Consider the following 43,631-nt stretch of genomic DNA (forward strand, 5'->3'; position numbering starts at 1 on the left):
ATCGAAGACCCAGAAAACGGCTAGGATACCTAACGCCAAGCCAAGTTTTAGGACTAACTTAGATCAACATTGTTGCGCTGGAAGGAGGAATGTGCACTTATTGTACCTCTATGGAGTTTATAAGGAAATTACTTACCTTTGCTATGCTCATTTTTTCAGATGGGGCGTATAGCATAGATAGACATTAACTAAATAGCATATTATGGACTCAAAAATTCAAGAACTGACCGCTAAGATCTATAACGAGGGTGTACAGAAAGGCAACGAAGAAGCCGCTAAAATACTCGCAGAGGCTAAGCAAAAGGCTCAAGAGATAGAGGCTCAGGCACGCCAGCAGGCCGAAGAAATCCTACGCAATACGGAGAAACGCACACAAGAGCTCCGCCAAAATACAGAAGGCGAACTCAAACTCTATGCAGGCCAAATGGTAGAGTCCGTAAAGTCTACCCTGCTAGACAAACTGAACGGTGAGATCGCCTCATCAAGCGTTCGTGCAGCCATGGCAGACCCAGCTTTCATGCAAAAGGTAATTCTTGAACTAGTCAAAGGCTTCGACTTAAACAAGGGAGTAGTGATCGAAACAGCACAAGCCGCCGAGCTAAAGGCTTATTTCGCCTCCACTGCCAAGGGTATCCTAGAGCAGGGATTAGAAATCAAGAGCGTTGCTGGCAAACCCACAGACTTCGTGCTAAAGCCTGCCGATGGTGCCTTCAAGATCCAGATTGGTGAGGCCGAGTTCGTCGAACTATTCAAAAACTTCCTGCGTCCTCAGTTAGCCGAGATGCTATTTTAAGTCGATATATAACCACCATAAATAGCATCGCTAATGGGTAAATACTACGCTTTGGTAGCAGGGCTGCCTGTGCTATCAGCAGACGGCCAGAAGCTACCCTACGAGCAAGAGGAGTTCTATCTAGAGCTACAAGACGTCCTAAGCTCCAAGGATAAGGAGCTACTAGAGTGGCTTCACCTAGAGGATGCCAATAGGGAGCTACTACGCTTGCACCAAGAGGAGCTACTGCTCGTCGAGCAGAAGCAGGACGAGGACACCGAGCAGATAGATACGCTGCTACCCCTCGAGGAACTACGTCATATCGCCCGTACTGCAGCCGCAGGCGGAAAAGCTAGCAGAAGCAAGCAGGTACCTAACTATATGCGCCAGTTTGTGCACGAACTCTACTACGAGCCTCAAGACGAGGACGAAGCCGAAAATCTAAAGAAAAGCCCTCTCTCTGCCGAGGATCGGCTTGCTCAGCTCTACTATGCTGAGGCGAGCAAGTCGAGCAACCAGTACCTAGCCGACTGGTTTAGGCTCAATCAAACAATTCGCAACGTCATGGCTGTCTACACGTGCCGCCGTCTTGGCTGGCCAATAGACCAATTTGTTGTGGGTAACAGCCATATCGAGGAGCAGCTACGCACTTCTCGAGCCAAAGACTTTGAGCTTGGGGAGGAAGTGCCTTATATGCCACAAATCATTCAGGCCGCCGAGGAGGAAGATATTACTCGCCGCGAGCGTATGATTGACATGCTCAAGTGGCGCTGGCTCGATGACGAAACGTTCGTCAAGGTTTTCGACATAGAGAACGTGCTCAGCTACTACATACGCCTCGGGATCATCGAGCGCTGGCTCAAGCTAGACGAGAAGCAGGGCGAAACTCGCTTCCGTAGTATCGTCATGGGACTCAAGGCCGAGAGTAATGCTTCGCTCGACGAGTTTCGCCGTAGCACCAAGAAGTAAGCAGCAAGTACCTAGATAGCTCGATCGGTTATGAGCTATGACCTAATCGTTTTCTAGTCCCCAAATTCCCGCCCCATCGCAATATAGGACTACGAAGTCGGTCGATCGCCGTACGGAGCTACCTCCAACAATGCGTTGTCTGTTGCTCAGAAGTATCAAGGGGCGCAGATAGGTTTCGATCTAGGCTCAAAAGGTTTTTTCACAGGAAATAAATAACATTATATATATGGCAACAAAAGGTATTGTTAAGGGGATTGTCTCCAACCTCGTCACCATCGAGGTAGATGGCCCCGTGGCACAAAACGAAATTTGCTACATCACCGTCGCAGGTACACCTCTGATGAGTGAGGTGATTAAGGTAATCGGGAAGAACGCCTACGCACAGGTCTTCGAGAGTACCCGTGGCATGCGTATCGGCGACCCCGTTACTTTTGAGGGGCACATGCTCGAGGTAACCCTCGGGCCCGGTATGCTCGCCAAGAACTATGACGGCTTGCAGAACGACCTCGACAAGATGGACGGTGTCTTCCTGCAGCGAGGCTCATACACTTATCCGCTAGACGAAGGCAAGAAGTGGGCGTTCAAACCCATTGCTAGCGTAGGCGACCGAGTACAAGCGGGTAGCTGGCTCGGTGAGGTTGATGAGAACTATCAGCCACACAAGATCATGGTACCATTCGTACTCGAAGGTAACTACACGATCAAGGCACTCAAGGGCGAAGGCGACTACACCGTGAAGGAAGTGATCGCCACCCTGACGGACGAGGACGGCAAGGATATTGATGTAACCATGGAGCAGAAGTGGCCCGTGAAGAAGGCTATACAGTGCTACCGTGAGAAGCCACGCCCCTTCAAGCTCCTAGAGACTGGCGTACGTGTGATCGATACTCTTAACCCAATCGTAGAGGGAGGCACCGGCTTCATACCCGGTCCCTTCGGTACAGGTAAGACGGTACTCCAGCACGCTATCAGTAAGCAGGCCGAGGCGGATATCGTGATTATCGCAGCCTGTGGGGAGCGTGCCAATGAGGTGGTAGAGATCTTCAAGGAGTTCCCAGAGCTACTCGACCCACATACAGGTCGCCACCTGATGGAGCGTACGATCATCATCGCCAATACCTCCAACATGCCCGTAGCCGCTCGCGAAGCCTCAGTTTATACCGCTATGACGATCGCCGAGTACTACCGCTCGATGGGGCTCAAGGTGCTCCTGATGGCAGACTCTACTAGCCGCTGGGCGCAGGCACTGCGTGAGATGAGTAACCGTCTAGAAGAGCTACCGGGGCCTGATGCCTTCCCGATGGACCTATCGGCCATTGTGGCTAACTTCTATGCTCGTGCTGGTTTCGTGTACCTAAACAATGGCAAGACTGGCTCAGTAACTTTCATCGGTACTGTGTCGCCAGCAGGGGGTAACCTCAAAGAACCCGTAACCGAGAATACCAAGAAAGTAGCACGTTGCTTCTACGCCCTAGAGCAGGAGCGTGCCGACCGCAAGCGTTACCCTGCGGTGAACCCCATTGATAGTTATTCCAAATACCTAGAGTACCCCGAGTTTAAGGAGTACGTAGCCGAGCGTGTAGGTGCTGGCTGGGTAGAGAAAGTAGGTGAGATGAAGCAACGCCTACAGCAGGGTAAAGAAATCGCCGAGCAGATCAACATTCTAGGGGACGACGGTGTGCCCTTGGAGTACCACATTACGTTCTGGAAGGCGGAGCTCATCGACTTTGTGATCCTACAGCAAGACGCTTTCGATAGTATCGACTGCAATTGCCCAATAGAGCGCCAAGAGTATATGGTGGCTCACGTAATCAAGGTATGTAATACAGAGTTTGAATTTGAGTCCTTCGCAGAGGTAGCTGGCTACTTCAAGGAGATGATCAATACCTTCAAGCAGATGAACTATGCCGAGTATCAGAGTGATGACTTCTACAAAGCAGAGCAACAGATGCTCGAAATCGTGAACCAACGTGCTAAATAGAATAAGGATATGACAGCAACAGCTTTTCAGAAGATATACACTAAAATTAGTAATATCACCAAGGCCACTTGTATGCTCCACGCTAGCGGTGTGGGCAACGAGGAGCTTGCAACCATAGACGGCCGTCTGGCTCAGGTAGTACGTATCATGGGTGATGAAGTAACCCTACAAGTCTTTGGTGGTACGGAGGGTATCGCAACCAATGCCGAGGTCGTATTCCTAGGCAAGGCTCCCTCGCTCAAGGTAGGCGATCAGCTCGTAGGGCGCTTCTTCAATGCCTACGGAGAGCCTATTGACGGCGGCCCCGAAGTATCGGGCAAAGAAATCGAGATTGGTGGCCCATCGGTAAACCCCGTGCGCCGTGAGCAACCCTCCGAGCTTATCGCCACAGGTATAGCAGGTATCGACCTAAACAATACCCTAGTGACGGGGCAGAAGATCCCATTCTTCGCAGACCCAGACCAACCTTTCAACGAGGTAATGGCTATGGTGGCCCTCAGAGCCAAGAGCGACAAGATTATCCTTGGGGGCATGGGTATGACCAACGATGACTTCCTGTTCTTCAAGAATACATTCAGCAACGCAGGTGCGCTTGACCGCATCATCAGCTTCATCAACACCACCGAAGACCCATCGGTAGAGCGTCTACTTATTCCCGATATGGCACTGGCTGCTGCCGAATACTTCTCGGTAGAGAAAAAGGAGAAGGTACTAGTTCTGCTCACCGATATGACCAACTATGCCGACGCCTTGGCTATCGTATCCAATCGTATGGACCAGATTCCCTCCAAGGACGCTATGCCCGGCTCGCTCTACTCCGACCTTGCCAAGATTTACGAGAAGGCAGTACAGTTCCCCGACGGTGGTTCGATCACGATCATTGCCGTAACGACCCTCTCTGGTGGCGACATCACGCACGCTGTACCCGACAACACGGGGTATATCACCGAGGGACAGCTCTATCTGCGTAGGGACACCAACGTAGGCAAGGTGATCGTAGACCCATTCCGTTCGCTCTCTCGCCTCAAGCAGCTCGTTATCGGCAAGAAGACCCGAGAAGACCACCCACAGGTGATGAATGCTGCCGTACGCCTATTCTCTGATGCCGCAGGCGCACAGACGAAGATGGAGAACGGCTTCGACCTGACCGACTACGACGAACGTGCGCTTAGCTTCGCCGACGACTACTCTCGTGAGCTACTAGCTATCGACGTAAATGTAGACACCGAAGAGATGCTCAATACTGCTTGGCGACTCTTTGGCAAGTACTTCAAGCCCTCGGAGGTTAATATCAAGCAGCAACTCGTAGATACTTATTGGACTAAGCAAGAGGCTTAAACAAATAACCTAACGCCCTCCGCTTGCACCCATTATAGAGTGCTGAAGCACGGTATATAGGGTGCAGACGCAACCACCATAGGGTGCAAATGCACGCTATATAGGACGCAAAGAGGAGGTATTAGGCTAGCGAAATAAGAAGCAGGTATAATAAAATAATCAGTTACTGAATATGGCTATCAAATACAGAGTACTTACTAGAGAAGTACTACTAGGCAAGGATAAGGGCAAGAAAATGCAATTTGCCCAGTCGATTACGTCGAAGAAAATCACGTTCAAGCGTTTCTGCGAGGAGATTGCAGACGGAAGCACCGTGGGCAGCGCAGACGTCAAAGCGGTGCTGGACCGCATGGTTACAGTGCTGCGCCGACACATGCAGGACGGCGAGAGCGTGGACTGCGGTGAGCTAGGCACGTTTAGCCCTACATTCGGCTCGTCGGGCGTTCCCGTTGGCGAGGACTTCTCTGCCAAGGCAAGCATCCGTGATCCCAAAATTTCCTTCCGCCCCAAGCCCGCCTTCAAGGCACTTACGGACGTGAAGTTTGAGCGCATCAGCGCCGAGGAGGAGGCAGCTCGCAACGCAGCTACTGCCAAGAAGAAAGGCATCAAGCCCGGTGCGCCAAATACAGGTGCCGATTCGGGCGGTGGCAGCACCCCCGGCGGAGGTAGCCTACCAGATGCAGGGCTGTAGCCACTAGAGGCGATTAGTCAGCAAATACGATAGTTGTATTAGCGCTATGAAACTGCAAAGTATTAGAAACCGCATTAAGTATTTTCTGGCGACTCCAAGTGGCAGGGTGACTGCCTACATCGCTGGAGTAGTACTTGTTATTGTAGCAGGACTATCTCTTCTGCAGACATTCCATGTGCTTGAGAAGGGAACCATTCCCCTTCATTCACAATGCGAGTATTCATCGTCGTTGTCTGCTACCGTATTGTCAGGAGCTATATCCGTATCAGTAAAAAGGACAACGAAAGTAAGCATTAGGTTATGGCAGAGAATAAATTGGGAGGTGCTTTAGTGCGCTTCTTCGCCAGTCAGTTATGGCGAGTAGTTACCTATATCTCATTAGCTATCTATGTGCCAACGGTAGTGATTAGCTTCCTTGAGTTTATCGGAGTGGTTGATGGCGCACTGAGTAGGCTTCCGCAGGGCATGCTATTCTTCATTATACTGTTCCTGCCTGCTCCACGCATGTTGTACACTGACGCTCGCAAGAAACAACAAATAAGTTCGCAAGAACACAGATAAAATGGCTATTAAGTTTCAGTATAACAAGACTTCGCTCCAACAACAGGAGAAAAACCTGAAGATGCGCGTGCGCACCCTGCCTACGATCAAGAGTAAGGAGAGTGCTCTGCGCCAGCAGGTGAAGCAAACCAAGCGGGAGGTCGAGGCATTGGAACTAAAGCTCGAAGAAGATATTCGGGGCTATCAGAGCATGATGAGCTTGTGGGATGAGTTCAATCCCGAGCTTATTCGTGTGGATCGTGTAGACCTATCCGTGCGCAAAGTCGCAGGTGTGGTACTACCCGTACTAGACGACATCCACTATGAGATCAAGCCCTTCAGCATTTTTAATGCACCCTCATGGTACGCTCAGGGTATTGACTTGCTCAAGACTCTAGCCACTACGGGCATTCAAGCCGAGTTCCTCCGCCTAAAGATGGAGTTCCTCGAGCACGCCCGTAAGAAAACCACTCAGAAGGTTAATCTATTCGAGAAGGTTCAGATACCCGGCTATCAGGACGCTATACGTAAAATCAAACGCTTCCTAGAGGACGAAGAGAGTCTGTCGAAAAGTTCGCAGAAGATCATGCGTGCCAATCTGGAGAAGCGTGCGCAAAAAGAAGAGGAGGAAGCCGTATGATACAACGCATGAGCAAATACTCCTTCGTCATCTACCATAGGGAGTACGAGGAGTTCCTGCTGGCATTACGGGACTTGGGCGTGGTGCATATCACCGAGCGCAACAACCCCAAGGAGGTCGATCACCTCAAAGCGATGCTCGATCGGCGAGCCAACTTGGTGGCTCTGCGGCGTACCCTAGCGGACTATCTGCCAGAGGATATGCCAGAGCCTAAGCCTCTGCCTACTATAAGTGAAGAGGCAGGTGAGGCAGCTGTACAACAGCTCGAGCATGATCTAGCACAGCGCAGCAAAACGCTCTCGAGCATACAGCTCAAGCGTCAGGAGATCGCCGAGCAGGAGATTTGGGGCGACTTCGACCCTGCACAGATCGAGCGTCTAGGCGAGGCGGGCTACCGTCTGGCATTCTACACGATGCCTGCGACCGCTTTCACCGAGGATTATCAAGCAGAGTACGATGCCATCGCCATAGCTCGCAATGGGGCTAGCCAATACTTCGTACGTCTAGAGCAGGCTGGCACTTCCCCCGCACCCGATGCCGAGGCGATCAAGCCGCCAACCCATAGCCTTACAGATCTGCACAACGACCTTGCTATGCTAGAGCAGCGTCTAGAAGCCGAGAGTGAGGCTCTGCGTGCGACAGCTCTAGATAGGCTCATCGAGCTCAAGGCCTACGATAAACTCATAGATGACGACTATATGCTCGGCGCAGCACGCCTGCAAGCCGTAGGCCAAGCCGATGACAAGCTGATGCTCCTTGAGGGCTGGGTGCCAGCCGAGGGTGCCGAAGCGATGGAGCAGGCTCTTGCCCAGACGGGCTACTACTACCAGCAGGTAGAGATAGTCGATGAGGACAAGATCCCTATTCTTCTGAAGAATAACTTCTTCGCTCGCCTTTTTGAGCCGATTACTTCGATGTTTTCGCTACCGAATTACAGCGAAATCGACCAGACAGCACTCTTCGCTCCATTCTTCCTGCTCTTCTTTGGGCTTTGCTTCGGCGACGGAGGGTACGGACTACTGGTATTTGTCCTTGCGACGATCTACCGCATCAAGACCAAAGACGGCAAAGATATGGCTCGCCTCTTGCAGTGGCTAGGCGGTGGTGCCTGTGTCATAGGCCTCTTGATGGGGACGTTCTTCGGTGTGACGCTAGGGTATGCCAAGGCGGAGGATTACTTCCTCAATCAAGACAATTTGATGAAGCTATCGGTCGTGCTGGGGCTTATTCAGATTTTCTTTGCCAAGGCGGTGGCGGCTTATAAGATCAAGGTGCAGCGTGGCGTCAAGTACTCGCTTGCTCCCTTCGCTTGGATTGCGATGCTTTTGGGGTTGGGTGCTATGATTCTGCTACCTCGTTTGGAGCTAGAGCTACCTGCTTTCGTACCTTATATTATATATGGTATCGTCGGCGTGTCTGCCCTTGTGGCATTCTTCTACAATATGCCGGGCAAGAACCCATTCCTCAACTTCGGTTCGGCACTATGGACGGCCTACAATATGGCATCGGGCTTGCTGGGAGATACCCTCTCCTACATTCGTCTTTTTGCCATCGGTCTGACAGGGGGTATCCTTGGCGGCGTATTCAACCAGCTTGCCGTAGAGCAGACCGAGGGTTTGCCTTGGCTGGTGCGTGTGCCCATGATGCTCCTAATCCTTCTGGTTGGCCACGGGCTAAATATCAGCTTGGCGATGATTAGTTCGTTCGTTCATCCGCTTCGTCTTACCTTTGTGGAGTTCTATAAGAATAGCGAGTTTGAGGGTGGCGGTAAGGCCTATCAACCTCTCAAGAAATAATTAAAAACAAAATCAAATAAACAACCTAAAAAGTTTTATCAGTATGAATGAAATGTTGGCGTACTTAGGCGTGGCTCTCATGGTCGGCCTAACTGGCATCGGTAGCTGTATCGGTGTGACGATTTGCGGTAACGCAGTAGTGGGATCTCTCAAGAAGAATCCCGATGCCCTAGGGCAATACATCGGTCTGACGGCTCTCCCCAGCTCTCAGGGGCTGTATGGATTCGTAGGCTTCTTCCTTGCCAAGCTAGCGATTGACAATATGATCGGCGCAGGTGGCGTAACGCCCTTTGCCGCTTGGGCAATCCTAGGTGTAGGTCTGGCTCTCGGTGTGGTAGGTCTATTCTCTGCGATCCGTCAGGCTCAGGTTTGTGCCAATGGTATTCAGGCTATCGGTAATGGTAATAACGTATTCGGTAGCACTATGGTGGTAGCCGTATTCCCAGAGCTGTATGCGATCCTAGCTCTGCTGGTAGTGATCCTAACGATGCTCCCAATGATCTAATCCAACTTCGTAAGTCCATCAAGGCTGCACCACGACAACTCCTCGAGAGCTCGTGGTGCAGCTTTTATTTTATATCCACAAATAAGGCAAAACAAAAGAAAAATAAAGGTCTAGGGAGCTATTCATCAAAAGGTATTTAGTATCTTTGCGCTACATGTGTGCGCATTTTAATTAAATAGTTCTCAATACTAACAATAAACAGAAACAACAATGAAGGATTCTGTCATCTCTAACCTCATTCAAGAGGAGTATCAAAGGCAACTAAAGGGCATTGAGCTGATTGCCTCCGAGAATTTCGTAAGCGAAGACGTGATGCAGGCTATGGGTAGCTGTATGACCAATAAGTATGCCGAGGGGTATCCCGGTCGTCGCTACTATGGAGGCTGCGAGGTCGTAGACAAAAGCGAACAGATTGCAATCGATCGCCTCAAGGAACTATTCGGAGCTGAATGGGCCAACGTGCAACCTCACTCTGGAGCGCAGGCCAATATGGCTGTCTTGCTCGCTTGCCTAGAGCCCGGCGACACATTTATGGGACTAAATCTAGCACATGGCGGACACCTCTCGCACGGCTCACTGGTCAATAGCTCAGGGATACTCTACAAGCCAGTTGAGTACAACGTGGGCGAAGAGGACGGACGTGTAGACTACGATCAGATGGAAGCACGTGCCCTAGAGCATAAGCCTAAGCTCATCATCGGTGGAGGCTCGGCCTACACCCGTGAGTGGGACTACAAGCGTATGCGAGAGATTGCAGACAAGGTGGGAGCTATCTTCTTGGTAGATATGGCTCACCCAGCAGGGCTAATAGCTGCTGGCCTGCTCGATAACCCAATTAAGTATGCTCACATCGTTACCTCTACGACACACAAGACCCTGCGTGGCCCTCGTGGTGGGATTATCCTCATGGGTAAAGACTTCGACAATCCTTGGGGCAAGACTACACCCAAGGGCGAAATCAAAAAGATGTCTGCCCTACTCGACTCTGCCGTATTCCCCGGCGTACAGGGCGGCCCACTAGAGCATGTGATCGCTGCCAAGGCTGTTGCCTTCGGGGAGGCACTCAAACCAGAGTTTAAGCAGTATCAAGCACAGGTGCAGAAGAATGCTGCGGCTATGGCAGAAGCCTTCGTTAAGCGTGGATACAAGCTCATCTCTGGAGGGACAGATAACCATTGCTTGCTGATCGACCTACGTGCCAAATTCCCAGAGCTAACAGGTAAGGTGGCAGAGAAGGCTCTCGTAGAGGCAGATATTACTGTGAATAAAAATATGGTTCCTTTCGATAGCCGATCAGCTTTCCAAACGTCGGGTATCCGCATCGGAACTCCTGCGATCACGACACGTGGCGTCAAGGAGGATATGATGGAGATCATTGTAGATAAGATAGATCGTGTACTCTCGGCTCCAGAAGATCAGGCTGTGATCGCAGCCGTCCGTAAGGAGGTCAATGAGATGATGACTAAGTATCCAATCTTCGCTTGGTAAGCCTCGACATATTCGCAAATAGCAAAGCAGTCAAGAAGAAGGAGGCTCGTTGCTTCGATTAGCTTAATGGTCGGAGCAAGGAGCTTCCTCCTTGTGCTTAAAATCAAACATCAATCAATATAAATCCGTATGAAAAAAACTTTGCTTAGCGTAGCCATGGCAGTAACTGGTCTGCTCGTGGGCTGTACCCCACAGGTAGAGAAGACAACGCCCGAGTACGACAAGGGAATTAACATCATTCCTACTCCAAAAGAACTCGTAGAGGCCACAGGTCACTACGAACTAACCGAGAAGAGTAAGTTTATGGTCGAGGGCGACGAGGCCAAGACAATAGCCGAGTTCTTCGCTGACAAGATCAAGAAGTCTACAGGCTATACCCTTGCCGTTGAGCAGGGGAGCAAGTCTTCTGGTGCGATTAGCCTACGCATTGACCCCAGCCTTGGGCTCAAGGACGAAGGCTATACGCTCAAAAGCTCAGCCGAGGGCGTAGAAATCGTAGGTCAGACCGCCCATGGCCTATTCTATGGTATGCAAACATTCTTGCAGCTACTGCCTGCCGAGATTGAGAGCCCAAAGGTGGTAAACAACGTACATTGGTACGCCTCTGCCGTAGACATCAAGGACGAACCCGAGTTTGGTTACCGTGGTATGCTCATAGATGTGTGCCGTCACTTCCTCACGGTGGACGAAATGAAGCGCCATATCGATGTGCTATCTATGTTCAAAATCAACCGTCTGCACTGGCACCTCACAGAAGACCAAGGCTGGCGTATCGAGATCAAGAAGTATCCTCGCCTAACTGAGGTAGGTAGCAAGCGTATCGAGGGCGATGGCACCGAGTACGGAGGCTTCTACACTCAGGAGGAAGTGAAAGAAATCGTAAGCTATGCACAGGAGCGCTTCGTGACAATTATCCCAGAGATCGAGCTACCGGGCCATGCTATGGGCGCTATTACAGCTTACCCAGAGCTAGCTTGTAACCCCAAAACACAGAAGGGTAATGACTACTCCGTACGCAACATCTGGGGGGTAGAGGTTGATGTGTACTGTGCTGGTAAGGAGAGCGTATTCGATTTCCTTGCAGACGTCATTGACGAAGTAGCTCCACTATTCCCCAGCGAATACTTCCACATCGGAGGTGACGAATGCCCCAAAGATCGCTGGAAGGTTTGTCCAAACTGCCAGAAGCGTATCAAGGAAGAGGGGCTCAAGGACGAGCACGAGCTACAGAGCTACGTGATCCGCAGAGCTCAAAAGATGCTAGAGAAGCATGGTAAGCGTCTTATCGGTTGGGACGAAATCCTAGAAGGAGGCCTTGCTCCCTCGGCAACCGTGATGAGCTGGCGTGGAGAAGAGGGCGGTATCACTAGTGCCAATATGGGGCACGACGTAATTATGACCCCCGGCAGTGGAGGTCTATACATCGACCACTATCAGGGTGATCCTAAAATTGAGCCCGTGGCAATCTGCTGCTATGCGCCACTTCAACAGGTCTATAACTATCACCCAATCCCAGAGGCCATTGCTCCAGACAAGCGTCACCACATACTAGGGGCACAGGTAAACGTATGGGCAGAGTATCTATACGACAATGCAATCCGTGAATACCGCTCATATCCTCGCACCCTAGCTCTAGCAGAGGCTGTTTGGTCGCCCAACGATCGTAAGAATTATGAAGACTTCTCTCGTCGCCTTAACAATGCTTATGTACGTCTAGACCAATATGGCGTAAACTACCATATTCCACAGCCAGAGCAGCCTAATGGCTCTTGCAACTTCGTCGCATTCGTAGACTCCACTAAGCTAGAGCTTACCACGACAAGACCTATTAAGATTGTCTATACGCTAGACGGAAGCGAGCCTACTGCTAGCTCTACCGAGTACACTGCTCCTATCCTTGTAACAGAGAATAAGGTCATCAAGGTAGCCTCTGCTCTCCCAAGCGGTAAGCTAAGCCCAATCCGAGCTATTACTTTCGAGAAGCAGGCACTTAGCCCAGCCGTTGAGCTTACGGGCGTTAAGGATGGTCTTCGCACCAAAACTTCTGTTGGCGACTACATGCAGGCCTCAGACTTTGCTTCGGCTACCAACTGGACCGAGGGTACTATTGAGAAGATCTCCCAGATTATCCCAGACCGTCTAGTGAATAACTTCGACGAGTTCGCACGTAAGGCTGTGGTAGCCGAGGGCTACATCGAGGTACCAGAAGATGGTGTGTACTTCTTCTCAACCAACAATGACGAATTCTGGATCGAAGGAGAGAAGCTCATCGACAATGCTGGAGAGGTTAAGAAATTTAGCCGTAAGGATAAGAGCCGTGCCCTCAAGGCTGGCTTCCACCCCGTGAAGGTAGTCTTCGTCGGCGCTATCCACGGCGGATTCCCAAGCTACTGGGACGATGGTCGCGTGACGATGCGCCTCTCTACCAGCAAGGAGTTTAAGGATATTCGCTTTGTAATGGGTCAGCCAGTGAACAACTAAACCACCCAACTCGCCCTAGGCGAAACTTATAGAGATCGGTGCCATATCCATAAGGGTGTGGCACCGATTATTTTATTCTAGAGCTTGCTGCCAATGGCACTCTCCCCCCTTCGCTCTAGAAGTATAAATGTTGCAAACTGATTTGCTACGGATTTGAGATAATCTCATTACCTTTATCCACGTATTACTAAAATAAAGTCAAACGATTAGATGTAATTCATCATGAAGCAAACTCCATTCACCGCTATTCATCAAAGCCTAGGAGCTAAGATGCACGAATTCGCTGGCTATAATATGCCTATTGAATACACCACGGGCATCATTGACGAGCACATGACCGTAGTCAATGGTGTGGGTGTCTTTGATGTGTCGCACATGGGCGAGTTCTGGGTCAAAGGTCCTAAGGCTCTTCAGTTCCTACAAGACATCACGAGCAACGATGTTTCTAAACTCAAAGTAGGCGATATCCAATACACTTGCTTCCCCAACGATCGAGGCGGTATCATAGACGATATGCTCGTCTACCGCTACGAAGATGAGAAATATATGCTTGTAGTCAATGCAGCTAATATGGACAAAGACTGGGCGTGGTGCGTTGCACATAATCAAGTAGGAGCAGAGCTAGAGAATAGCAGTGACAACATCGGTCAGCTCTCCATACAAGGGCCTCTAGCTACGAAAGTGCTACAGAAGCTCACGGATATAGACCTAAGCCAAATCCCCTACTACACGTTTAAGGTAGGGAAGTTCGCAGGCTGCGACAATGTGATCCTATCCAACACTGGCTATACAGGTGCTGGAGGCTTCGAGATTTACTTCTACCCCCAAGATGGTGAGAAGATCTGGCACGCAATCTTCGAGGCTGGTGCCGAGGAAGGCATCAAGCCTATTGGTCTAGGCGCTAGAGATACGCTACGTCTAGAGATGGGATTCTGCCTCTACGGCAACGATATTACAGACGAGACCTCTCCACTAGAGGCTGGTCTAGGCTGGATTACCAAGTTTGCCGAAGGGAAAAACTTCCCCTCTCGTGCTATGCTTGAGCAGCAAAAAGCCGAGGGAGTAGCTCACAAACTCATTGCCTTTAAGCTAAAAGACAAAGGGGTACCCCGCAGTCACTACGAGATCGCAGACGAAGCAGGCAACATCATCGGAGAAGTTACCTCTGGCACGATGTCACCAAGTCTGAAGATCGGTATCGGTATGGGCTACGTCAAGAAAGAGCATAGCACAGTAGGCACCAAGATCTACATCGTAGTACGTGGACGCAAGCTAGAGGCAGAGATCGTTAAGCCTCCTATGCGTATCCAATAGCCTAGCGATCACAAGCACAAGGCATAGTCTGGCATACTGCCTACTTGTCTTGGAGGAGCATATCGTGAGCCATTTATAGATGGCTCATGGTATGCTCCTCATCTATTATCGTATTCGCAGGTCTAACAATACCAAAATAAACCCTCAATTCGACCTTTTTATCTAAGTTTGTGTTATCATAATATATTTAGAAACAAAGCCAAGATAATGAATATAGCAGTCATCGCCGTTTCTCCTGCAGGTCAGCAGATAGCTCGCCTCCTTCTAGGCGAGTATCCCCAAGAAATCAGTATTTTCTCCCCTCATGCAGGCGAGAGCGTAGAGCAAATCTCCGATATCAAGACATTCACAGCTGAGAGATTTCATCAGTATGACGCATGGGTCTTCATCGGGGCTATGGGGATCTGCGTGCGAAGCATCGCCCCACATATCCAACACAAGTACCAAGACCCTGCGGTCATCAACATAGATAGTACGGGGCGGTTCGTTGTTTCTGTTCTCTCTGGGCATATTGGTGGGGCAAACGAATTGACGAATCGGATTGCTGCGACACTGGGGGCAGAAGCCGTAGTGAGCACGCAAACAGACAATACGGGGCTATGGGCACTTGACTTGCTCGGGCGGAAATACGGCTGGAAGACCATCAACAACTGCGACGGGCTAAACCGCCCCATTGCGCTATACACCAACGAGCGAAAGACTGCACTGCTACTTGAGGTCAAAGACCGAGGGACTTTCGACCTTGAGCGTAGCAAAGCCTCGCACGTAGACGTTTTTTACAAGAGGGAGAGTTTCCGCCCAGAAGACTATGAATTAATTCTTGTTGTCAGCCCAAGACGATACGAAACCACAACTCCGACGATACAGTTTATTCCTCGTGTCCTAACTCTTGGCTTGGGGTGTCGCTATCAGTGCGATCCGCTTGATATACCACAGTACATCGAAGAGCAGATTAGGGAGAGAGGGTTCTTCCCCGAGGCGATTTGCCGCATTGGCACGATTGATCTCAAGAAAGATGAACCGCTGCTCCACGAGCTATTGAGCCGCTGGAATATCGCCCAAGCCAACATCTACACGGCCGAGGATCTGGCGCCCGTAGAGATCCCGAACCCTTCGCAAAAGGTCTATGAGGTAACAGGCGTCTATGGCGTAGCGGAGAGCTCAGCTCGACTATCAGCTCGGCTTGGCTCGATACTCATCGAGAAGCAAAAAGGTATGATCCACAAAGGGAATGACTTCACATTTGCTCTCGCCATAGATCGCAAGGCTGAGCGACGTGGGCACATCGAGATCGTAGGAGCTGGCCCCGGAGATCCTGATCTATGCTCCATACGTGGCCGAGCGTTCCTAGAGATAGCAGACCTAATCCTCTATGCTGGGAGCTTGGTCCCTCGCGCTCTGACAGATTGTGCCAAGCCAACTGCTACGGTCAGGAGCTCGGCGTCGATGAATCTAGAAGAGCAATTCGCCATTATGAAGGAGTTCTACGACAAAGGGCTACTAGTGGTTCGCCTACACACGGGCGACCCCTGCATCTACGGAGCTATTCAGGAGCAGATGGCTTTCTTTGACCAGTACAATATGAGCTATCATATTACCCCGGGTATCTCTTCATTCCAAGCTGCCGCAGCAGCCCTACGCTCCCAGTTCACAATCCCCGAAAAAACGCAGACTATTATCCTTACTCGTGGGGAAGGGCGCACACCGATGCCTGACAAAGAGAAGCTCCACATGCTCGCTCGCTCACAGAGTACGATGTGTATCTTCCTCTCAGCTGGTATTGTGGACGATGTGCAAGCTCAGCTCCTAGAACATTACCCTCCGACAACGCCAGTAGCAGCATGCTACCACTTAACGTGGCCAGATGAGCGCATCTATCGAGGGGAGCTACAAAACCTTGCCGAGATCGTCAAAAGCAATAACCTTACCCTGACGACAATGATCGTCGTAGGCGAAGCTATTGACAATCGTAAGGGGCTATCCCGCCTATACGCAGACGAATTTAAGCACCTATTCCGCCGATGATACTCGTTTATGGTGGCACAACCGAGGGGCGAGTCGTTTGCTCTGTTCTTGATGAATCTGGGCGTGAATACTACTACTCAACCAAAGGTGATGCACAGCAGGTAGACCTCGTACATGGGGTTCGCCTCACGGGAGCGATGAATGAGGAGGCGATGAAAACCTTTATCCAAGAGAAGGATATTCGCCTTGTCATTGATGCAGCACACCCCTTCGCAGCCGAGCTGCACCGCACCATTGGGCTAGCCACTGCTACCCTTGAGATCCCTGTGGTACGCTACGAACGTCGCTATCCCCCACTCGACCCACGTATCATTCCCTGCGAGAGCTACGAGGAGATGGCTCAGCGCCTCCTAGCTCAGCCTGCTCATAGACTACTTGCGCTCACGGGAGTCAATACGATACCACACCTCAGAGCTTTCTGGTCAAAGCGAGAAACCTTCTTCCGTATTCTCGATCGTGACGACTCACGAGAAAAAGCCGAAGCCGCAGGTTTCCCAGCCTCACACATCAAATACTTCGCCGAGGGAGAAGACCAAAAGCTCTTCGACGAAATAAAACCCGATGCAGTGATCACAAAAGAAAGTGGAGAGAGTGGTTTTTTTGACGAAAAAATAGCTCCTGCACTTGCCACAGGTGTACCTATCTATATGATTACTCGCCCCCGTCTGCCAGATCACTACCAAATGGTCAATGGCCCTGTAGGGCTTCGCAAGGCGGTGGAGCGAATTGTGCCAGAGTTCTTCCCTCTAAAAACGGGCTTTACCACTGGAACTACTGCTACGGCAGCTACAGTGGCAGCTCTGCGTGGGCTACTCTACGGCGAGCAAACCGATTCGGCAGAGGTAACACTGCCTAGCGGAGAAACCGTGTCGCTCCCTATCCAGAGTGTTGAGCCGACAGCCAAAGGCTATTTAGCCAAGGCAATCAAGCACTCTGGCGACGACCCCGATGTTACTAATGGAACTGAAATATGGTCAGAGGTTACACTGGCGAGCGACCTATCCGAGGTACGCTTTCTACAAGGCGTAGGGGTCGGCATAGTAACGCTCCCGGGCATAGGGATAGAGGTCGGAGAGCCTGCTATCAACGCCACTCCAAGGCGAATGATGACCGATGAAGTCCGTAAACTAATCCCCGAGGGGGGCGTGGATATACGTATCAGCATTCCAGATGGGGAGGAGCTCGCCAAGAAGACATTTAATCCAAGGCTTGGGATCGTCGGGGGGATATCCGTCATAGGCACTTCAGGGGTAGTCAAACCTTTCTCTTCCGAAGCCTTCATCGCCTCAATAGCACGCCAAACGAATGTAGCCTTGGCTCTTGGAGCAGATACGATCGTCATCAATAGCGGTGCCAAAAGTGAAAATTACCTCAAGGCTGCTTTCCCTATTTTGCCACCGCAGTCCTTCGTCCAGTATGGTAACTTCATAGGCGAAACCCTTGCCAAGCTAGCCGAGCATAGAGTGCCTCGTATCTATATGGGCATTATGCTTGGTAAGGCAGTGAAGCTAGCCGAGGGTAATCTCGACACGCATAGCAAGAAGGTAGTTATGAATAGGGACTTTCTGCACCAAGCAGCCACCGCCTCGGCTTGTAGCGCTCAAGCTCATGAGCTCATAGACCGCATCACATTAGCTAGAGAACTGTGGACGGAACTAGGGCTTGACGATCTCGACAAACTGATGTGCTATATTACCGATGCTTGCTACGGGGCTAGCAAAAAGCTCGTCCCCGATAGCAAACTGAGCATCCTACTCATTGACGATGAAGGGCAAATTAGGTATTCATATCCAAGAAAGTTTATCGAGAGCCTAGCAAGATAATAGCTATTACAAGAGTACAACAAAAACATCGCAGCCGAAGACTAACCTAATAGTTCTTCAGCTGCGATGTTTATTTTCTAATAACCAATGAGGCGCTAAGCATCTGCGAGTTTGCCAACGGCTTTGGCTTTGGCCAACCACTCTGGCACCGTCGTGTGCATAAATTGCTCCTTGGCACTCTCCTCAGCTTCCATATCTAGACCGATATACTTCTGAGCCTTAGCCTTGGTTGAAACATCGGGTAGAGGCACATCGCCGACATACCCGTTGTTTGCCAATACTTTATGGATAGCCAACCGTGCTTGCTGTGCTCGATCTAACCCGTGAGAGAGAATACGTTGAATCTCTTGTGGAGCATGGAAAGAAGCTCCGTGAGAGGCCACACCGAAATCCCAGCGCCACTGAGCCTGTCTGATGAGTTGTAGTGCCTCATGCATCTGCTCTTCTTTTGCACCATGCTGCCAAGCGAATTGAGCTTCGAGATGCGCTTTAGCCAACTCCTGCTCTAGTCTATTACGTGTTTCATTGGCTTTGCGCTGACGCTCGTAAACATTATTGCGTAGTGTTTCTTCGCTCTCACGATGACAAACTTGACAAGTGCGGTCGATCATATTGAGAGGGCTCTGAATGTGATGATCACTAAACTTCAAACCTCCCTCACTCTTATAGGGCATATGACAGTCGGCACAAGATACACCTCTCTGCCCATGGATACCCATCTGTGATATCTCGTAGTCTGGGTGCTGAGCCTTGAGGATCGGTGCTTTACTTAGGGTATGGATATAGTCGTAGTATCTATGATCATCGTAGTAGGCCTCCATATCTTCCATTGTGAAGCCCTTATCCCAAGGAAAAGTAAGATACTTGCCATCTCCTCTGAAATAATACTCTACATGGCACTGAGCACAGACTAGCGAACGCATCTCCTGTGGTGTCGCTTTGGAGATGTCACGCCCCTGACGCTCAAATGCCTCTACAAGTGCAGGACGGCTGATGTGCAGGTTCATCGTTTCTGAGTCGTGACAGTCTGAGCATCCAATGGGATTAACAATCTCCTCTCCCATGTCCGACCATTTGTTCTTGTAAAACTCTGCTACACCTAGCTCCTGCATCATACGAGGCACATCTGGGCTCTTACACACCCAGCAAGTAGCGGGTTGAGGTTCTTTGCCCGTAAAAGTAGGAGAGCCAACACGAAGCGTACGTGTCACATCTTCTACCGCATGCATGTGCCCACGAGGAGTAGTGTAGTCTTTGGAGAATGCATATCCAGCCCAGAGAATAACCATCTCGGGCCTCTGTGCTAGGACATCGACAGCCTCACTCCCATTAAATTCGCTCTTGAAGTCCGTCTGAGCGGTTTCTGTCCAAGTTTGATACTGGCGAGGGAAGTCGTCGCGGAATAAATCGTTACGTGCCACAATACCTTTCATCTTGGTCTTGCGGTTGTTGTAGATGCTGGCCACCTCGGCGCGTCGCTCCATGAGAGCCGAAACGCATAGTCCGAGAAAGAAGACGACGATCATCGATCCTCCGAACAATGCCCAGCTTTGCCAAGGTTTAAGATTCCGTTTCATTGTTGTATCCGAGGTATTAAGTGAATAGCTCTAATTAATCATTTTCTTTAGCCACTCTGGGACAGGGCTAGGAGGATGAGGCACGATGGCCGAGGGAGTGGAGGAGATCGCATTTTGTCCTCCGTGTGGTACATCTCGATGACAATCCCAGCAGGCTTTGCCTGCACCAACTTGAGCCATCATATAATCAATCCTTCCCGTGGTCACAAACTCTGTATTGAGCTGAGTGTGGCAGCGAATACAATTATTCATAATGACTTGCGAACCTGGAGTGTGAGCTTGGATTACTTCTGGCTCGGTATTGGTGAGGAAAACGTAGACATGGCGCATACCATCTCTCGCTTTCACAGCCCACTTTCTCACAAAGTTTTCATGAGGGATATGACAGTCATTGCAAGTTGCATTGCGAGCGTGTGAGCTATGAGACCACGAAGCATAGTAGGGCGTCATGACGTGACAGTTCATACAAGCGGCGGGGGCGTCTGTGACGAGGGTGTGCGCACGCAAGTGGTATAGGAATAGCCCGAAGCCTCCAACGAAAGAGCCTGCTAGAACTAGGGCGGCTACTTTCCAATTACGTGTCGGCAATAGCCGATTGACAACAGAACATTTCATAACAGTAAACCATTAGTCCTAAGGCAAATATATAAAATATTATTGACTCCACAATTTTTGTTGCGGATCCTCCTTTGGCGATAGGCTCTTCTGTGAGCAGTCGCCTAGTGCTTCCAGCAGAGCGGTAATACTATGATACTGGCTCGAGGCGTCCTCTGTATGTAGGAGCCAAAGATCTTCCTTGACGAGCACTCTAGGCGTAGTGATACAATCTACCTGTACGGGCAGGAAACCAACACGCTTAAGTGCTTTGAGTGTCCAAAGATATCGAAGGCCTTGGCCCTGTACGACAATATGGCGTGCTTGCTCTAGCTGCACGGAGAACTCGGCTCGCTCGGAGTCGTAGCTTAGCTTATCGCTGCCGAAGACACGTTCTATCTCTCCTTGTAGCACTAGGTCCTCGGGGCTAGCCGAGGATATCTGGCCCGACCGATCCATGAGCCAAATGGTGTCTGCCCACCCGAGAGCTAGATCAAGCTCATGCGTGGAGATAAGAATACTCTTCCCCATAAGCCGAGCAAGGTTGCGTAGCATCAAGACGACCTCTAGCCTAGAGGGTAGATCTAGATGCGCGGTGGGTTCGTCGAGCAATATGAGTGGCGTTTCCTGAGCTAAGGCTCGGGCTATAAGTACACGCTGCTTCTCTCCGTCACTGAGCCAGCCAAAAGGCCTATCCTCCATCCCCTCTAGGTTGCACACTCCAATAGCCTCTTCTATACATAGTCTGTCTTGTACTGATAGGTGACCTAGGTAGCCAGTATGTGGATGCCGACCAATGACGACGACGTCCCATACGGTCATATTATCGACTAAAATCCGCTCAGTAAGCACTAGGCTAAGCTGCCTAGCCCTGTCCTTCATTTTCATCTGACTAATACTCTGCCCTGAGATGAGGATATCACCAGAGAAGGATGGGAGCAGGCCGGCCATAGTGTGCATCAGAGTGGATTTCCCGCTCCCGTTTGGCCCCATAAGCATCACCATCTCCCCTTGACTGATAGACAGATTAAGGTTTCGTGAGATCACTCGCTGAGCCGATCGACCGCTACTATAGCCCGTAGAGAGCCCTTGCACTCGAATATTCTCGCCCTTCATAGTCTAACGAAATACCTGATTATTCTTTCTCCCTCTCATAATAACCCAAATCACAACAGGTGCCCCCAATAGAGATGTCAGCGCATTGATTGGGAGGACGAATTGATACCCGGGAACCTGCGTAAAGATATCGCAAATAAGCAGTAGCAGCGCCCCCGAGAGCATAGTCGCAGGAATAAGGATATGATGATCTGCCGTGCGAAATATCGTACGGACGAAGTGCGGTACGGCAATGCCAAGAAATGCAATCGGCCCTACAAAAGCAGTGATGCACCCAGTGACCAAACTTGTGATACCTACAAGAGCGACACGGGCGAGCGTGACGTTAGTGCCGACCGAGCGAGCGTAATGCTCGCCGAGATTAAGGGCATTCATCTGCTTGGGCATCAGCATAGAGAGCCCGAGCCCAAGCCCAACAATAGGGAGCATTAGACTAAGCTGCCGCCATGTCACACCAGATACACTCCCGAAGGACCAGAGCAGATAGGTCTTGAGTGTCGCTTCGCTACTAAAAAACTGTAATACCGAAATCACAGAGCTAGCCAAGAACCCAATCATAACGCCGACGATGAGGATCGAGATCATATCACCAAGACGACTAGCTACGAGGGAAATAACGAGCAACACCCCTACCGAGCCTAGACAAGCCGCTACGATGATTCCCCAGCTACTTGCTACGGCTGAAGAGATTATCAAGCTCGGGAAAAGGGTATAAGCCATAGTGTAGACCGCTACACCAACTCCAGCACCACTATTAATCCCGAGGATTGAGGTGTCGGCTAGAGGATTGCGAAATAGGCTCTGCATCTGTAACCCAGATATAGCGACTCCTGCCCCAACGAAGAGTGTTGCTAGCGCTTTGGGCAAACGGAAATTCTGCACTATATAGTTGTAGGTCGTATCAGTACTCCCAGAGAGTGCCTTGAGCACATCGCCAATGGGGATTGAGGTCGCCCCCCATACAATGTCGAGGACGAAAGCTAAGCAGATGCAAACGGCTATAAGTATGAACAGAAGTGTAGTACGTGCCTTCATCTCTTCAACTCCTGCCAGTAGGTGGTTTCATACTCGGGTAGTAGATCGGGGTGTGCGATCTTGATTAAATCCTTGAGTATGAGGTGTGGCTGATAGGGACCACTCTCCCATATATCATTACCTCCATACTCATTGATTCGTTTATTGTCTACCCAAACCGAGCCCGTCTGGGTAGCGTCAAAATGAGCATAGCGCTCGTTGGCACCAATGAAGTCCTCAAGGGTTTTGACCCCTCCTGCCACAGAGCTTAACCAAATCTTACTATGTCTGTGCCGGCTAAAAACATACTCAAAGCTCATGGGTTGGCTGGCAACTTGATTGGGCACGTAGTCGTATCTAAGCCCTGCATCATGGAGCATTGCGGTGACATACGAGTATTCGCCCGGCACATACCACTGTCCCTTGTAGTCCTGACCGTAGAGAATAGGGATAGATTGACGATCTCCGCCTAGCAATGCTTGAGCTTGACGATACTCCTGCTCAATAACGTGGAACGTCTGCTCGGCTTGTCTGTTTCGCCCAAAAAGCATGCCCAGCATCTTGAGCCACTCCGCTCTGGCCAATAGGGTCTGCTCCTTCCACCCATTGAAGAGGACAATCTCGACACCAGAGGCTATGAGATCCTCATCTTTGGCCGAGGCATCGGTGAAGGTCTGTATCAGTATCTCAGGTCTAACCGATAGGATCTGCTCCACATTGCGGCTCATGCCGAGGCCTATATCTACTATTTTCCCTTCGCTTACATATTGCCTCAAGATACTATCGCTAATGTTGCGCACATCGCCACAAGCCACTAGCCTATCACGTAACCCCAAGAGCGGCAATGCTCCGATCTCGGTAGTGGAAATACAGCCGAGGGTGCGTGCAGGCACGGGGATAAAGCGTGCTTGAGCGGGAACTGTATTAAGCTCTGGGAGGTGCCCTCTAGGATAGAGAATATAGACGGCTAGTGTGTCGGGCGAGTCTGGAGCGAAGACAACAACCTCTTTGTAGCCCTCCTCATTGGTTACACTCAAGCCTCTAGCATGGTCAAAGTGTACGATATGTGCAAAGTCCAGAGTATCTATCCCCCCCTCTACACGACTATGCTGGCCACTCCCCTCTCCACTCGTACAGCCAGTAGATAGCAGTAGTGGTAGGAGCGATAGGAGTAAAAATATCTTTTTCATCAGTCTAAGTTTTGCTACGTATTTGTTTATAGTACTGCCTACGCAGAGCGAGGAAGCATAGGCCTATATATCCAGCCTTTCGGATGCTCTAGTAAGCTTTGATCATCTTATTACAAGGAACAAATATAGCTAACTTAGCCGTTAGCACGCATAGCAATGGCGATACACCATAGAGCACCAAGGCAAGGCATTGCGCTGTATATTAATGGTAAATACGCACCCTCCCAAAACTACTTGCGACATTTGATACCTCTCTTAGCATCTTACATTTTACACACTTTGACGTACCTAAAAGGGGCTGCGGACAAATTCAAATTTATCCACAGCCCCTAGGATACTTGTGACGTATCTCAAATCTCTAGTTAGAGTTGAGGCGTATCTGCCCTGCCGTAGTCGAGCGTAGAGGCACGACATCAGCCTTGGGTTTTACACTCCCGCCTGCTGGCTCTGGCAACGTCTTGACCGGAGCTAGCACAGGCTCACCCCATTTGTCATCGCCATTTTTACCTATGGCCACTAGATAATACTCCGTGTTAGCTAGGAGGTCACGCCACTCACCTACATCGGTCGTAGTAGAGATTGGGAAGTTGATAGAGTTGGGCTGGTCCTTGAGGAACTGAACAAACCCGGCAGGATCCTCGTCGTACTTAGCCTTCTCAACCAGCATAAAGCGGAAGACACTGGTATTCTCGTCTGGGTCTGCTTGTGCTTTGATCTTATCGTGGGTTACCTCTAGGATTGTGATTTTTGGCTTAGAGGGCTTGCTCGTACCTTTCTTTAGGGTCATAACGTCAAAGACATGCAAATCGGAGGGCTGTCCCGCCTCATCCAATAGTACCACATAGACCCCATGCAGTGTATTGGGGATTAGCTGGTTGTAGCTGAGAGATACATTCCCTGTATGTGGCTTCCTTGTTCTAAAGTCTGTACCAAAGGCCTTGATATACTCTTCTAGATTGGGGAACTCGCCAAAAGGAGTTTGCTTATAAGCCTCTTTCATACTTTCCTTTTCACCACCAAGGAAATAGTATCCCTTGACATCTTTGTTGGGTTTGAGTGTTACTTTGAAGCTACTATGAGTCACGTCTGTAAACTCCGCCTCTATACTGGGAGAACCAACCAAAGGGAAATCTGGAATACTAAACGTATAACGTGTTAGTGGCCCAACCGTAGACTGCTCATCTTCTCCATAAGCATAGACCGTATAAGTCGTTTTGCGTGTCAGCCCCTGCAAGTTGCCAGTGAAAGCGCCAAAGCGGCTCGGCTCTTGTACATCTTCCTTTAGACGCATGATCAGCATTTCGTCTGGCGCATTCTTGACCTTCCACTCCTCGATTACCTTCATTTTCCAGCTCTGGACATCCTTTTGGGGGAGAACACTGATATCCCCTTTATCCCTTTCCTTATAGTCGAAAGTGATCTTGAAGCCCATATCGTACACCCTATTGCTGAATGTGATGGAGTCGATCTTATCGACAAAGTAACCTTGTGTCACAGGCCTATACCCCTCTGCAATAGGCTTGAAGTGTAGGGTCATCTTATGCTTCTTATTGTCCTGTGCATGGAGCATAGTCAAGCAGCCAAAGCCAAATAGTAGGACGGATAGGAATAGAGTTAGCTTCTTCATAATTTCTTGAATTTAAGTGTACGATTATTGATACGGATCAGATAAACTCCAGAGGCCAAGCCTGCCGTAGAGATCCACTCTCCATTGCGATAATAAGAGGTCTGATGTACAAGTCCACCATCTAGACCGAATACTAACAAGGGGAAACCTTGTTCCTCCGGAAGCCCCAAGATAGCCACCCCTTGGTCGGAGCTAGCTATACGCAAATCCTTTTGATCTAGTATAGACTCAATGCCGACATTGTTTTTCGTTTCAAAAACAATCTTGGCGACAGATGTTAGGGGATTGCTGACGGACTTCTCGTTGTGTAAAAGAATCGTCATATTACCATCCTCAAACGAAATACGCCTAATCTCATGCAAAGCTACATTCACTGGCTCTCCACCTCTGTGGCTGTATAGCTTCAATTTGTCTACAAAAGGCGTATCTCCCTCGCCGTGGAGTGTAGGCGCCAGAAGCGTCGCTACCAATGTGGTAAGAAGATACTTTTTCATGCTAAAAAATTAAAAAATCATGTAGGGTAGAAACTAGATAAGCTCAAGTCTAAGCGAGATTGTGCCCACTCGGAGCTCATAAAGGATCATTTATCTACGCCATTTGACCTGCGCAGCCTCCCGCCGTGTGATGCGAGAGGGAAGAGTAAGGATAAGCACCGAGGTCTTCTACCGAGATTGGAGCAACATAGACTTATCTCTAGAGTTATCGGCTCCTCGGAGGACAGTGGGACAAGCGTAAACCGCTAGATTAACTCTGGTGTATGTGCCTATTTGTTCTTTTGCATTCGCTAAGCGCAAATATAACAAAAAGTATCAATCACAACAATAACAGTAGAGGTCGCAACAATAACTATCACTCAAATCTATGACGAGTCAAGGAATAGACGCCTTATGGATCTGTTCTAGAGCTCCCACCCCTACTATCCTCTCTAGGTATTGTCCTCTCATTTGTCACCTTTTTAGTTAAGGAGTGTAAACAGATTAATATCAAATTTGAATAAGTAAGAGGGGAGTTGGAAAAGATCATTTAAAGCCCTCGAGAGATTGATGGGAACATTTTTTCGGATTGTAGGACCAATCCGCTGCAATATGTCCATCAATTCTCAGAGATTAATGGGAAGAAATACTCAAAAGTGTGCCAGTAGCACATAGAACACTCCCCAAAAACTAAAATAAAGCACTATATATCATCATCATACAAAAGATCCGTTTTAAGCGGTTATATTCACAGATTTAGGGGGTAAGTGCCCTAGAGAGCTTCAGAGCAACCTAGGGCCTGCCAGAGGGTAAATACACGTTTTGGGGATCCGAGCTGTCAATTGACAAGAACACTCAAAACTAACCGAATACTGTAACAGAATGTAAAGAAACAAACTTGTATCATAGGCAAGCAATAGTACATATTCGCCCTGCATTGATTGTCTCGAGCGACAAGCTCTGTAAGAGTTTGCTTACCTTTGTAGAGATATACATACTATTATTATGCAAGTAAGACACCTTATTGAAGAGCATTCTCTTCTTAGCCGCTTTGTTGCAGAGATGAGAGATGTGGAGATACAGCACGACCCTCTACGCTTCCGCCGCAACATCGAGAGAGTTGGCGAGATCATGGCATACGAAATCAGCAAAAAACTCAACTATAGTCTTCGTCCCGTTCGCACACCCCTAGGGGTAGCTGAGTGTGCGTTCATTGAGGATCAGATAGTACTAGGGACTATTCTGCGTGCCGGCCTCTCCTTCCATCAAGGCTTCCTCAGCTACTTCGATCGAGCCGAAAATGCTTTCGTATCGGCATACCGCAAACACAAAGATCGCCTCAACTTCGATATCTTCATCGAGTATATCGCTTCCCCTAGCCTAGAGGGCAAGACACTCATCCTTGTAGATCCTATGCTAGCCACAGGTAGCTCGATGGAGCTAGCCTTCCGTGCACTTCTAACCAAGGGTACTCCAACGGAAATCCACCTCGTATCGATCATCGCAAGTCAAGAGGCCGTAGACTATTTGCAGAGCAAATTCCCAGAGGCTAACGTACATCTATGGGTAGCAGCCATAGATCCCAAGCTCAATGAGATGGCCTACATCGTACCCGGACTAGGCGATGCTGGCGACCTTGCCTATGGAGAGAAGCTATAAGGCCCAGTAGCCACGATGCCTATCAAATCTCCTCGCCCGATCGAGCTCCTTGCTCCAGCCAAAGACCTCGAGACAGCCCGGGCCGCTATCCAGCATGGCGCCGATGCTGTCTACATTGGTGCCCCAAAATTTGGTGCTCGATCGGCCGCAGGGGTGCCACTCGAGGATCTTCGTCGCCTGACCCAAGAGGCTCATCTCTATGGCGTGCGGATCTATGTAGCACTCAATACGATCTTATATGACCATGAGCTAAGCGAGGTAGAGTCCCTTATTTGGGATATTTGGCGTGCTGGAGCAGATGCCCTCATCGTGCAAGATATGGGCGTAACCAAAATGAATCTCCCCCCTATACCACTGCATGCCAGCACCCAGTGCGACACAACAGAGGTAGAAGACGCACTACATCTAGAGGGGCTTGGGTTTGAACAAATCGTACTGGCCCGTGAGCTCAATGTAGAGCAAGTAAGACGTATCTACGCAGCCGTTAGCCGCCCACTAGAGGTATTCGTACACGGGGCCCTATGCGTGAGCTACAGTGGGCGATGCTATCTGTCGGAGGAGGAAACCAAACGCTCGGCTAATAGAGGGGCGTGCTCGCAGCAGTGTCGCCTACCCTACGATCTCGTAGATAGCCAAGGGCAAGTCATACGTAGCCAAGAGCATCTACTCTCGCCCATGGACCTCAATAGAGCGGAGATACTAGAGGAGCTATTGGCAGCAGGGGCATCGTCGCTCAAGATAGAGGGGCGACTCAAGGGGATCAGCTACGTCAAAAACATCACAGCCCACTACCGCCAGAGACTCGATAGTATTATCGCTCAGCACCCCGAGCTATACCGACGGGCATCGCTCGGGCGGCACACCTATGAGTTTACGCCCAACCCATACAAGAGCTTCAATAGAGGCTTTACGCAGTATCAGCTACACCTAGCCACACCTCAGAGGCACAACGACACCATCATCAACCCATATTCACCCAAGAGCCAAGGCGAGTACTTGGGTACCCTCACCCGCAGTAGCAAGGGTGTCTATCAGCTCTCCGACACTACGGATCTGAGCAACGGAGATGGCCTACTCTACATCACCCCTCATGGGGAAGTCGGCGGGGTCAATGTTAATCGTGCTCTCGGATCCGGGGCATTTCAGCCAGCTCGACCGATCGACATTCCACGAGGCAGTCGTGTCTTCCGAAATCAAGATCAGGCCTTCGAGCGCCAACTGAGTAGCCCCTCTGCTTCAAGGCGCTTACCTGTGGGCATCAGATTATCCCAACTCTCGTGGGGGCTTTTACTGGAGATGTGGCTAATCGATATGCCTCGACTTAGAGTGAGTAGAAGCACGGCTCTAGAACTTGAGCCTGCCAAGAAGTTTGACCAAGAGCGTCTGCGTAGCGAGATAAGCAAACTTGGAGATAGCATCTTTGTCGCCGAGGAGAGCATAGTAGACTTCTCAGGGCAGGCGCCTTTCGTGCCTCTATCTATACTCGGTGAACTAAGGCGTATGACGACCCAAGCTCTACTACGAGCTGTGACGCTGTACCGACGCCCAGATCGTAGTGCACGTACACTGGCGATGAAACATCTAGATCGCAGCACTCTACCACCACGACCTCGGCTCTTGGCCGACTACAAAGCCAATATATCCAATCGGCTGGCTAGAGAGCACTACCAAGAGCTAGGCTATGAACAGCAACAAGCAGCATACGAGCTGGCGCCTGTCTCAGGAGCAGAGTTGATGTGTACCAAACACTGCATCAGACACTATCTAGGCTATTGCACACGAGAGCAAGGTAAGCCTCTACCCTACTCTGAGCCACTCTACCTCTGCCAGAGAGGGCAGCGACTGCGTCTGAGTTTCGACTGCGTCAAATGCCAGATGTTCCTATATAAAGACTAGAGCTAAACACAAGGCGAAGCTGTGCGTCTTGGCGGTTGGTTTGCCTAACTGGTCAGGACTTGGAGCTTCGTCCTAGGCCTCTCCGAGCACCTTACATCTGGCGTATCTTGAAGGCGAGAGATTAGGCTCAAATTTGGGTGTAGCTTTCATTGGTTTTGGTCGCAGAGATAATTATTACTACCTTTGCGTGTAGTTGGGAATGGAGGAGGCGCAAGGCTTCCTCCATTTTCATTAAGATGATTTATAATAGTTTAGTCTTATGATCGACAAGCAAGTAGTAGAAACAATCGTCAGCCAGTATCTAGAGAGCGAACTCCCAGAGTTGTACCTCGTCGATATTGCTGTCCATCCGGGGAATAGAATCGTCGTAGAGCTCGGCTCGGACGAAGGAGTTGGCATCGATGAGTGTGTGCATATTACCAAACACATAGAGAGCAATCTGGATAGAGAAGTGGAGGACTACGAGCTTGAGGTCGGTTCGGCTGGACTCACCTCCCCATTCAAAGTGCTACGCCAGTACGAAGCTGCCATCGGCGAAGAAGTCGAGGTGCTGTGTCGTGGTGGTGTCAAGGAGAAGGGTGTACTGCTCTCTGCTACCGCCGAGGCTATCGGTCTACAAGTTGTACGCCGCATCAAGCCCGAGGGAGCTAAGCGTAAGCAAGATGTAGAGCAAGAGCTCAGCATATCGATGGAAGAGATTTTACAGACGAAAAGAATAATAAAAATATAAGATCCCAATGGCAAAAAAGAAAGAAACAGTGAGCATGATCGACTCGCTGGCTGAGTTCAAAGACCTCAAAAACATCAACAAGGAAACGATGATCAACGTACTGGAGGATTCCTTCCGCAACGTGCTATCTAAGATTTATGGTACAGACGAGAACTGCACGGTGATCATCAACCCCGAGAGAGGTGACTTCGAGATTTGGCGCACTCGCCGTGTCGTGAACAATGGAGAGGTAATAGATGCTGCTCGAGAAATTGCTCTCAAAGATGCCCAACTCGTAGACCCTCACTGTGAGGTAGGAGAAGAGGTAACTGAGGCTGTAGATTTCTCGGCCTTTGGTCGCCGTGCGGTGATTAATCTGCGCCAAGCACTAGCAAGCAAGATACTAGACCTACAAAAAGACAACTTCTACAACAAGTTCAAGGATCGCATCGGTCAGCTCATCACTGCCGAGGTCTATCAAGTATGGAAGCGCGAAGCTCTGCTATTGGACGACGAGGGCAACGAGCTGCTCCTGCCCAAGAGCGAGCAGATCCCCGGAGATTTCTTCCGCAAAGGAGAAACCGTGCGTGCCGTGATCGAGCGTGTAGAAAATGAAAATAACAACCCCAAGGTTATACTCTCTCGTGTGAGTGGAGAGTTCCTCAAGCGTCTGCTCGAGCTGAACGTCCCCGAGATCGCAGACGGACTAATCACGCTGCGAGCAGTGGCTCGTGTACCGGGAGAGCGTGCCAAGATCGCAGTGGAGAGCTACGACGATCGCATCGACCCAGTGGGCGCTTGCGTAGGCGTGAATGGTTCTCGTATCAGAGGTATCGTGCGTGAGCTACGTGGAGAGAATATCGACGTTACGACCTATACCTCCAATACACTCCTCTTTATTCAGCGTGCTCTCAGCCCTGCCAAGATATCCGCTATCACGCTTAGCGACGATCCTGAGGATCGCCAAGCAGAGGTCTACATGCGTCCCGAAGAGGTGCCATTGGCTATCGGTAAGAATGCATCGAACCTCAAGCTAGCATCTCTGCTGACAGGCTACAAGATCGAGGTATTCCGTGACGGTGAAACTGGTGAGGAGGATATCTACCTAGATGAGTTCGATGACGAAATCGACAGCTGGGTAATCGATCTATTCAAGACCTATGGCTACACCACAGCCAAGTCTGTCTTGAAGAAGAGCAGAGAGGAGCTCATCGCAAGCATCGACCTAGAAGAAGCTACGATCGACAACGTGCTACAAGTACTAAGAAGTGAGTTCGGCGATGAAGATTTCAACAATACAGAGGACGAAGAAGAAGGCGCATCGGAAGAAACTCCAGAGGCGTAATACTAACCTAGAAGACAAGAGAATATGCCTAAAGAGATAAAACTTATAGACCTTGCTCGCAAGTTGAGCGTCGGTGTCGCCTCCATCAGTAGTTCCATAGAGAAGAAAGGACTTGTAGAGAGCCCCAACCCAAATACACGTGTCGGGATAGACATCGTGAATCAAATGATTAGCGAATATGGCAAGGGCCTTAGCAAGGACAAGATCGAGCAGATCCGCCAAGAGCTGATGGCAGAGCCCAAGAAGGCCGATGCCACAGAGAACAAGACGACTGCCGCCAAGGAGAAGAAGAAGCAAGAGGTAGAAACGAAAGTACCCAGTGACCTCAAGCCTCAGTTCAAGATCGTTGGCAATATCAACGACGCGAAGAAGGCTACGGCAGAAGCTAAGCCTAAAGAGATGGCTAAACCCAAGAGCGAACCTACACCGGCAGAACCTAAAGTAACCACGGCGCCCAAGGCCGAGGAGGTTAAGCCCCAACTAGAAGCCAAGCCAGAGGTTAAACCAGAACCCAAACCCGAGCCTAAACCCATAGTAGAAGCTGTAAAGGTGGAAGCCCCTAAGAAGCCAGAGCCTGTACCACAGGTAGAGGCTCCTAAGGAGGCGACAGCTGAGGCTAGCGATGTTTATCGTGCATCTACGCCTTCGGTAAATATCCAGTTCAAGGTCGTGGACAAAATCGATCTCTCGGCGATCAACGACTCTATGCGTCCTGCCAAGAAATCTCGCAGCGAACGTGCTAAGGAAGAGCGTAAGAAACGCCAAAGGATCAATAAGAATGCCGTAGACGTCAAGGCAGAGGCTGCCAAAGTAAGTGGTAGCACCAACGGGCAAGGCAAGAAGAAAAGCTCTGGCTCTGCTCAAGGCAACCAGAAGTCCAGTGGCATGGGCAATACAGGTAACCAAGGTCGCCCCAACGCCCAGAACCAAGAAGTCGGACGCAAGGCAAAGAAGCAAAAGAAGGCCGACGTTAAGCCTATAGTAACGGACGAGGACGTACAGAGGCAGGTTAAGGAAACTTTAGCTCGCCTAACTAGTGGTAAGCAATCCACCAAGGGAGCTAAGTATAGAAAGGAGAAGCGTACCGCCGTTCGCCACGCAGCCGAGGAGGCAAGAGAGCGTGACGAACAAGAGAGCCGCACCCTCAAGCTCACAGAGTTTGTGACCGTGAGCGACCTAGCCAGTATGATGGACGTCCCCGTCACTCAGGTTATCGGTACTTGCATGAGTCTTGGACTTATGGTATCGATCAATATGCGTCTTGATGCAGAAACTATCGACATCGTAGCCGAGGAGTTTGGCTTCACTACCGAGTTCGTAAGTGCCGATGTGGTCGAGTCTATTAGCCAAGACGAGGAGGTGGATAGAGAAGAAGATCTAGTGAGTCGTCCGCCTATCGTGACCGTAATGGGACACGTAGACCATGGTAAGACCTCTCTACTAGACCGCCTACGCAACACCAATGTCATCGAAGGTGAAGCTGGTGGTATCACACAGCATATCGGGGCATACAGCCTCAAGCTCTCCAGTGGCAAACGTATTACATTCTTAGATACTCCGGGGCACGAAGCATTCACGGCAATGCGTGCACGTGGTGCGAAGATTACAGACATTGCGATCATCATCGTAGCGGCCGACGACGATGTGATGCCTCAGACCAAGGAAGCTATCAACCATGCTGCAGCTGCTGGTGTACCCATCGTTTTTGCGATCAACAAGATCGACAAACCAAGTGCCAACCCAGACCGTATTCGTGAGCAGCTCGCTGCGATGAACTACCTTGTAGAGGAATGGGGCGGTAAGTATCAGTGCCAAGAGATCTCGGCCAAGCAAGGGCTCAACATCGAGGAGCTACTAGAAAAAGTGCTGCTCGAGGCCGAACTACTAGAGCTACGAGCCAATCCGAAACGCCGTGCTGTTGGCTCGATTATCGAGTCATCTCTCGACAAGGGTCGTGGCTATGTGGCTACAGTAATGGTACAGAATGGAACACTCTCTACGGGTGATGTGGTGCTCTCGGGGACATACTTTGGTAAGGTTAAGGCGATGTTCAACGAACGTAATCAGCGTGTTAATTCGGCTGGACCAAGTGAGCCTGTACTGGTGCTAGGTCTAGACGGAGCGCCTACGGCTGGAGAAACATTCAACGTCATGGAAACCGAGCAGGAGGCCCGTAGCATTGCCAGCAAGCGTGAACAGCTCAAACGAGAGCAAGACAACCGTACGAAGAAAGGGCTTACCCTCGACGAGCTTGCACGTCGTCGTGCTTTGGGCAACTTCCAAGAACTCAACGTCATCATCAAGGGTGACGTGGACGGCTCTATCGAGGCCCTTAGCGACTCGCTCATTCGCCTATCTACCGAGGAAATTCAAGTGAACGTTATCCATAAGGGTGTAGGAGCAATCTCCGAAAGCGATGTGGTACTAGCATCGGCTTCTTCAGCCATCATCATCGGCTTCCAAGTTCGTCCTATGCAGGCAGCTAAGCGTAAGGCTGAAGCCGAGGGCGTAGAGATCCGCACCTACTCGATCATCTACGACACGATTGAGGATATCAAGAGTGCTATGGAGGGTATGCTATCACCAGAGATCAAGGAGAACGTGGTGGCTAACCTCGAGGTACAGCAGACCTTCAAGATTACCAAGGTTGGTACGATCGCAGGGTGTATGGTACTTGAGGGTAAGATCAAGCGCTCCAACAAGATCCGCCTTATCCGCGATGGTATCGTGAAGTACTCTGGTGCTCTAGGTTCGCTCAAGCGCTTCAAAGACGATGCCAAGGAAGTAGTAATGGGTCAGGACTGTGGTCTAAACATCGATGGCTACAACGACATCATGGTCGGCGACATCATCGAAGCCTACGAAGAGATCGAAATCAAAAAGACACTTGACTAGAAGGCTGCTAGGATCTAGTAAAGTCCTAGGATATAAGTAGCAAAGGCGGTGCATTGATTTATTTCGATGCACCGCCCTTTCATATATGAGATGATATAAGTTTAGCTCATAGTGTAGATAGATCTAAACTCTAGAGATGAGGGCACCCAATTCCTTATAGATAATATTGTAGGCTTGGGTAATGCGGTCAGCCATACCGATACCATCTCTCATATTGCCCCCAAGGATTAGTCCCGGATACTGCTCTTCTATTTGGCGAATCATGGCCAATCGCTCCCCCGTAGAGGCCTCATATTGGGGTATTGCCCTTCTATGCCGAAAGATATGCAGAAGGTCTGGCTCTACCTTAATACCAAGTATCTGCTCTAGTCGTCCTTTGATGAGAGCCTCAATCTCCTCATCGGAGCGATCAATAAGGTTAGGCGAGCGCATACCTCCTAAAAAAACAGAGAGCAATGCACCACCCTCGGGAGCTCTCCCTGTGAAACAAGCGGACGGATGTAAGACACCTAAAAGATCTTTATCCTCGACAGATGGTATCAACCCTCCAAAGGCCTCAAAGTCTGTTCCCTCAAAAGACCTATACCCTACCGATACTTGTACAATAGGCGCATAGCGCATCGCATCGAGAGGTTGCAAGGATTTTTTAGTCAAGAATGGGAATAGTTCCTCTAAAGCATAGGTCCCTACGGTAGAGATCACACATCGGCTACGCACGACAACCGATGCGTCGGCCGTATCGTAGTGTATATACCATAGTCCAGAGGTATCTCTTGGCAAGACCTCTCTAATTTTGGAGGACAACGAAATACGATCTGGACCGATACTTCTAGAGAGCGCTCCAACCAAGTTGGACAAACCTCCACGAGCCGAGAAGACTTCTTTGGTCACACTCCTATCAAGCTCAGACTTCGGTATACGCATCTTAGCAAATGCTCCACGAATGAAACTGCCATACTCCTGTTCTAGTGCATACAACTTAGGAAGAGCAAATCGGGTCGTCAGCTTAGTTGGGTCGCCTGCATAGATACCTCCGACGAACGGATCGACAGCGTAAGTTAGATAAGACCGTCCCAAACGACGCTCAACTAGAGATGCTATTGACTCATCTGGGTCTGTCCCTCTTGGGCGGAAGGGCTCTGCTAGGATATTGAGCTTATCCCTCCATGCGAAAAGAGGTGTCGTTATAGCAGATTTTAGGCCAGATGGGAGAGGGACGAACCTCCCTTGCCTGAGAATTAGACGACGCTTAGCACTCTGTTTGGCCGTCTGCAATAGGGTTTCATCTCCCAAGGAAGAAAACAGCTCTGCCGTCTGCCAGTTGGAAATAATCCCAGTATTGGGGCCGCTCTCATAGATGAAGCCATTTTGGCGGTACGTCTGTATCTGACCTCCGATACGTCCAGTACTCTCCAGAACTCGCACACTTAACCCTCTTATTCTAGCCCAGTGAGCCATACATAGCCCCGTAAGCCCTGCACCTATTACCACGACGTCCACGACCTCGGTTGGCTCCGTGGGTGCGTACTCCAAGTTATTTATTTGTTTCATGGCACAAATGTACATATCATCGGGCATCTGTAAGCACTATCTCCTAGGGGTTGCTTCACTACTCCTAAGTTTATCATCACATTATAAAAGAACTATGAAGGCGAATACACAGGAGAGGCTCTTGGTATATAAGACGATTTGGCCGTGTCCAAGGACATATTTATCTCGGTTACGCTCTATTGCACCTAGAATTTATGTACCTTCGTCCTAACTTAAAACAAGCTAAAGATGAAGAAATTACTTTGCTACTGCTTAGCCCTAGCTCTACTGGGAGGTAATGTACTAGCCGCACAGAGGGTCCAAACTAAGCACTCGCACTACTACGAGCAACGAGTGAGCCACTTCCGCTCCTTACCTGTGAAGAACAAATGTATTCTCTTCCTTGGTGATAGCATCACAGATGGTGCTGAGTGGGGAGAGCTACTCTCGAGAAAAGATATTCTCAATCGTGGCATCAGTGGCGACACCTCTGCTGGCGTACTAGATAGAATTGATGAGGTCGTACGGCACCAACCCAAGAAGCTATTCATACTCATTGGTGTCAATGATATAGCCAAAGGAGTTGGTGCAGATATTATCTGCCAAAATATTTTCTCCATACTGCAGTATGTCCGAGAGCACTCTCCCAAAACTCAGATCTATGTGCAGAGCATACTGCCCGTGAATGATCGCTTTACCAAGTTTGCCACATTGATGCAGAAGGCTTCGCTCATACCACTAATCAACAAGGTACTAGAGAATAATGCCGAGCGCTATCAGTACATATATATTGATCTATACACCCGCATGGCAGATGGTGCGGGGAAGCTGAGGGAAGAGTTCACCAACGACGGGCTACACTTGCTACAACCCGGCTATAAGCATTGGGCTGAAGTAATCCGTAAGTATCTCAAGTAAGACTCTAATCTTCGAAAATCGAAATAAAGCGAGAGGCTACCGCTGCTGGAATACAGAGCGGTAGCCTCTCGTTTTGTCTAGTCCAAGGCTATTCGGCCGATGGAGCAATGCAACAACAGAAAGCTGGGATTAGATTTCTATCCCCAAAGCCATTATCGATACGAGCTACATTGATCCAGAACTTATTATCCTTCAGGTATGGCAGCGGATAGGCTGCCTTACTACGACTATAGCTATGCGTCCATTCGTCCGCTACGACCTCGTATTCTGGGTGTGGAGCATTCTTGAGCACATTGTCCTCTGCGTCAACTTTGCCTTCCTTCACTTCTTGGATCTCCTCCCAGATCTTGAGCATTACCTCTAAGAATCGGTCGATTTCCTGCTTGCTCTCACTCTCGGTAGGCTCAATCATCAGAGTACCATGCACGGGGAAAGACAAGGTAGGTGCATGATAGCCATAATCCATCAAGCGTTTGGCGATATCGCTCTCATCTACACCTGTAGTTTCACGTAGCTTACGGCAATCCAAAATCAGCTCATGACCTACACGACCCGTAGCCCCCGTATAGACGATACCATAGGTATCCTTGAGGCAAGCAGCCATATAGTTCGCACTAAGGATAGCCGTACGAGTAGCTTTCTCTAGGCCTGATGTGCCAAGTAGGCGAATGTATGCATAGCTCACTACATCGACACCAGCACTACCATAGGGAGAGGCAGCCACGACATTGTCATGCACTCCAATCTCCTGCCACTGACTGTGCGTAGGTAGATAAGGCTCTAGAGCTCGTGTAGCACAGATAGGACCACTACCGGGACCACCACCTCCGTGAGGGATGGCAAAGGTCTTGTGCAAATTGAGGTGGCACACATCGGCACCAATGAAACCGGGGTTAGTCAAACCAACCTGAGCATTCATATTAGCTCCGTCCATATACACCATAGCACCACAGTCGTGAATACGCTTACATAGGTCAATGATATTTGTTTCGAAGATACCGTGGGTACTTGGGTAAGTAATCATCATAGCCGCCAGATGGTCACGATGCTCCTCGCTCTTCTTCATAAAGTCCTCCCAGTCCACATTACCACGTTCGTCCGATGCGACTACAACACACTCGTATCCACATTGCGATGCACTGGCAGGGTTAGTGCCGTGTGCCGAGGCTGGTAGTAGCACCTTGTTACGGTGTCCCTGACCATTAGCTTCGTGGTACGAACGGATAGCACGTAGACCTGCGTATTCCCCTGCTGCACCAGAGTTCGGCTGTAGAGATACGGCTGGCAAACCTGTGATTATCCCTAGAAGTTCCTTGAGATTCTCGAGCATCTCCATCGTTCCCTCAACCTGATCGGCTGGAGCGTATGGGTGTACATTGCAGAAAGCAGGGTTGCTCAGCGGAAGCACTTCGCTAGCGGCATTGAGCTTCATGGTACATGAGCCGAGAGAGATCATCGAGTGAATGAGCGAAATATCCTTACGCTCTAGACGCTTGATGTAGCGCATCATCTCTGTTTCTGTATGATACTTATTGAACACCTCGTAAGTAAGGAACTGTGACGAGCGCAAGAACTTACGGTCTACGGCAATGCTATGCTCGGAGTACTCGCCATCGTAGTTGCTCTCCTTGCCAATAGCCTCGCCGAAGATGTAGCATAGCACGCCCAGATCTGATGGGAGGGTCGTTTCGTCTAGGCTGAACATCACGCCCCCTGTATGAGGGTAATAGAAATTAACCCGACACTCCTCGGCGATGCTACGCACCTTCTCGACACTAACGCCCTCTGGTAGCTCTACGAAGAGCGTATCGAAGTAGTTGCTATGGCGTACCACATAGCCAAGATCCTTTAGGCGAGCTGCGATGTAGCCTGCGAATGAATGCACACGACGAGCAATATGCTTGAGCCCCTCTGGCCCATGGTAAACAGCATAGAAACTACTCATCGTGGCAAGCAGAGCCTGAGCTGTACAGATATTACTTGTCGCCTTCTCTCTCTTGATGTGCTGCTCTCTGGTCTGCAGAGCCAAGCGGTAGGCGTCCTTACCTATGCGATCTTTACTCATACCGATGATACGGCCGGGCAAAGTACGCTTGTACTCCATGCGACAAGCGATATATCCTGCCGATGGGCCACCGAAATACATAGGTACACCAAAGCGCTGAGCCGAGCCGAAGACAACATCTGCCCCCCACTCTCCCGGAGGCGTCAGTAGGACAAGGCTGAGCAGATCTGCCGCTACTGCTACCTTGGCATCAGCTGCGGTAGCTCGTGCTACGAAGTCGGCATAGTCACAGACCTCTCCCTCGGCGTTGGGGAACTGTACAATCGCCCCAAAGACAGCCTCTGTGAACTCAAACGTACGGTAGTCCCCTACGACGACCTCCAAGCCCTGAGGAATAGCACGTGTGAAAATCACGTTGCGTGTAGACTCAAACACCTGCTCGTCCACAAAAAGCACATTGGCTTTAGCTTTGGCCTTGGGTTTACTGCGCTCATTGTAGAGGAGCAATGCAGCCTCAGCCCCTGCAGTAGCCTCATCGAGTAGTGAGCAGTTGCTTAGTGGCAGCCCAGTCAAGTCCGTGATGACGCTCTGGAAGTTGAATAGCGCCTCAAGACGCCCCTGAGAGATCTCGGCCTGATAAGGTGTGTAGGAGGTGTACCAGACGGGATTCTCAAGTACGTTGCGTAGTACCACGGGGGGCGTTACGCAGTCGTACCAGCCACGACCGATGTAGGAGGTAAAGACCTCATTCTTGGAGGCGAGGTCTGCGATATGCTCGGCAAACTCACGCTCGGTCATAGCCTCTGGGAGATCGAGAGCATGTGGGAGGCGAATGTTGGCAGGCAACGTGCCAGAAATCAGCTCGTCGATGGACTTAACGCCGATCTTCTGGAGCATCTGTGTGGCTTCGAGCTCACTAATCCCAACATGTCTGAGAGAGAAGTCGTTTGTGTTCATTGTTTTTTTAAGGATTATTTGAAGTAGGGGTTATAATTGGCTTCGTGTCCAATCGAAGTACCATCTCCATGTCCAGTGTAGACAATGGTCTCGGCTGGTAGAGTAAGCATATTGGCACGAATGCTGTTGATCAAATTGTTGTAGCTACCGCCCCAAAGATCCGTACGACCAATGTCCTCGTAGAAAAGCGTGTCGCCTGCAATCACGAAGCCTGCCTCTGCACAGTAAAACACAACGTGGCCGGGCGAGTGCCCCGGCACATCGAGTACTTGTAGGGTGGTATGCCCAAAGGTAAGTCTATCTCCATGTGAGATGGGGCTATATAGGTCGGCAGGTAAATCTTCGTACTTGATGTTTAGCCCAAAGAGTCTAGCCTGCTCGCTAGGGCGTGGCTGGTCGGTAAGCTCTCGAGGGTGGCAGTAGGCCCTCATCTCTGGCCACTGCTTCATAGCCCAAGCGTTGCCCCAAGCGTGGTCAAAGTGCAGGTGCGTATTGAGTAGTAGCTTGGGGGTGAGGCCATGGGTCTGGCAGTACTGAGCCAGGATGCTCTCCTCTCGAGCATCCATACAGCCACAGTCTACGATTGCAGCCTCTCCTGTCGCATCGTATAGGAGATATGTATTCTCCTGAACGGTATTGAATGTAAAGACTTTAATTCTCGTCATAGGTTGATTATAGAGGTAGATAGACTACCTTCTTCGTCTTGAAGTATTCTTCGTCGAAGGTCGGATACAGATCATGTACCTCGACGATGTTTTTGTATTTGCGTATCTCGCTCTGTAGCTCACCACCCTTGAGGCAAATCAGCCCATTGGGCATACCATTGCGCTGCTCATGATGTACAAGACGGCGGACCATCGGCTCTAGTTCATCGAGGCGCATCACTGCCCTACTGACTACGAAGTCGAACTGCTCCTTGATTTGCTCACCTCGGCCATGCAAGGTGCGGACATTCTCGAGTCCAAGGGCTTCGGCTACGGCTGTCGCGACCTTGATTTTTTTGCCAATGCTATCCACTAGTAAAAACTCTACCTCGGGGAACATAATAGCCAAAGGGATACCGGGGAAGCCACCACCACAGCCAAAGTCAAGTACCCGAGTGCCGGGCTTGAAGCGTATCATCTGTACGATGCCAAGCGAATGCAAGACATGATGTGGGTAGAGCTGGTCAATATCCTTACGCGAAATCACATTAATCTGAGCATTCCAATGGCGGTAGAGCTCGTCAAGTCGAGCATACCGATCTTGCTGCTCATCGGTTAGGTTGGGGAAATATCTGTCAATAATTGTCATAAACCATATCTAAGTCTTATACGTACGCCTCCAAAATACTCCCAGAGCGTAGGATAGAGCTAAGCAAATCGTATGGGATCTGCACGATAATCTGCCCCATAGAATAGGGAGCTATCTCGTATGTATTGTAGCAGTAGATCATCTCCGCATCTGTGAGGTAGAAGTTGCCATTGGCCGATATGTCGCTCACTGAGAAGAATCCCTCCTGCTCCAACTCTTCGTCCGAGGAAACATTGTACTGATGCATCAGCCTCTGCCGAATGATTTGGTCAAGGGCATCTTCGTACCCCTCGACAAACAAGTCTGTTTCGCTCAAAGATCTACCCGTGGCTCGATCCAAGCAAATATGAGCCGTACCATAGTACCCATGGGCTCCTCCAGCATAGGTGTACTGCGACATCGTCACGGACACTAGGTACTTGTCTTGATAGACGAACTCATTGCTCTGTCTAAACTCCCACGGAATACGTTCGCTATCTACCTCTTGCAGCGAATCGACTGGCTGTGCCTCTATCATAAAGTCCTCTCGCACCTGATCACGATATACCTTAACAAGTTCTCGAGGAGAGGTAAGCCCAGCCACTAAATCACTAGAAAAAATCTGACGAGCCAAAGCATTGGCCAATAGAGTATCTCCCAGTGGATAAACATATTGAAGCGAGAATCGCATACTTGGTCCCAGACTATCGGCCCCTGCAAGAAAAACCTCTTGGCTGACGATAGTATCTAGCTGTAGCAACTCATTGCTCACTCTAGAGGAAGCCCTGTCGGTACACGAGGGTAACGACAGAGTACTCGCCAGACCTAAGCCTACAAGCGAGGAGGTGATCAACTTCTTTATTTGCATTGTTTCTGTACCTAAGTGAACTCCCAGTGTAGGGAGATGTAACTTGTTGAGCAAATATACAAAAAAATGGAACACCTGGTCAAACCATATAGACGACATCAATAACCCTCACTTACCGAACTATTATCATCTATATATCAACACTTTAAGACACACACTCCTCTCCCCGAAGTATTCCTCAAGGGGAGGTAACTACCCCCCTGTTCCGTTCCCTACAAGCTACACGACGCAGCTCTGAGCAAAACGCTCCAGCTCGGCAATAACCTCTTCATTGTCATCTGTTATGGAGAGGATTATATGATTGAGTTTACCAGAGGTTGAGAGCTCCTCGATGAGAGGATAGATAGGCTTGTTCTCCGTCCAATAGGCTTTGTCTAAGAAAATCATTGGACTAGCTATACCGTAGCTGATGTAGTGATTCTGTGCGAGGTCTTGGAATATCTCCTGCATCGTGCCAGCACTCCCCGGCGAATAAATAACACCTCCTCTGGCTACTGCCAGCAAGCCCTCCTCTCTGATGCTATTGGCAAAGTATTTGGCTATCTGAGTTGCGAAGGGAGTTGCCAACTCATGCCCATAGTGCCAAGTGGGTATGCCTAGGCTATCGTACCCGAGCCTAGGGAAACGCTCCATGACCTCAAAGGCTGTCTTGAGCCAGTGCTCATCATCATACTTTGGAGCCACCGAGAGTATCGCCAACGCCTCGTCTAGTGCCTCCGGGCTACGGCCTGCCATCCATGCCCCTAGGTGGGTAGCCTCCATAGCACCGGGGCCACCACCCGATAGCATCAGGTATCCTCGCTCGGTGAGCAGACTAGATAGCTGGGCAATCTGGCGAAACATCGGAGAGGTTCTACTCAGCCCATGCCCACCCATGATGGCTACGACTTGATGCGGCGGGTAGGAGGCTAGTAGCTTGGAGAGGTTCTCCGATATGGAGTGGTCGTGCAGGGTCTGTGAGAGGGAGTCTAGTAGCGACTGGCGCTTGGTTGAGGCAATATAGTAGTCGTAGACCGCTTTGTCGTAGCAGGCGGCGTATGAGTCAGGGTTATATCGATCATACCCCTCATAGAGCGAGAGACCAGTGTATAGACTCTGCGGATAGGTCTTGTAAGGGACATCGAGCGAGGGGAAAATATGGTTATGCTCATACAGATGAAGCATCAAGCTCGGCGACATCTTGCACCCAAGGAATAGACAATCTTGCCAGTCTATAGCAAGCATCTCTCGCTCGATCGTCGTCAAATCGAGGCCTTGGAAAGCTACAGAGCTCACAGACTCACTTTTGAGGAGATCTCTAAGCTCAGTTAGATTTTCGTATAGTTTCATTTACGTTGGTAGTTTGTATCTCTATAGCTCAAAGATACCTAATTGGTTTCATTAGTCTACCTTACCCCTGTATCTATCGCAGTCCGATAAATATCTCGAAGGATTAAGATTTATATTTTCGCACATATTTCAGAATGTTGGTGGGCAACTGCTCTCCCACTTGGGACAAAAGTAGTAAACCTCGTATTTGCCCCCTAGAGACCGTTGCACGGCATTTTGCCTCTTTTCGGTTAGAAACGTTGTATATATCTCTGATTATTACTATCTTTAATATGTAATTAACTGTATCGACAT

General features: G+C 49.9%; 33 protein-coding genes. 20 read left to right on the forward strand and 13 right to left on the reverse strand.

Annotation, left to right across the window (positions count from 1 at the left end):
- Positions 1-202: 202 nt before the first annotated feature.
- From HQ48_RS01305 to cbiD, 14 genes are all read left to right on the forward strand, one after another.
- Entirely contained in the window at positions 203-793 is a 591-nt protein-coding gene (locus HQ48_RS01305) for an ATP synthase subunit E (protein ID WP_044188261.1), read from the forward strand.
- 33 nt (positions 794-826) lie between these two features.
- On the forward strand, positions 827-1,741 hold the full coding sequence (locus HQ48_RS01310; protein ID WP_044231332.1) for a DUF2764 family protein: 915 nt from the start codon (positions 827-829) through the stop codon (positions 1,739-1,741).
- 226 nt (positions 1,742-1,967) lie between these two features.
- On the forward strand, positions 1,968-3,722 hold the full coding sequence (locus HQ48_RS01315) for a V-type ATP synthase subunit A (protein ID WP_044188256.1): 1,755 nt from the start codon (positions 1,968-1,970) through the stop codon (positions 3,720-3,722).
- Positions 3,723-3,731: 9 nt separating this feature from the next.
- A complete protein-coding gene (locus tag HQ48_RS01320; protein WP_044231333.1) occupies positions 3,732-5,060 on the forward strand; it encodes a V-type ATP synthase subunit B in 1,329 nt (442 codons plus the stop codon).
- Positions 5,061-5,232: 172 nt separating this feature from the next.
- Entirely contained in the window at positions 5,233-5,751 is a 519-nt protein-coding gene (locus HQ48_RS01325) for an HU family DNA-binding protein (RefSeq protein ID WP_052408918.1), read from the forward strand.
- Positions 5,752-6,051: 300 nt separating this feature from the next.
- Entirely contained in the window at positions 6,052-6,312 is a 261-nt protein-coding gene (locus HQ48_RS01330) for a hypothetical protein (RefSeq protein ID WP_044231334.1), read from the forward strand.
- 1 nt (position 6,313) lies between these two features.
- On the forward strand, positions 6,314-6,931 hold the full coding sequence (locus HQ48_RS01335; RefSeq protein ID WP_044188253.1) for a V-type ATP synthase subunit D: 618 nt from the start codon (positions 6,314-6,316) through the stop codon (positions 6,929-6,931).
- Positions 6,928-8,727, forward strand: coding sequence for a V-type ATP synthase subunit I (locus HQ48_RS01340; RefSeq protein ID WP_044231335.1), 1,800 nt, complete (start codon positions 6,928-6,930; stop codon positions 8,725-8,727). Before HQ48_RS01335 ends, HQ48_RS01340 begins: the two co-directional genes overlap by 4 nt.
- Positions 8,728-8,770: 43 nt before the next feature.
- Positions 8,771-9,232, forward strand: coding sequence for an ATPase (locus tag HQ48_RS01345; protein ID WP_044188249.1), 462 nt, complete (start codon positions 8,771-8,773; stop codon positions 9,230-9,232).
- 210 nt (positions 9,233-9,442) lie between these two features.
- A complete protein-coding gene (gene glyA, locus HQ48_RS01350; RefSeq protein ID WP_044231336.1) occupies positions 9,443-10,720 on the forward strand; it encodes a serine hydroxymethyltransferase in 1,278 nt (425 codons plus the stop codon).
- Positions 10,721-10,849: 129 nt separating this feature from the next.
- Complete coding sequence (locus tag HQ48_RS01355; RefSeq protein WP_044231337.1) at positions 10,850-13,201, forward strand: family 20 glycosylhydrolase; 2,352 nt, start codon at positions 10,850-10,852, stop codon at positions 13,199-13,201.
- 222 nt (positions 13,202-13,423) lie between these two features.
- The gene (gcvT, locus tag HQ48_RS01360; RefSeq protein WP_044231338.1) at positions 13,424-14,515 is read left to right on the forward strand and encodes a glycine cleavage system aminomethyltransferase GcvT; all 1,092 of its coding nucleotides are present in this window, start codon (positions 13,424-13,426) and stop codon (positions 14,513-14,515) included.
- 207 nt (positions 14,516-14,722) lie between these two features.
- A complete protein-coding gene (cobM, locus tag HQ48_RS01365; protein WP_044231339.1) occupies positions 14,723-16,540 on the forward strand; it encodes a precorrin-4 C(11)-methyltransferase in 1,818 nt (605 codons plus the stop codon).
- Positions 16,537-18,363 carry a cobalt-precorrin-5B (C(1))-methyltransferase CbiD gene (cbiD, locus tag HQ48_RS01370; RefSeq protein WP_044231340.1) on the forward strand — a complete coding sequence of 609 codons (1,827 nt, stop codon included), beginning with the start codon at positions 16,537-16,539 and terminating at the stop codon, positions 18,361-18,363. Before cobM ends, cbiD begins: the two co-directional genes overlap by 4 nt.
- A 95-nt stretch (positions 18,364-18,458) precedes the next feature.
- Here cbiD and nrfA read toward each other — a convergent pair whose 3' ends face one another.
- The 7 genes from nrfA to HQ48_RS01405 form a co-directional block, all read right to left on the reverse strand.
- The gene (nrfA, locus tag HQ48_RS01375) at positions 18,459-19,940 is read right to left on the reverse strand and encodes an ammonia-forming cytochrome c nitrite reductase (protein ID WP_044231341.1); all 1,482 of its coding nucleotides are present in this window, start codon (positions 19,938-19,940) and stop codon (positions 18,459-18,461) included.
- A 30-nt stretch (positions 19,941-19,970) separates the two neighbouring features.
- Positions 19,971-20,555: a cytochrome c nitrite reductase small subunit gene (gene nrfH / locus HQ48_RS01380; protein WP_044188236.1), complete on the reverse strand. Its 585-nt coding sequence runs from the start codon at positions 20,553-20,555 to the stop codon at positions 19,971-19,973.
- Between the two features lie 39 nt (positions 20,556-20,594).
- On the reverse strand, positions 20,595-21,650 hold the full coding sequence (locus HQ48_RS01385; protein ID WP_044231342.1) for an ABC transporter ATP-binding protein: 1,056 nt from the start codon (positions 21,648-21,650) through the stop codon (positions 20,595-20,597).
- Positions 21,651-21,653: 3 nt separating this feature from the next.
- A complete protein-coding gene (locus HQ48_RS01390) occupies positions 21,654-22,685 on the reverse strand; it encodes an iron ABC transporter permease (RefSeq protein WP_044231343.1) in 1,032 nt (343 codons plus the stop codon).
- The gene (locus tag HQ48_RS01395) at positions 22,682-23,854 is read right to left on the reverse strand and encodes an ABC transporter substrate-binding protein (protein ID WP_044231345.1); all 1,173 of its coding nucleotides are present in this window, start codon (positions 23,852-23,854) and stop codon (positions 22,682-22,684) included. The genes HQ48_RS01390 and HQ48_RS01395 overlap by 4 nt, the downstream gene beginning before the upstream one ends.
- A 358-nt stretch (positions 23,855-24,212) precedes the next feature.
- Entirely contained in the window at positions 24,213-25,481 is a 1,269-nt protein-coding gene (locus HQ48_RS01400) for a hypothetical protein (protein ID WP_044231346.1), read from the reverse strand.
- On the reverse strand, positions 25,478-25,975 hold the full coding sequence (locus HQ48_RS01405) for a hypothetical protein (protein ID WP_044231347.1): 498 nt from the start codon (positions 25,973-25,975) through the stop codon (positions 25,478-25,480). Before HQ48_RS01405 ends, HQ48_RS01400 begins: the two co-directional genes overlap by 4 nt.
- Before the next feature lie 984 nt (positions 25,976-26,959).
- Here HQ48_RS01405 and upp point away from each other — a divergent pair.
- The 5 genes from upp to infB all read left to right on the forward strand — a co-directional run bounded on the left by upp (position 26,960) and on the right by infB (position 34,458).
- On the forward strand, positions 26,960-27,613 hold the full coding sequence (gene upp, locus HQ48_RS01410) for a uracil phosphoribosyltransferase (RefSeq protein ID WP_044189242.1): 654 nt from the start codon (positions 26,960-26,962) through the stop codon (positions 27,611-27,613).
- Positions 27,614-27,628: 15 nt separating this feature from the next.
- Positions 27,629-29,509: a U32 family peptidase gene (locus HQ48_RS01415; protein WP_044231348.1), complete on the forward strand. Its 1,881-nt coding sequence runs from the start codon at positions 27,629-27,631 to the stop codon at positions 29,507-29,509.
- Positions 29,510-29,768: 259 nt separating this feature from the next.
- A complete protein-coding gene (gene rimP, locus HQ48_RS01420; RefSeq protein WP_044231349.1) occupies positions 29,769-30,239 on the forward strand; it encodes a ribosome assembly cofactor RimP in 471 nt (156 codons plus the stop codon).
- Between the two features lie 7 nt (positions 30,240-30,246).
- On the forward strand, positions 30,247-31,563 hold the full coding sequence (nusA, locus tag HQ48_RS01425) for a transcription termination factor NusA (protein WP_044231350.1): 1,317 nt from the start codon (positions 30,247-30,249) through the stop codon (positions 31,561-31,563).
- A 165-nt stretch (positions 31,564-31,728) separates the two neighbouring features.
- Positions 31,729-34,458 carry a translation initiation factor IF-2 gene (gene infB / locus HQ48_RS01430; RefSeq protein ID WP_369794292.1) on the forward strand — a complete coding sequence of 910 codons (2,730 nt, stop codon included), beginning with the start codon at positions 31,729-31,731 and terminating at the stop codon, positions 34,456-34,458.
- 123 nt (positions 34,459-34,581) lie between these two features.
- Here infB and hemG read toward each other — a convergent pair whose 3' ends face one another.
- On the reverse strand, positions 34,582-36,009 hold the full coding sequence (gene hemG, locus HQ48_RS01435; RefSeq protein WP_044231355.1) for a protoporphyrinogen oxidase: 1,428 nt from the start codon (positions 36,007-36,009) through the stop codon (positions 34,582-34,584).
- A gap of 228 nt (positions 36,010-36,237) precedes the next feature.
- Here hemG and HQ48_RS01440 point away from each other — a divergent pair, with 228 nt between their 5' ends.
- A complete protein-coding gene (locus tag HQ48_RS01440; protein WP_044231352.1) occupies positions 36,238-36,906 on the forward strand; it encodes a GDSL-type esterase/lipase family protein in 669 nt (222 codons plus the stop codon).
- Between the two features lie 88 nt (positions 36,907-36,994).
- On the opposite strand, the gene gcvP is transcribed toward HQ48_RS01440, so the two are convergent.
- The 5 genes from gcvP to HQ48_RS01465 all read right to left on the reverse strand — a co-directional run bounded on the left by gcvP (position 36,995) and on the right by HQ48_RS01465 (position 43,337).
- Positions 36,995-39,868: an aminomethyl-transferring glycine dehydrogenase gene (gene gcvP / locus HQ48_RS01445; RefSeq protein ID WP_044231353.1), complete on the reverse strand. Its 2,874-nt coding sequence runs from the start codon at positions 39,866-39,868 to the stop codon at positions 36,995-36,997.
- Between the two features lie 14 nt (positions 39,869-39,882).
- A complete protein-coding gene (locus HQ48_RS01450; protein ID WP_044189256.1) occupies positions 39,883-40,533 on the reverse strand; it encodes an MBL fold metallo-hydrolase in 651 nt (216 codons plus the stop codon).
- 7 nt (positions 40,534-40,540) lie between these two features.
- Positions 40,541-41,161 (reverse strand): 16S rRNA (guanine(527)-N(7))-methyltransferase RsmG, encoded by a 621-nt coding sequence (rsmG, locus tag HQ48_RS01455; protein WP_044189258.1) that lies wholly within the window; start codon positions 41,159-41,161, stop codon positions 40,541-40,543.
- Between the two features lie 16 nt (positions 41,162-41,177).
- The gene (locus tag HQ48_RS01460) at positions 41,178-42,008 is read right to left on the reverse strand and encodes a DUF3298 and DUF4163 domain-containing protein (protein WP_160225879.1); all 831 of its coding nucleotides are present in this window, start codon (positions 42,006-42,008) and stop codon (positions 41,178-41,180) included.
- A 219-nt stretch (positions 42,009-42,227) separates the two neighbouring features.
- Positions 42,228-43,337: an LOG family protein gene (locus HQ48_RS01465; protein ID WP_044189264.1), complete on the reverse strand. Its 1,110-nt coding sequence runs from the start codon at positions 43,335-43,337 to the stop codon at positions 42,228-42,230.
- Between the last annotated feature and the right edge of the window lie 294 nt (positions 43,338-43,631).

It is taken from the genome of Porphyromonas sp. COT-290 OH3588 (genome assembly GCF_000769075.1).
Taxonomy (GTDB): Bacteria; Bacteroidota; Bacteroidia; order Bacteroidales; family Porphyromonadaceae; genus Porphyromonas.

What these genes read in the sequence shown, in the direction of transcription:
- HQ48_RS01305 (WP_044188261.1), top strand. Translation starts at nt 203, where the DNA reads ATGGACTCAAAAATTCAAGAACTGACCGCTAAGATCTATAACGAGGGT.
- HQ48_RS01310 (WP_044231332.1), top strand. Translation starts at nt 827, where the DNA reads ATGGGTAAATACTACGCTTTGGTAGCAGGGCTGCCTGTGCTATCAGCA.
- HQ48_RS01315 (WP_044188256.1), top strand. Translation starts at nt 1,968, where the DNA reads ATGGCAACAAAAGGTATTGTTAAGGGGATTGTCTCCAACCTCGTCACC.
- HQ48_RS01320 (WP_044231333.1), top strand. Translation starts at nt 3,732, where the DNA reads ATGACAGCAACAGCTTTTCAGAAGATATACACTAAAATTAGTAATATC.
- HQ48_RS01325 (WP_052408918.1), top strand. Translation starts at nt 5,233, where the DNA reads ATGGCTATCAAATACAGAGTACTTACTAGAGAAGTACTACTAGGCAAG.
- HQ48_RS01330 (WP_044231334.1), top strand. Translation starts at nt 6,052, where the DNA reads ATGGCAGAGAATAAATTGGGAGGTGCTTTAGTGCGCTTCTTCGCCAGT.
- HQ48_RS01335 (WP_044188253.1), top strand. Translation starts at nt 6,314, where the DNA reads ATGGCTATTAAGTTTCAGTATAACAAGACTTCGCTCCAACAACAGGAG.
- HQ48_RS01340 (WP_044231335.1), top strand. Translation starts at nt 6,928, where the DNA reads ATGATACAACGCATGAGCAAATACTCCTTCGTCATCTACCATAGGGAG.
- HQ48_RS01345 (WP_044188249.1), top strand. Translation starts at nt 8,771, where the DNA reads ATGAATGAAATGTTGGCGTACTTAGGCGTGGCTCTCATGGTCGGCCTA.
- glyA (WP_044231336.1), top strand. Translation starts at nt 9,443, where the DNA reads ATGAAGGATTCTGTCATCTCTAACCTCATTCAAGAGGAGTATCAAAGG.
- HQ48_RS01355 (WP_044231337.1), top strand. Translation starts at nt 10,850, where the DNA reads ATGAAAAAAACTTTGCTTAGCGTAGCCATGGCAGTAACTGGTCTGCTC.
- gcvT (WP_044231338.1), top strand. Translation starts at nt 13,424, where the DNA reads ATGAAGCAAACTCCATTCACCGCTATTCATCAAAGCCTAGGAGCTAAG.
- cobM (WP_044231339.1), top strand. Translation starts at nt 14,723, where the DNA reads ATGAATATAGCAGTCATCGCCGTTTCTCCTGCAGGTCAGCAGATAGCT.
- cbiD (WP_044231340.1), top strand. Translation starts at nt 16,537, where the DNA reads ATGATACTCGTTTATGGTGGCACAACCGAGGGGCGAGTCGTTTGCTCT.
- nrfA (WP_044231341.1), bottom strand. Translation starts at nt 19,940, where the DNA reads ATGAAACGGAATCTTAAACCTTGGCAAAGCTGGGCATTGTTCGGAGGA.
- nrfH (WP_044188236.1), bottom strand. Translation starts at nt 20,555, where the DNA reads ATGAAATGTTCTGTTGTCAATCGGCTATTGCCGACACGTAATTGGAAA.
- HQ48_RS01385 (WP_044231342.1), bottom strand. Translation starts at nt 21,650, where the DNA reads ATGAAGGGCGAGAATATTCGAGTGCAAGGGCTCTCTACGGGCTATAGT.
- HQ48_RS01390 (WP_044231343.1), bottom strand. Translation starts at nt 22,685, where the DNA reads ATGAAGGCACGTACTACACTTCTGTTCATACTTATAGCCGTTTGCATC.
- HQ48_RS01395 (WP_044231345.1), bottom strand. Translation starts at nt 23,854, where the DNA reads ATGAAAAAGATATTTTTACTCCTATCGCTCCTACCACTACTGCTATCT.
- HQ48_RS01400 (WP_044231346.1), bottom strand. Translation starts at nt 25,481, where the DNA reads ATGAAGAAGCTAACTCTATTCCTATCCGTCCTACTATTTGGCTTTGGC.
- HQ48_RS01405 (WP_044231347.1), bottom strand. Translation starts at nt 25,975, where the DNA reads ATGAAAAAGTATCTTCTTACCACATTGGTAGCGACGCTTCTGGCGCCT.
- upp (WP_044189242.1), top strand. Translation starts at nt 26,960, where the DNA reads ATGCAAGTAAGACACCTTATTGAAGAGCATTCTCTTCTTAGCCGCTTT.
- HQ48_RS01415 (WP_044231348.1), top strand. Translation starts at nt 27,629, where the DNA reads ATGCCTATCAAATCTCCTCGCCCGATCGAGCTCCTTGCTCCAGCCAAA.
- rimP (WP_044231349.1), top strand. Translation starts at nt 29,769, where the DNA reads ATGATCGACAAGCAAGTAGTAGAAACAATCGTCAGCCAGTATCTAGAG.
- nusA (WP_044231350.1), top strand. Translation starts at nt 30,247, where the DNA reads ATGGCAAAAAAGAAAGAAACAGTGAGCATGATCGACTCGCTGGCTGAG.
- infB (WP_369794292.1), top strand. Translation starts at nt 31,729, where the DNA reads ATGATTAGCGAATATGGCAAGGGCCTTAGCAAGGACAAGATCGAGCAG.
- hemG (WP_044231355.1), bottom strand. Translation starts at nt 36,009, where the DNA reads ATGAAACAAATAAATAACTTGGAGTACGCACCCACGGAGCCAACCGAG.
- HQ48_RS01440 (WP_044231352.1), top strand. Translation starts at nt 36,238, where the DNA reads ATGAAGAAATTACTTTGCTACTGCTTAGCCCTAGCTCTACTGGGAGGT.
- gcvP (WP_044231353.1), bottom strand. Translation starts at nt 39,868, where the DNA reads ATGAACACAAACGACTTCTCTCTCAGACATGTTGGGATTAGTGAGCTC.
- HQ48_RS01450 (WP_044189256.1), bottom strand. Translation starts at nt 40,533, where the DNA reads ATGACGAGAATTAAAGTCTTTACATTCAATACCGTTCAGGAGAATACA.
- rsmG (WP_044189258.1), bottom strand. Translation starts at nt 41,161, where the DNA reads ATGACAATTATTGACAGATATTTCCCCAACCTAACCGATGAGCAGCAA.
- HQ48_RS01460 (WP_160225879.1), bottom strand. Translation starts at nt 42,008, where the DNA reads ATGCAAATAAAGAAGTTGATCACCTCCTCGCTTGTAGGCTTAGGTCTG.
- HQ48_RS01465 (WP_044189264.1), bottom strand. Translation starts at nt 43,337, where the DNA reads ATGAAACTATACGAAAATCTAACTGAGCTTAGAGATCTCCTCAAAAGT.